At 67.8% G+C, this 57,671-nt stretch carries 47 protein-coding genes, 2 tRNA genes, 1 other RNA gene and 1 pseudogene (1 of these 51 running past the window's edge); 13 read left to right on the top strand and 38 right to left on the bottom strand.

The window, feature by feature from the left end; genetic code table 11:
• The 4 genes in view from Q4A20_RS00255 to clpS are tightly spaced (at most 31 nt apart) and all read right to left on the bottom strand, a layout consistent with a single transcriptional unit that may run on beyond the window.
• Positions 1-80: the 5' end (the start) of an MBL fold metallo-hydrolase gene (locus Q4A20_RS00255; RefSeq protein WP_303118773.1), read on the bottom strand. It extends 721 nt beyond the left edge of the window; the window shows 80 of its 801 coding nt (coding positions 1-80); its start codon is at positions 78-80; the stop codon falls past the left edge of the window.
• Positions 77-919 (bottom strand): glutamate racemase, encoded by an 843-nt coding sequence (gene murI / locus Q4A20_RS00250; protein ID WP_303119010.1) that lies wholly within the window; start codon positions 917-919, stop codon positions 77-79. The genes Q4A20_RS00255 and murI overlap by 4 nt, the downstream gene beginning before the upstream one ends.
• Positions 920-950: 31 nt before the next feature.
• Positions 951-1,634 carry a DUF2017 family protein gene (locus tag Q4A20_RS00245; RefSeq protein WP_303118770.1) on the bottom strand — a complete coding sequence of 228 codons (684 nt, stop codon included), beginning with the start codon at positions 1,632-1,634 and terminating at the stop codon, positions 951-953.
• Positions 1,634-2,035 carry an ATP-dependent Clp protease adapter ClpS gene (gene clpS / locus Q4A20_RS00240; protein WP_303118766.1) on the bottom strand — a complete coding sequence of 134 codons (402 nt, stop codon included), beginning with the start codon at positions 2,033-2,035 and terminating at the stop codon, positions 1,634-1,636. The genes Q4A20_RS00245 and clpS overlap by 1 nt, the downstream gene beginning before the upstream one ends.
• Before the next feature lie 85 nt (positions 2,036-2,120).
• Between clpS and Q4A20_RS00235 the strand changes: the two genes are divergently transcribed.
• Positions 2,121-3,515: a nicotinate phosphoribosyltransferase gene (locus tag Q4A20_RS00235; protein WP_303118764.1), complete on the top strand. Its 1,395-nt coding sequence runs from the start codon at positions 2,121-2,123 to the stop codon at positions 3,513-3,515.
• Positions 3,516-3,568: 53 nt separating this feature from the next.
• Here the strand turns inward: Q4A20_RS00235 and Q4A20_RS00230 are convergent, their stop codons facing one another.
• From Q4A20_RS00230 to Q4A20_RS00170, 13 genes are all read right to left on the bottom strand, one after another.
• Positions 3,569-5,386, bottom strand: a complete 1,818-nt coding sequence (locus Q4A20_RS00230) for a DEAD/DEAH box helicase (RefSeq protein WP_303118761.1) — start codon at positions 5,384-5,386, stop codon at positions 3,569-3,571.
• Positions 5,383-5,763 carry a DUF3039 domain-containing protein gene (locus Q4A20_RS00225; protein ID WP_303118758.1) on the bottom strand — a complete coding sequence of 127 codons (381 nt, stop codon included), beginning with the start codon at positions 5,761-5,763 and terminating at the stop codon, positions 5,383-5,385. The genes Q4A20_RS00230 and Q4A20_RS00225 overlap by 4 nt, the downstream gene beginning before the upstream one ends.
• A gap of 173 nt (positions 5,764-5,936) precedes the next feature.
• Positions 5,937-6,674 carry a glucosamine-6-phosphate deaminase gene (gene nagB / locus Q4A20_RS00220; RefSeq protein ID WP_303118756.1) on the bottom strand — a complete coding sequence of 246 codons (738 nt, stop codon included), beginning with the start codon at positions 6,672-6,674 and terminating at the stop codon, positions 5,937-5,939.
• A gap of 204 nt (positions 6,675-6,878) precedes the next feature.
• Positions 6,879-8,567: a transporter gene (locus tag Q4A20_RS00215; protein WP_303118754.1), complete on the bottom strand. Its 1,689-nt coding sequence runs from the start codon at positions 8,565-8,567 to the stop codon at positions 6,879-6,881.
• Complete coding sequence (locus Q4A20_RS00210; RefSeq protein WP_303118751.1) at positions 8,543-9,367, bottom strand: ABC transporter ATP-binding protein; 825 nt, start codon at positions 9,365-9,367, stop codon at positions 8,543-8,545. The genes Q4A20_RS00215 and Q4A20_RS00210 overlap by 25 nt, the downstream gene beginning before the upstream one ends.
• 219 nt (positions 9,368-9,586) lie before the next feature.
• The gene (locus Q4A20_RS00205; RefSeq protein WP_303118749.1) at positions 9,587-9,871 is read right to left on the bottom strand and encodes an HU family DNA-binding protein; all 285 of its coding nucleotides are present in this window, start codon (positions 9,869-9,871) and stop codon (positions 9,587-9,589) included.
• Positions 9,872-10,069: 198 nt separating this feature from the next.
• Positions 10,070-10,789, bottom strand: coding sequence for an N-acetylmannosamine-6-phosphate 2-epimerase (locus tag Q4A20_RS00200; protein ID WP_303118747.1), 720 nt, complete (start codon positions 10,787-10,789; stop codon positions 10,070-10,072).
• A 15-nt stretch (positions 10,790-10,804) separates the two neighbouring features.
• Positions 10,805-11,830 carry an ROK family protein gene (locus tag Q4A20_RS00195; RefSeq protein ID WP_303118744.1) on the bottom strand — a complete coding sequence of 342 codons (1,026 nt, stop codon included), beginning with the start codon at positions 11,828-11,830 and terminating at the stop codon, positions 10,805-10,807.
• Between the two features lies 1 nt (position 11,831).
• Positions 11,832-12,749: a dihydrodipicolinate synthase family protein gene (locus Q4A20_RS00190; protein ID WP_303118742.1), complete on the bottom strand. Its 918-nt coding sequence runs from the start codon at positions 12,747-12,749 to the stop codon at positions 11,832-11,834.
• Positions 12,750-12,795: 46 nt separating this feature from the next.
• On the bottom strand, positions 12,796-13,620 hold the full coding sequence (locus tag Q4A20_RS00185) for an ATP-binding cassette domain-containing protein (RefSeq protein WP_303118739.1): 825 nt from the start codon (positions 13,618-13,620) through the stop codon (positions 12,796-12,798).
• Positions 13,620-15,764: a dipeptide/oligopeptide/nickel ABC transporter permease/ATP-binding protein gene (locus Q4A20_RS00180; RefSeq protein WP_303118736.1), complete on the bottom strand. Its 2,145-nt coding sequence runs from the start codon at positions 15,762-15,764 to the stop codon at positions 13,620-13,622. The genes Q4A20_RS00185 and Q4A20_RS00180 overlap by 1 nt, the downstream gene beginning before the upstream one ends.
• Positions 15,764-16,729, bottom strand: coding sequence for an ABC transporter permease (locus Q4A20_RS00175; protein WP_303118734.1), 966 nt, complete (start codon positions 16,727-16,729; stop codon positions 15,764-15,766). The genes Q4A20_RS00180 and Q4A20_RS00175 overlap by 1 nt, the downstream gene beginning before the upstream one ends.
• Positions 16,730-16,965: 236 nt before the next feature.
• Positions 16,966-18,594, bottom strand: a complete 1,629-nt coding sequence (locus Q4A20_RS00170; protein WP_303118731.1) for an ABC transporter substrate-binding protein — start codon at positions 18,592-18,594, stop codon at positions 16,966-16,968.
• A 191-nt stretch (positions 18,595-18,785) separates the two neighbouring features.
• On the opposite strand from Q4A20_RS00170, the gene Q4A20_RS00165 reads away from it, so the two are divergent.
• Positions 18,786-19,517 carry a FadR/GntR family transcriptional regulator gene (locus Q4A20_RS00165; RefSeq protein WP_303118730.1) on the top strand — a complete coding sequence of 244 codons (732 nt, stop codon included), beginning with the start codon at positions 18,786-18,788 and terminating at the stop codon, positions 19,515-19,517.
• Here Q4A20_RS00165 and Q4A20_RS00160 read toward each other — a convergent pair.
• Positions 19,504-20,730 carry an alpha/beta hydrolase fold domain-containing protein gene (locus Q4A20_RS00160; RefSeq protein WP_303118727.1) on the bottom strand — a complete coding sequence of 409 codons (1,227 nt, stop codon included), beginning with the start codon at positions 20,728-20,730 and terminating at the stop codon, positions 19,504-19,506. The two genes, Q4A20_RS00165 and Q4A20_RS00160, sit on opposite strands and share 14 nt — an antisense overlap.
• Positions 20,731-20,860: 130 nt before the next feature.
• Here Q4A20_RS00160 and Q4A20_RS00155 point away from each other — a divergent pair, with 130 nt between their 5' ends.
• Positions 20,861-22,861 (top strand): solute carrier family 23 protein, encoded by a 2,001-nt coding sequence (locus tag Q4A20_RS00155; RefSeq protein WP_303118725.1) that lies wholly within the window; start codon positions 20,861-20,863, stop codon positions 22,859-22,861.
• A 334-nt stretch (positions 22,862-23,195) separates the two neighbouring features.
• Here Q4A20_RS00155 and Q4A20_RS00150 read toward each other — a convergent pair whose 3' ends face one another.
• On the bottom strand, positions 23,196-24,020 hold the full coding sequence (locus Q4A20_RS00150) for a MerR family transcriptional regulator (protein ID WP_303118723.1): 825 nt from the start codon (positions 24,018-24,020) through the stop codon (positions 23,196-23,198).
• A 378-nt stretch (positions 24,021-24,398) separates the two neighbouring features.
• On the opposite strand from Q4A20_RS00150, the gene Q4A20_RS00145 reads away from it, so the two are divergent.
• Entirely contained in the window at positions 24,399-25,049 is a 651-nt protein-coding gene (locus Q4A20_RS00145) for a hypothetical protein (protein WP_303118720.1), read from the top strand.
• Between the two features lie 311 nt (positions 25,050-25,360).
• Here Q4A20_RS00145 and ssrA read toward each other — a convergent pair.
• Positions 25,361-25,731: a transfer-messenger RNA gene (ssrA, locus tag Q4A20_RS00140) on the bottom strand.
• Positions 25,732-25,905: 174 nt separating this feature from the next.
• On the opposite strand from ssrA, the gene Q4A20_RS00135 reads away from it, so the two are divergent.
• On the top strand, positions 25,906-26,901 hold the full coding sequence (locus Q4A20_RS00135) for an aldo/keto reductase (RefSeq protein ID WP_303118717.1): 996 nt from the start codon (positions 25,906-25,908) through the stop codon (positions 26,899-26,901).
• 128 nt (positions 26,902-27,029) lie between these two features.
• Here the strand turns inward: Q4A20_RS00135 and smpB are convergent, their stop codons facing one another.
• From smpB to ftsE, 4 genes are all read right to left on the bottom strand, one after another.
• Positions 27,030-27,566: an SsrA-binding protein SmpB gene (smpB, locus tag Q4A20_RS00130; protein ID WP_303118714.1), complete on the bottom strand. Its 537-nt coding sequence runs from the start codon at positions 27,564-27,566 to the stop codon at positions 27,030-27,032.
• A gap of 85 nt (positions 27,567-27,651) precedes the next feature.
• Positions 27,652-28,986, bottom strand: a complete 1,335-nt coding sequence (locus tag Q4A20_RS00125) for a M23 family metallopeptidase (RefSeq protein ID WP_303118712.1) — start codon at positions 28,984-28,986, stop codon at positions 27,652-27,654.
• Between the two features lie 5 nt (positions 28,987-28,991).
• Positions 28,992-29,906, bottom strand: coding sequence for a permease-like cell division protein FtsX (gene ftsX / locus Q4A20_RS00120; protein WP_303118711.1), 915 nt, complete (start codon positions 29,904-29,906; stop codon positions 28,992-28,994).
• Positions 29,907-29,972: 66 nt separating this feature from the next.
• Complete coding sequence (gene ftsE, locus Q4A20_RS00115) at positions 29,973-30,662, bottom strand: cell division ATP-binding protein FtsE (RefSeq protein WP_303118709.1); 690 nt, start codon at positions 30,660-30,662, stop codon at positions 29,973-29,975.
• Positions 30,663-30,812: 150 nt separating this feature from the next.
• On the opposite strand from ftsE, the gene Q4A20_RS00110 reads away from it, so the two are divergent.
• A complete protein-coding gene (locus tag Q4A20_RS00110; RefSeq protein WP_303118707.1) occupies positions 30,813-31,406 on the top strand; it encodes a hypothetical protein in 594 nt (197 codons plus the stop codon).
• Between the two features lie 44 nt (positions 31,407-31,450).
• Here the strand turns inward: Q4A20_RS00110 and ssb are convergent, their stop codons facing one another.
• The 4 genes from ssb to Q4A20_RS00090 form a co-directional block, all read right to left on the bottom strand.
• Complete coding sequence (gene ssb / locus Q4A20_RS00105; protein WP_303118704.1) at positions 31,451-32,107, bottom strand: single-stranded DNA-binding protein; 657 nt, start codon at positions 32,105-32,107, stop codon at positions 31,451-31,453.
• A 145-nt stretch (positions 32,108-32,252) separates the two neighbouring features.
• Positions 32,253-33,740 (bottom strand): GTPase, encoded by a 1,488-nt coding sequence (locus Q4A20_RS00100; RefSeq protein WP_303118701.1) that lies wholly within the window; start codon positions 33,738-33,740, stop codon positions 32,253-32,255.
• Positions 33,737-35,332 carry a GTPase gene (locus Q4A20_RS00095; protein ID WP_303118698.1) on the bottom strand — a complete coding sequence of 532 codons (1,596 nt, stop codon included), beginning with the start codon at positions 35,330-35,332 and terminating at the stop codon, positions 33,737-33,739. Before Q4A20_RS00095 ends, Q4A20_RS00100 begins: the two co-directional genes overlap by 4 nt.
• Before the next feature lie 84 nt (positions 35,333-35,416).
• Complete coding sequence (locus Q4A20_RS00090; protein WP_303118696.1) at positions 35,417-38,083, bottom strand: ATP-binding cassette domain-containing protein; 2,667 nt, start codon at positions 38,081-38,083, stop codon at positions 35,417-35,419.
• A 138-nt stretch (positions 38,084-38,221) separates the two neighbouring features.
• On the opposite strand from Q4A20_RS00090, the gene Q4A20_RS00085 reads away from it, so the two are divergent.
• The 5 genes from Q4A20_RS00085 (at position 38,222) to Q4A20_RS00065 (ending at position 40,807) form a co-directional block, all read left to right on the top strand.
• Positions 38,222-38,297: transfer RNA gene (locus tag Q4A20_RS00085), tRNA-Arg, on the top strand.
• A gap of 209 nt (positions 38,298-38,506) precedes the next feature.
• The gene (orn, locus tag Q4A20_RS00080; protein WP_303119007.1) at positions 38,507-39,127 is read left to right on the top strand and encodes an oligoribonuclease; all 621 of its coding nucleotides are present in this window, start codon (positions 38,507-38,509) and stop codon (positions 39,125-39,127) included.
• A 202-nt stretch (positions 39,128-39,329) separates the two neighbouring features.
• Positions 39,330-39,405 (top strand) — tRNA-His (locus Q4A20_RS00075).
• Positions 39,363-39,878, top strand: coding sequence for a DUF488 domain-containing protein (locus Q4A20_RS00070; protein ID WP_303119004.1), 516 nt, complete (start codon positions 39,363-39,365; stop codon positions 39,876-39,878). Before Q4A20_RS00075 ends, Q4A20_RS00070 begins: the two co-directional genes overlap by 43 nt.
• A gap of 65 nt (positions 39,879-39,943) precedes the next feature.
• Positions 39,944-40,807 carry a polysaccharide deacetylase family protein gene (locus Q4A20_RS00065; RefSeq protein ID WP_303118693.1) on the top strand — a complete coding sequence of 288 codons (864 nt, stop codon included), beginning with the start codon at positions 39,944-39,946 and terminating at the stop codon, positions 40,805-40,807.
• A 46-nt stretch (positions 40,808-40,853) separates the two neighbouring features.
• Here the strand turns inward: Q4A20_RS00065 and cimA are convergent, their stop codons facing one another.
• Both cimA and Q4A20_RS00055 read right to left on the bottom strand, forming a co-directional pair.
• Positions 40,854-42,554 (bottom strand): citramalate synthase, encoded by a 1,701-nt coding sequence (gene cimA / locus Q4A20_RS00060; RefSeq protein ID WP_303118690.1) that lies wholly within the window; start codon positions 42,552-42,554, stop codon positions 40,854-40,856.
• Positions 42,555-42,696: 142 nt separating this feature from the next.
• Positions 42,697-43,060, bottom strand: a pseudogene (locus Q4A20_RS00055) (IS1634 family transposase); the annotation flags it as partial.
• Between the two features lie 672 nt (positions 43,061-43,732).
• On the opposite strand from Q4A20_RS00055, the gene ltrA reads away from it, so the two are divergent.
• The gene (gene ltrA, locus Q4A20_RS00050) at positions 43,733-45,295 is read left to right on the top strand and encodes a group II intron reverse transcriptase/maturase (RefSeq protein ID WP_303118687.1); all 1,563 of its coding nucleotides are present in this window, start codon (positions 43,733-43,735) and stop codon (positions 45,293-45,295) included.
• 303 nt (positions 45,296-45,598) lie between these two features.
• On the opposite strand, the gene Q4A20_RS00045 is transcribed toward ltrA, so the two are convergent.
• From Q4A20_RS00045 to Q4A20_RS00010, 8 genes are all read right to left on the bottom strand, one after another.
• A complete protein-coding gene (locus Q4A20_RS00045; RefSeq protein WP_303118684.1) occupies positions 45,599-45,820 on the bottom strand; it encodes a hypothetical protein in 222 nt (73 codons plus the stop codon).
• Between the two features lie 734 nt (positions 45,821-46,554).
• Entirely contained in the window at positions 46,555-47,682 is a 1,128-nt protein-coding gene (locus Q4A20_RS00040) for an LCP family protein (RefSeq protein WP_303118681.1), read from the bottom strand.
• A 75-nt stretch (positions 47,683-47,757) separates the two neighbouring features.
• Positions 47,758-48,927: a branched-chain amino acid aminotransferase gene (locus tag Q4A20_RS00035; RefSeq protein WP_303118678.1), complete on the bottom strand. Its 1,170-nt coding sequence runs from the start codon at positions 48,925-48,927 to the stop codon at positions 47,758-47,760.
• Positions 48,928-49,081: 154 nt separating this feature from the next.
• A complete protein-coding gene (locus tag Q4A20_RS00030; RefSeq protein WP_303118676.1) occupies positions 49,082-50,146 on the bottom strand; it encodes a 3-isopropylmalate dehydrogenase in 1,065 nt (354 codons plus the stop codon).
• 118 nt (positions 50,147-50,264) lie between these two features.
• The gene (locus Q4A20_RS00025; protein ID WP_303118673.1) at positions 50,265-51,623 is read right to left on the bottom strand and encodes an AAA family ATPase; all 1,359 of its coding nucleotides are present in this window, start codon (positions 51,621-51,623) and stop codon (positions 50,265-50,267) included.
• Positions 51,624-51,828: 205 nt separating this feature from the next.
• Positions 51,829-52,860: a ketol-acid reductoisomerase gene (gene ilvC, locus Q4A20_RS00020; protein ID WP_303118670.1), complete on the bottom strand. Its 1,032-nt coding sequence runs from the start codon at positions 52,858-52,860 to the stop codon at positions 51,829-51,831.
• A gap of 9 nt (positions 52,861-52,869) precedes the next feature.
• Complete coding sequence (gene ilvN / locus Q4A20_RS00015; RefSeq protein WP_303118667.1) at positions 52,870-53,382, bottom strand: acetolactate synthase small subunit; 513 nt, start codon at positions 53,380-53,382, stop codon at positions 52,870-52,872.
• A 4-nt stretch (positions 53,383-53,386) separates the two neighbouring features.
• On the bottom strand, positions 53,387-55,171 hold the full coding sequence (locus Q4A20_RS00010) for an acetolactate synthase large subunit (protein WP_303119002.1): 1,785 nt from the start codon (positions 55,169-55,171) through the stop codon (positions 53,387-53,389).
• Between the two features lie 316 nt (positions 55,172-55,487).
• Between Q4A20_RS00010 and Q4A20_RS00005 the strand changes: the two genes are divergently transcribed.
• Entirely contained in the window at positions 55,488-57,101 is a 1,614-nt protein-coding gene (locus Q4A20_RS00005; RefSeq protein ID WP_303118664.1) for an aspartate:alanine exchanger family transporter, read from the top strand.
• The last annotated feature ends 570 nt before the right edge of the window (positions 57,102-57,671 follow it).

Here is a 57,671-nt window from a genome sequence, read left to right as displayed (position 1 = left end):
TCGGCCTGCACCAGGTAGGAGGAGGCGACGGCGTCGGGGCCGGACATGGAACCGGTACAGCCGATGATGGTGAGCTTCATAAGGGATCCTCGCTCGTATCGGGGATGGGGGCGGGGGCTGACGACGGGGCGGCGGGCTCGGCCCGGCGGACATGGCCGACCTCGGGTCCCAGAAAGCGGCGGGCGAGCACGGAGAAGGAATCCGGGTCGCCGGTGGAGCGGAACTCATGCCCCGGCGCCGGGGCGCCGGGGGCGCGCAGCAGGTTGCGGCGGGCAAGCTCTCGGTACACGTCCTTAGCGGTCTCCTGGGAAGAGGTCACCAGAGTTACCTCCTCCCCCATCACGTATGAGATGGGTCCGGCCAGCAGCGGGTAGTGGGTGCAGCCAAGGATCAGGGTGTCGACGCCGGCCGCCTTAACAGGGGCCAGGCTCTCCTCGGCGGTGGCCATGACCTCCGGACCGGTGGTGGTGCCGGACTCGGCCAGTTCGACGAACCGTGGACAGGGCTGGGAGAACAGGCTGATGCCGGGGACGGCGGACAGGGCGTCGGCGTAGGCGTGGGAGTCGACCGTGCCCTGGGTGGCGATCAGGCCGATCCTCCCGTTGCGGGTGACCCGGGCGGCGGCGCGGGCCGCCGGGTGGATGACCTCCACCACGGGCACGCCCTTGCCGCGGGTGTAGCGACTGCGAGCGTCGTGCAGTACGGCAGCGGAGGCCGTGTTGCAGGCGATCACCAGCATCTTCACACCGGAGTCGACCAGTTCGTCCATGACATTCAGGGCCAGGCGACGCACTTCCTGCACCGGACGGGGACCGTAGGGGGTATTGGACGTGTCACCGATGTAAAGCAGCCGCTCCCCCGGCAGCTGGTCCAGGACCGCACGGGCCACGGTCAAACCACCGACGCCGGAGTCGAACATCCCGATGGCCGCATCATTCACAGCGCCGAGACTATGCGGAGCCCTCCGCATTCAATAGCGCGGCTACCAGTGATTCCTGCCACCAGGACAGCATGTCGTAGGACAGGGCCATGGTCCGACTCCAGCGAGCGGTCTCTCCCTCATCGGGCGGCGCCTCATCCCAGGCGACGGCATGAACCCTTTCGGCGGCCTCGGGAGAGTCGATCTGCAAACGCTCGGCAAGCACGAGGCGCGCATCGTTGAGAGCCCCCAGCCAACGATCCTCCCTGCCGACGGGCACGAGGACGGCACCGCCGGCCCCGGTCGGCTCGAGCAGTTCGTAGACCACATCCTCCAGGCGGGAGCGCTTGTCCACGCGCAGACGTTCGCGTGTGAGTGCGGCGATCTCGACGGCGACGTCAGGGTCCTCGGAGGCGTCGGGAAGGAGCACGTCCAACAGTGGGGCCAGCGCGACGGGGACCGGGAGTGACGGCGGCGCGGCCCGGGCCGCCTCGGAATCGAAGTCGAGGGCGGCCAGCACTTCGCCGTCCCGGAGGCTCTCACCCGATCGGGCCGTGGTGCCGCCAGTCGTTCCGGTGGACTCGGAATCAACATCGGCTGGACCCGCGGCACCGAGCAGATCAGCGATCTGCTTGAACAGGCCGGCCAGGTACTCCCGCTCCCAGGGTTCCAGGCTGGAGGACCAGCCCTCGGCGTCGGGCCGGAATCCGCGCATCAGACACCCCCCGGGCCACTGACCCCGGGACCGTGCGGGCCGCCGGCGGGCGACGCCCCACCGTCCGCACCCCCTCCGGGGGCGCCATCGTCATCGGCAAGCGGTTCGATGGTGGCGTGCAGACCGTAGGTATGCATGGCGGTGACGTCCACCTCCATACGTTCGCGGGCACCACGCGAGACCACGGCCCGGCCGGTGGTGTGCACCTGCAGCATGCGGTGGCGAGCGAGGGGAATGGGGAAACCGAAGTAGGTGTGGAAGACCCAGGTGACGTAGTCCATTGTGTTGACGGGGTCGTCATGGACCACCGTGCACCACAGCCGCAGGGATGCGGCATGGGTGTCCGTCAGTGTCTCCGCCCCGGGGAGGGCGGCGGTGTCGACCTGTGCTGCGGAGGGCATGCATCCAGCGTAAATGATCGGTTCCCGCGGTGAGTGCGGAGCGGGCCGGTTTCGTCACGGGTCCACCTGCGGTACGTTGGCTGTCATGACAGCCAACCTTCGGCGGGTCCCGGCATCGGCCGCCTCCAGCACAGCACTGCTCACGGACATGTACGAGTTGACCATGCTGCAGGCCGCGCTGCACGCGGGCGTCGCCGAGCGCAACAGCGTTTTCGAACTATTCGGCCGGACTCTGCCCGCCTCTCGGCGCTTCGGTGTGGTCGCCGGGGTCGGACGGCTGCTGGATGCCATTGAGGCCTTCACCTTTACTGACGCCCAGATCGACTATCTTCACTGCGCCGGCATCGTCGACGACGACACCATCGACTTCCTGCGCTCCTACCGGTTCTCCGGGACGATCCGCGGCTACGCCGAGGGCGAGTGCTATTTCTCCGGTTCTCCGCTGCTGACTGTGGAGGGAACCTTCGCCGAGGCCTGCATCCTGGAGACGCTGGCCCTGTCGATCTACAACTACGACTGTGCGGTGGCGGCGGCGGCCTCCCGCATGACGATCGCCGCCCACGGGCGCCCGTGCGTGGAGTTCGGGGCCAGGCGGGCGCATGAGTGCGCAGCGGTGGCCGCGGCCCGGGCGGCCATGGTCGGCGGATTCATGGGCACTAGCGACCTGGAGGCCGGCATGCGCTATGGAATACCCACCTTCGGCACCTCCGCCCATTCCTTCACCCTGCTGCACGACTCCGAGGAGGAGGCCTTCGCCTCCCAGGTGGCCAGCCTCGGCCCGGGCACCACCGTGCTGGTGGACACCTATGACATTGAGCGCGGCGTGGCACGGGCGGTGGCGGCGGCCCGCGCCGGCGGCGGAGAGCTCGGGGCCGTGCGCCTGGACTCGGGCGACCTGGTCGCCGAGGCCTTCAAGGTGCGCGCCCAGCTCGACGCCCTGGGGGCGACGACGACGAAGATCACCGTCACCAACGACCTGGACGAGTATGCGATCGCCGCCCTGGGCGCGGCCCCGGTGGACTCCTACGGTGTGGGCACCAAGCTGGTCACCGGTTCGGGCCGGCCGACGGCGGCACTGGTGTACAAGCTCGTCGAGCGTGCCGATGCCGCTGGGGAGATGCAGGAGGTCGCCAAGTTCTCCACCGGGGGCAAGTCGACCGTCGGCGGACGCAAGTGGGCCGGCCGCGTGCTGGACGCCGCCGGCACGGCCACCGAGGAACTGGTTGTCTCGGCACGCTCCGAGGCCGATGCCCTGGCGGCCCTGGAGCAGGCCGAAGCCCGGCCGCTGCAGGTGGACCTGGTGCGCGCCGGCGTCATCGTGGAAGAGCACCGCGGCCCGGACGCGTTGGCGGCGGCCGCCGCACGCCACCAGGTGGCGCGCGCCGAGCTGCCCTACGACGGCTGGCGCCTGAGCGAGGGCGACCCGGCCATCCCCACCCGCCACGTGGACATCGACGAACGGCAGGTTCTGCGCGGCTGAGCCGGTAATGATCGCCGGCCAGGCCGGCTTCGCCCCGTGGCGAACGCAGGCGTTCAGCGCCGCCCGACGAACCAGCGGCGCAGCGTCTGAATGCGCCCCTCAATCTGCTCGGTGCTGGCCTGGGCCACTTCCGGTCCGCCGCATACGCGCCGCAGCTCGGTGTGAATCACCCCGTGGGGCTGCCCGGAGCGGCGCGCCCAGGCGCCCACCAGTTTGGACAGCTCCTTCCGGGCAGCAGCTCGCCTACGGGCGTCATCAACCCCGGAGTTGGCGCGGCGCTGCTGCTCAGCCGCCTGCTGCCGCTTCTGCTGCTTGATCTGCTGGTTCTGCCGTTGCCGCAGCAGGGCAGTGACCTGCTCGGGCTCCAGCAGCCCGGGCAGGCCCAGGTACTCCTGCTCCTCGGGGCTGCCCACCATGGCACCGGTACCGAACTCACCGCCGTCGAACAGCACCCGGTCGAACTCGGCGGTGGACTCCATGGCCTCGAAGCCGCCCAGCAGGTCGTCGGAGGCATTCTCGGTCTTGTTCGCCTCGGCGAGCAGCCGATCCTCCGGAGAGCCGAAGCGGGAGTCCTCCTCCACGCCCCGCTTGCCGAGCACGTGATCGCGGGCGGCCTCCATCTCCCCTGCCAGGGCCAGCAGTGGGGTCACCGAGGGCAGGAACACGCTGGCCGTCTCCCCCTTAGCGCGGGACCGCACAAAGCGGCCGATCGCCTGGGCGAAGAACAGTGGGGTGGAGGCGGAGGTGGCGTACACGCCCACGGCCAGACGCGGCACATCCACGCCTTCGGAGACCATGCGCACCGCCACCAGCCAGCGGTCCTTAGAGGCGGCGAAGGCCTCAATGCGGCTGGAGGCGCCGGAGTCGTCCGACAGGGCGACCGTGGGCGCCTGACCGGTAATGGCGTGCAGCTGCGCGGCGTAGGCGCGGGCGGAGTTCTGGTCGGAGGCGATCACCAGGCCACCGGCGTCGGGGACCTGACGGCGTACCTCCGTCAGCCGCTGATCGGCGGCCGCCAGTACCGCCGGGATCCACTCCCCACCCGGGTCCAGGGCGGTGCGCCAGGCCTGGGACTCCATGTCCTTGGTCAATGGCTCACCCAGCCGGGCGGCTACCTCATCGCCGGCTTTGGTGCGCCAATGCATCTGCCCCGAGTAGCTCATGAACATCACCGGCCGCACCACGCCGTCGGCCAGCGCCTCGGCGTAACCGTAGGCGTAGTCGGCCCGGGAGCGCTTGCTGCCGCCCGCCTCCTCCGTATAGGTGACGAAGGGGATCGGGGACTCGTCGGAGCGGAAGGGTGTGCCGGTCAGAGACAGGCGGCGGCGGGCGGGGGTGAAGGCCTCCCGGATGGCGTCCCCCCAGGAGCGGGCGTCGCCGCCGTGGTGGATCTCGTCGAGGATCACCAGGGTGCGGGTGCGGTCGGTGCGGGCGCGGTGCAGATTGGGGTTGGCGGCCACCTGCGCGTAGGTGACGGCGACGCCGTCGAACTGGGAGCCGAGTGCCCCCTGGGAGTTGGCGTAGGAGGGGTCGATGCGAATTCCCACCCGCGCGGCGGCCTCGGCCCACTGGTACTTCAAGTGTTCGGTGGGGCAGACGACGGTGACCTTGTGGACGTCACCGGCGGTGAGCAGTTCGGTGGCGATGCGCAGCGCGAAGGTGGTCTTGCCGGCTCCGGGGGTGGCGACGGCCAGAAAGTCACGTGGCATGCCCTCCAGGTACTGCTTGAGGGCGGCCGCCTGCCAGGCTCGCAGCGGACGCGTGGTTCCCCAGGCCGCGCGCTGCGGATACGCCGGGGAGAGGTTCTCCGCGGCGAAGATGGAGGGTTGGGTCGGATTGTACTGCGACTGAGAGCGGCGTGCGGAAGTCACCGACCGCCTCGTCCGAACGGGAAACGCGGGCGCTTGGGCCCGGAGCCGCCCTGGCCGCCTTTACCGCCGGGGCGCATCTGCTCATAGATCTGCTTGCAGGTGGGGCACACGGGGTATTTCGACGGGTCGCGTCCTGGCGTCCAGACCTTGCCGCACAGGGCGACGACGGGGCGCCCGGTTGCCGCCGCCGAGGCGATCTTGTCCTTGCGCACGTAGTGGGCGAAGCGGTCCGCGTCGCCGTCGTCGGTGGACTTCAACTCCTCGCGCTCGAGGACGGCTGTGCCGACGGACTGCGCGGGCTCACCCGCGGACTCGCCGGGGGAACCCGGTCCGGCGGGATCTGTGCTGGCCTGAGGCCTGACGGTGAGCTGACGCATGTGTCCCAGTGTATGCCGCTGTCAGATCGCCGCCGGGGTCCGATCCTGTGGTGGCTCTCTCCTTCCGGACCGGTGCGGACCGCAGCGCGCCCGCACCGGCCGGGGTCGTAACAAGCACGATCCGGACCGCGGCCCACCGGGATTACACCTTCCGGCGCGCCCGGCCCGTGGTGTCAGTGCTGCTTGAGCAGACCGGCGGCGGCCCTGTCGACGAGCACGAGGGCGTCGGGGTGGTTCTGCATGACGCTGGCGGGCCAGTCGGGGGTCATCTCGCCCTCCGCCATGTGAGCGACGGCCTCCGCCTTGTTGACACCGGTCGCGATCAGGACCAGTTTGCGGGCCTTCATGATGGTGCCGAGCCCCTGGGTGAGGCAGTGGGTGGGGACGGCGTCGATGTCGCCGTCGAAGAAGCGGGCGTTGTCCGAGCGGGTCTGCTCGGTGAGCACGTCGACGTGGGTGGCCGAGTCCAGCGGGCCGCCGGGCTCGTTGAAACCGATGTGCCCATCGGCGCCGATGCCGAGGATCTGCAGGTCGCAGTAGCCGGCGGCGGCCATCTGCGCCTCGTAGTCGGCGCAGGCCTGCTCCAGGTCGTCCGCGAGCGCGTCGGGACCGTGCAGGGCTCCGGGGGCCATATCCACCCGGGAGCGCAGGTTGCGCTCCATGAAGGTGGCGTAACGCTCCGGATGTCCCTCGGGCAGGCCGACGTACTCGTCGAGCATGAAGCCGGTGACGTTCTTGAAGGAGATGCGTCCTTCGGAGCAGCGGCGGGTGAGTTCGTCGTACAGGGGCAGGGGGCTGGAGCCGGTGGCGGTGCCGAGCACGGCGTTCGGCTTGTCTTTGAGCAGGGATTCGATGACATCGGCGGCGCGTGAGGCGATCTCTTCGGCCGTGTCCAGGATGACGAGCTCCATAACTGGTTCCTTATGTTGCTTGGGTGAAGCGGACCTGACGGCCCCATCCAGGAGACCGACGGGCGGTGCGCCTACGGCGCACGTCAATGCTACGACCTTAGGGAACGACTCATCGCAAGAGCTCGCCCTTAAGACCTCTCCCACAGGGGCCACCGGTGTTAGTGCCGGTCTCGGCGCGAGGCATCGCTCCCGGGGTGAGGTGCGTCAGTCGTCGTGTCCGGGCCAGGAGCGGATCGTGGCTAGTACATGCACGTAGCGCTGGTCCAGCAGTCGCCCGCCCACTATCGTTCCGCCCCAGGCGGCTCCCCCACCCCACAATAGGCCGCCGACCAAAAGCAGCCAGCCCCAGTGCCAGCCCTCCCACACCACTACAGCGATCAGCGGCACCAGGACCGGCAAACAGGCGACCACTATCACGAAGACTCCCAGAAGCTGCATGATCGCGGCGATGAAGGCGGTGCCCGAGGTGCGCGCCTTCATCGGGCTCTCCCCCGGCGGGTTCGTTTCGTAGGGCAGCAGCACGCTGGTCAGACTCGACCAGGCCAGGGCGACGCCGTACACGCCCAGGCTCGCCCCCAGGTAGGCGGGCACCTGCACCCAGTTCCCGGTTAACCAGCCGCCGACCAGGAGAAGGATGATCAGTAGCGGCAGCTGCCAGACGGCCACCGCGAGCGCACGCCCGAGGCGGTCATTACGCCCGGGCAGCCCCGCGGAAACGTGGGTCCACAGCGCCGTGGAGTCGAAGGCGAGGTCGTCGTGAATCATCCAGCCGCACATCAGGGCAACGATCAGCCCGATGATGAACAGCACGCCCGGCGCCTGCCCCGGGGTGAAGTCGACGTTCGTTCCCACCGCGTCGTAGTTGGTGGATATCGCCAAGGCGAACAGCACCCCGAATATGACAACCGTCGCCATCTGCACCAGATAGCGGGGGTCGGAGCGCCAGTAGCGCAGGCAGCGCGCGGCAACCGCCGCCGTCGGGCCCGAACTGACATGCGCCAGGCGGCGCTGCCACGGCAGCACGTCAACCGCGGCAGCCTCCGCGCCCCCGGGGTGGCGGGAGACGGTGTAGGCACGCGAACGTCCTCGCGTGCGAGCGGGCCCGGTCATGACACGGGCCACAACCCGGTGCCAAACGGGCGCCAATACCAGGGGCAGCGTCAGGGCGCCGACAGCCAGCGCTACCGCCGCCGTCGCCTGCCCCTGGGCGAGGTACCCGGGGGCCACCAGCGCCCAGCCGAAGGGAGTCAGGCCCAGGACCCTGGCGATTCCCGCAATACCGCCGAGGTCCAGCCGTTCTGAGTCCAAGACGTTATTGACCAGGGAGGGCAGCAGGGCAAACCCCATCACTATGAAGAAGCCGACAACGGCTAGCAGGTCGCGGCCGCGCCGGGAGGAGGCGGCCCCGATACCGACGACGACGCTGCGCCCCAGCAGCACGCAGGTCGCCAGCGCGGCGGGGGCAAGCACAACCGCAAGGACCGCGGCGCCCGCGTTCCCGTTCGCCACCCAGGTGAGGGCGGGCACAAGCAGTGCCAGGCCCGTAAGGATGCCGGGAACTCCACAGGCGCCGGCAACGGCCAGCCCCACCGTCAGCCGCCATGAGGGTGCGGCCCAGGCGGCCATGGCGCGCGGGTCCAGGGTGGAGTCCATGCCGGAGTAAATCAGAGGCACCACGGTCCAGCCGATCACAACCGCGGCACCAACGGCTCCGAGCACAACAGTAGCGGTACTGGCGGCGGCCTGCCCCAGGGCGATGGCGCGGCCGAGCAGCGGCCAGAGCATCCCCACGGAGCAGATGGTGCCAAGGAACAGTCCAATCGCCGCCCAGAGATTAGTGCGCAGCAGGTTCAGGGTAATGCGCCATCTCAGCTGGACGAGGGTCGCAACCACGACAGCTCCTCCCCCGACGCCTGCGCTCCCACGAGTTGGGCGAAGCGGTCCTCCAGGTCGCCTCCCGCTGCCACTTCGGCGGTGGTGCCCGCGGCCACCACACGCCCCTGGTCGATGATGGCCACGTGCGTACACAGGCGCTGCACGGTGGCCATGACGTGACTGGAGATGACCACGGTTCCACCAGAAGCGGCGAAGTCGGTGAGGATCTTCCGTATCGTTTTGGCGGAGATGGGATCGACGGCCTCGAAGGGCTCGTCCAGCACCAGCACGCTGGGCGAGTGGACCAGAGCGCAGGCCAGATGCACTTTTTTGCGCATGCCGGCGGAGTAGTCGGCCACCAGTGTGGTGCCCGCATCCCATAGGTCCAGGACATGCAGGAGCTGGGTGGCACGAGGGACGACGACGTCACGGTCCAGGCCGCGCAGCAGACCGGAATAGGTGACCAGTTCGAGTCCGCTCAGGCGATCGAAGGTGCGCAATCCGTCGGGCAGGACGCCGAGCAGCACCTTCGCGCGGCGCGGATCTGCCCACACGTCCACCCCGTGCACCAGCGCGCGCCCGGCGTCGGGCACCAGCAGCCCGGTGGCCATGGACAGGGTGGTGGTCTTACCGGCGCCGTTCGGGCCGACCATGCCGTAGACGCTACCCACGGGGACGGACAGGGACAACAGGTTGACGGCTGTCTTCCGGCCGAAGGCCTTAGCCAGGGAATCGAGGACCAGGGCGGGACGGGGACCAGGGATGGCCGGCGCTTCCGGCTGCACTGGCGGTGATGGGGACGGTGACGGGACGGTCATGATGCGAGCATATTGGACTCGCGCCTGTTCCGGGTCATCCGCCAGGAGGAATCCGGCACCGGAGCGCATCAACCGCCGGTCTTGGTGCATCACAAGTGCCGCTCGCGGCGGGCGGCGGGAGCTACGAAGGCGCGCCGCCCGGTGGGGCGACGCGCCTTACGAACTAGGATCCGCGGGCCGCCGTCGGCGAGCCCATGTGCTCCAGGCGTGCCTAGGAGGTCACTTGCCGGAGGCGGCCTTCTTCAGGGCGGACCCGGCGGTCAGCTTCACGCCATAGCCGGCGGGAATCTCGATCTCCTCACCGGTGCGGGGGTTGCGGCCGGTACGAGCGGCGCGCTCGACGCGCTCGACACCCATCAGCCCCGTGATCTTAACGGCCTCACCATTGGCGACGTTCTCGACGAGAACGTCCTGGAAGGCGCCGAGGAAGGCGTCGGCGTCGGTCTTGGTCAGACCGGCCTTCTCGGCAATGGCGGCGATGAGCTCGGTGCGGTTGATTGACATGTAACTGCCTCTCGGTAGGTGATTGTCGTACGTCTTGAAGACGGCTGGGCACCCCAGAGCGGTGCCGCTGGCCGTAACGCTATGCATAAATGGGGCGATTTGTCAGATACGACGGCGTTTTCCTCGGCGTGGCGTACCATTTTGTGGCTCACATCAAACACATCGAGCACATTCGCAACATTGACCCCACCATTCCCGTCACTTCTCGGCGACGGCGTCGACGAACCACGAGGTGATGGTCGCCGGATGAGTAATGGCGGTGCCGACCACGACGGCGAAGGCTCCGTGGTCCATGGCCAGCGCGGCCTGGCCGGGGGTGTGTACCCGGCCCTCCACGATGAGCGGCACCCGGGCGATCGGCGCAATCTGGTCGATCAGCTCGACGTCGGGCCCCGCGGTCCTGGGCCGCTCACCGGTGTAACCGGCCAGGGTGGTCCCCAGAATGTCTGCGCCGGCGTCCTGGGCGGCGCGCGCATCGTCCAGGCTGCCGCAGTCCGCCATGACCAGTACACCCGGGCGGGCCGCCTTCAACTCGGTGATCGTCTGCGCCAGGCTGAGCCCGTCCGGCCGGGGCCTGCGGGTGCCGTCCAGGGCGACGATCCCGGCGCCGGTGGCGGCCACCGCGATCGCATGGGTGAGGGTGGGGGTGATGAACACGCCCTCATGGCCGTCCTTCCACAGGCCGATGACCGGCACGTCCACGTGCTGGGTGATCAGGTTCAGGTCTGCCAGGCCCTGGGCGCGTATACCGTCGGCGCCGCCGGCCACGCAGGCCTGGGCGATCTGGTCCATGGTGCGCGGGTCGCGCATGGGCTCACCGGGGTATGCCTGCGCCGAGACGATCAGACCTCCGCGCAGGCGTTCGAGTAGCGGATCTAGGGTGGACACGGATGCCTCCTTAGTGGGGATGCGGTTCATGGCGGCGGCAATCTCTCAACCGTCTGCGTGGCGCAGGGCGGCCTCGTGGGCGGCGCCGACGATTGGCGCGGTCGTGCCCAGGACGGCGGGTCGCAACTCGAGCGCATCCGCCACCGGGGCGACCAGTTCCTGGCGCACGGTCTCGCGCAGCGGCTCCCACCACAGCCGACCGGCGCGGGACAGGCCACCGGAGATGATCACCCGCTCGGGGTCGAGCACGGTGACGACGCCGGCGATCGCCTGCCCGAGGGCGATGGCGGCCTCACGGTACAGCCGACGGGCCGCGGGGTCTCCGGCGACTGCCAGGTGTTCCACCGTCAGGGCGTCGGTGACGTCCTGAGCACCGGTGGCCTCCCGGTAGCGGCGGGCGATCTGCGGACCGGCGGCCACCGCCTCGAGGTGCCCGGGCCGCCCGCAGGTGCACCGCTCCCCCGCAGCCAGGGCGGCGGGCATATGTCCCATCTCACCGGCCAGGAAGTGCGCGCCGTGGTGCACGCGTCCATCCAGAATCACCGCCCCGCCCACCCCGGTGCCAACAGCCACTACCAGCGCGCCGCTCGCGCCCGCTCCGGCCCCGATCCAGGCCTCGCCGGCGGCGTAGGCGTTGACGTCGTTGTCGACGTAGACCGGCGGCGTCCCGCCGTCCGGCCCGTGCAGGCCAGCGGCCTCCAGGCGCCGGGCCACGCCTTTGGCGATGTCGGTGCCGCTCCATGCGGAGATGGCGTCGGTGGCGGACAGCACCGTGCCGCGTTGGGAGTCGATCACACCCGCCGAGCCGATGCCCACCACGAGCGCGCCGTCCCGCGCGCTCGCCGCGGGGCAATCGCCGCCCGCTCCGACGACGCCGCCGATCAATTCGGCGATGGCATCAAGCATGACATCCGGGCCGCAATGAGCGGGCGTGGGCATCTGGCGAACCGGCCCCAGCAGTCTCCCGTCTGCGGCCACCGGCGCGGCGGCGATCTTGGTCCCGCCCACATCCACACCCACCAGCTGCGTGGCCGTGTGCGGGGACCCCGCATTGCGGGGCGCGGTGGTCATCTCAGATCAGCCCCTGCGTGCGGGCAATGGCCAGAACGTCGTCGCGGGCCGCCCCCTCCAGGGCGCGAACCGGGAAGGCCATCTCATTGGTATCGATGGTTCCCTGGGCCGCCATGACCGTCTTGAAGGCGCCGATACCGGTGGCGTCCGCCGAGCGCCCGCGGGGGGCGAAGACGATCTCGAAGCCGGCGCACAGGCCGTCCTGGATACGACGGACCTCCTCCCAGCGCCCGGCGCGCGCGGCTCCCCACATCTCCACATAGGGGCGCGGCTCCACATTGCCATAACCGGGAACGCAGCCGTCGCCTCCCAACAGCAGCATGCCGTCTACGACACACTCATGACCGGTCAGCAGGGCCAGCGGGTGACCGGCGGCCGCGTTGGCGACCACCAGGCGGCGGAAGGCGACGTCGTCGCCGGAGGAGTCCTTCACTCCGGCCAGCACCCCCTCCGCACCCAGGCTCACGAGCATATCCCGATCCAGCTTCTTGCCGTTCAGGCGTACGGGAACGTCGTAGGCCAGCAGGGGCACACCGATGGCGCCCGCAATGGCGCGGAAGTGCTCGGCGGTTTCGGAGGTGTCGTTGATGGCGTAGAAGGGGCAGGTGGCCACGATGGCGTCCACGCCGAGGCCCTCGGCCCGCCTGGCCTGCTCGATGACCCGGCGGGAGGTGGTGTCGATGGCGCCGGCCAGTACGGGCACGCGCCCGTCGGCACTCTCGACGACCGCCGCGGTGACGGTGTCGCGCTGGGAATCGGTCAGATAAGCGACCTCCCCAGAGGAGCCGCCGACGAACAGACCGTGCACGCCGGAGAAGATCAGGTGCTCGACGACGCGACCCAGGGACTCCAGGTCGATCTCGCCGTGCTTGAACGGGGTGACAACCGGCGGAATGACGCCGGTGAAGCGGGTGTCCATGTAATGACGTTCCTTATAGGTGGGTGGCGGTCGGGCGGTGGGGCGGTCAGGTGTCGAGCAGAGAGGGCACGGCGGCCAGCAGGGTGCGGGTGTACTCCTGCTCGGGGTGGGCGAAGATCTCCGCGGTGGTGTTCAGCTCCAGGATCTTCCCGAAGTACATGACGGCGATGCAGTCGGATACGTAGCGGACCGTGTTGATGTCGTGGCTGATAAACACCAGCCCCAGGCCGAGGGCGGCCTTGAGGTCCTGCAGCAGGTTGAGGACCTGGGCGCGCACGGACACGTCCAGGGCACTGGTGGGTTCGTCGGCGACGATGATGTCCGGGTCCAGGGCCAGCGCCCGGGCGATGGCGACCCGCTGACGCTGGCCGCCGGAGATCTGGCGGGGCAGCACCTCCAGGGCGCTGGGCGGCAAACCCACCAGGTGCAGCAGGTCGCGGACCTTGGCCTCCCGCTCACGGGGCGAGCCGATGCCGTGGACGTTGAGCGGATCGATGAGCGTGTCGTGCACGATCATGCGCGGGTTCAGGGCGGTGGCCGGGTCCTGGAAGACCACGGACACCGAGCGGCCCAGCGCCCGCCGATCGGCCGCACCATGCCCGAGGCGGCGGCCCTTGAAGTAGACCTCGCCCCGGGTCAGCGGCTGCAGGCCGGTCATGACGCGGGCAGTGGTGGACTTCCCGCAGCCGGACTCCCCCACCAGCCCCAGCGTCTGACCACGGCGGACCGTAAGGGACACGTCGTTGACGGCGTGGACCGTGTCGGGCCGGAAGAGCTTGCCGGTGCGGGACTTGTGGATGACGTGGGCGTGGCGCAACTCGATTACCGGGTCGGTCTCGGGATTCCAGCCGGAGTACTTGTCGGTGGACATCAGTGGGCCTCCTGGGCGAGGATCGCCTCGAGTTCGGGCGTGATGGCGTAGTAGTGGTCGGCGGCGCCGGCTACCGGCTTAAGCGCCGGCCGGGTGTTCAGGCCGACGTCCGGACGGGACGAACGCGGGGCGAAGCGGTCACCGACCACGAACTCCTGCGGGCTGGGCACGGTTCCGCGCACCTGGTGCAGACGCTTGGAGCCGGCCTCGATGGACAGCACCGCCCCGAGCAGGCCGCGGGTGTACTCGTGCACTGGGTTGCTCAGCAGTTCGGAGGTTGTGGCCTGCTCGACGACCTGCCCGGCATACATGACGGTGATGCGGTGTGCGACCTTGGCCACCAGGGCCAGGTCGTGGCTGACGAAGACCATGGCGAAGCCGAGCTTCTCGCGCAGCTGGTTGAGCAGGTCGATGACCTGCTTCTGGACTGTTACATCCAGGGCGGTGGTGGGCTCGTCGGCGATGACCAGGCTGGGGTCCCGGGTGAGCGCCATGGCGATAAGTACGCGTTGGCGCTGACCGCCTGACAGCTCGTGCGGGTAGCTCTTAAGCGTGCGCACCGGGTCCAGACCCACCAGCTCGAGCAGCTCCTCGGCACTGCGGGTACCGCCCCGCGAGGTCAGCTGCTTCATCTGGGAGCGGATGAGCATGGAGGGGTTCAAGGAGGACAGGGCGTCCTGGTAGATCATGCTCATCTCGTGGCCGCGCAGGGCGTTGTGCTCCTTGGGGCTCAGTTCCAGCAGGTTGCGGCCCTGGAAGCGGATCTGCCCGGTGATGCGTGCACTGGGGGGCAGCAGTCCCATGACCGCCATGGAGGTGATGGACTTCCCGCAGCCGGACTCCCCCACCAGACCCATGGTCTCGCCGGGGCGCACGGAGAAGGACACGCCGTCGACGATGTTGACCTCTCCGTGCTGAGCGGGGAAGGCGATCGAGAGGTCCTCCACCTCCAGCACGGGCGCGGCCTCGGGCGTGGGGTAGGCGAGCCGGTCGTGGCGGGCCAGTTCGGCGGTGCGCAGTGCCTGCAGACGCTCGGCCAGCGGCACTTCCTCGGCGGCGGGCTCCACAACCCCGGTCAGGGCACTCTTCTGCCCGCCAGGAGTGGCGTCCGCAGCGTCGTCGGCGTTCTTCCGCACGGCGTGGCCGGCCTCGTCCCAGGCCTGCTGGGTCTGCATGGCCTCCTCGTCGGCCTCGACGTCCACCTGGGACCGGATGCGTGGGGCGGCCATGGCGTCCGTCAGCCCCTCGGACAGGATGTTCAGGCAAAGGGTGGTTATCAGGATCATCAACCCCGGGAAGAAGGTCGGCCACCAGTGCCCGCTCAGCAGCAGGGCCTTGCCCTCGGAGAGCATATTGCCCCAGGTGGGAGTGTTGACCGCCTTGATGCCGGCGCCGATGAAGGACAACGAGGCCTCGAAGACGATGGCATCGGCCACCAGCACGGTGGCGTAGACCATGATCGGTGCGACGCAGTTGCGCACCACGTGCTTGGCCAGGATCCAGGGCACCCGGGCCCCCATGACCTTGGAGGCCGCCACGTAGTCCTCTCCGAACTGGGCCAGGATGTTCGCGCGCACCACCCGGGTCAGTTGGGGGGTGTAGACGACCGCCGTGGCGACGATGATCACCGTCACCATCGGCATTCCGGAGGCGGCCATGGCCAGAACCAGCACGGCCGCGAGCGCGATACCGGGGAAGGACATGACCACGTCCAGCACGCGCATGACCACCTCGCCGATCCACTTGCGGCTGGTGGCGGCCACAGCACCGAGTACGGCGGCCAGCGCCAGCGCGATGCCGGTGGCGCTCAGGCCCACCACCAGGGAGACTCGGGCCCCGTAGACGGCGCGGGAGAAGATGTCGCGGCCGGTGGCATCGGTGCCGAACAGGTGCGCGGCGGAGGGCGCGACGGCGGGGTCGGAGGAGACGACGTCGCCCACGCCCTCCACATGGGTGACGGTCTGTGTCGATGCCAGACCGGTGGCGCCGGGGTTGTAGGGGGCCACGAGCGGGGCGAAGATCGCCATCAGGGCGATGACGGCCAGGACTAGGACGGCGATCTTGGAGCCGAGCGGCAGGCGCCGCCAGCCCTGGAAGCGCAGACCTGGGGCGGAGACCTTGTCCAGTGTGCGACGGTGTGGCATCAGACGCTCCTGATCCTCGGGTTGACCAGCACGTAGAGCATGTCAACGACGATGTTGATGATGATGAAGGCCAGCGCCACCGTGATGGACACGCCCTGGACGATGTTGACGTCATTGCGGGTGATGCCCTGGAAGATGAGCTGCCCCATCCCCTGAATGTTGAAGATCATCTCGATTACGACGGCGCCGCCCATGGCGTATCCGAGCCGCAGGCCGAGCACCGTGAGCGGGGTGATCAGGGCGTTGCGCAGCACGTTGCGAGCGACGACGACGTGCTTGGGGATGCCTGCGCCGATGGCGGTGCGCACGTAGTCGCGGTCGAGCTCCTCGACCATGGCGGTGCGCACCACGCGGGTGAGAGTACCGGTGTTGGGTACGGCCACGGCCAGGGCGGGCAGGAAGATCTGCCTCACGTAGGCGCCGGGATCCTCACCGAAGGAGACCCATCGGGTGACCACCGATGGGAAGGTGCCGGTGGCGCCGGGGATGTCGCCGAACCATTGGATCAGCAGCAGGGCGAGCCAGAACGAGGGGGTGGCCAGGCACAGGATGGAGATCACCCGGATTAGCTGGTCCGGCCAGGCGTCGCGGTACAGGGCCGCGATCACCCCGAGGATGGTGGCCGCGATGACGGCCAGGAGGATGCCGATGAAGGTCAGCTGCAGGGTGATCGGGAAGGCGTTGGCGACCATGTCGGTGATCTTCACGCCGGTGAAGGTGGTGCCGAGGTCGCCGTGTGCCAGACCCACCAGGTAGTCCCAGAAGCGTTGCAGCAGCGGGTCGTTGAGGTGGTGGGCTTCACGGTACTGCTCGAGCGCCTCCGCCGAGGCGGCCTCCCCCAGCGCCAGGCGCGCAGGATCGGCCGAGGAGAACGACATGACGACGAATACGAGCAGTGTCACGCCCAGCACCATGATCGGCAGCGCCACCAGGCGTCTGCCGATCAGGCGGAGGAGGTTGGACACGGGTGTGCTCCTTTGCTGTGGTCTCGCGTCCGGCCGCACCCCGGTGGGGGGTCGGACGGGCGCCCTCGGGCCGGCTGCCGTGTCGACCCAAGACAATCATCGGTTGTCTGACGTCTGATGTCAAGCGTGCCGGAAGACGTTCCGAACGACGGTGCGCGGCGCCGCAGCCGTGGCCACGACGCCGCGCACCGGGCCGGCGACAGCCGAAGCCGCCGCATTCAGAACATGCTCGACTCTCACTCCGCCTTCGTGCCGACATCGACGAAGGACAGTCCGGTCAGCGCGATCGGCTGGAACCCGACCAGCGCCTCCGAGTCGTAGGCGGTCGGCGACTTGCGGTGGAAGATGGGATACAGCGGGACGTCGGCGGCGATCATGTCGAAGATCTCCTGCCACTTGGCCACCTGTGCATCGCCGTCCAACTGCACCGCCTCATCGAGCGCCGCCTGGATGGCGTTGTAGGAATCCGTTCCCTTCCAGTGCATGCGGCCGTCGGTCCAGGTGTCGCCCGAGTACCACCAGCGCATGAGCAGGTCCGCGTCAGCACCGAAGACCGAGGGATCGCCGGGAGCGATCACCACGTCCCAATCACCCTGCGCGGAGTCGATGAAGGTATAGACGTCGGCGGACTTCTTCTCGTCATAGTTGACGGTGATTCCCAGAGCCTCCAGGTTCTCCCGAATGATGGGACGCACGGAGGCGAACCAGCCATGGTCGGAGCACAGCAGGTTAATGGAGGTGACACCCGCCTCGGCCAGCAGAGACTTCGCCTTGTCGGCGTCATAGGCGTATACGGTGCTCGCCTGCTTGTAGGCGGGGTGTTCCTTGTGCACAAAGGAGGTCGCCGGGGTGGCCAACGTCCCCATACCGGTCTCACAGATCTTCTCGTAGTCAAGGGCGTACATAATCGCCTGCCGCGCCTTCACATCTGACAACCGGGAGTTGTTGAACATGGCGAACAGCAGGGAGAAGCCCTGCTCCGCGGAGACCGCGATCGGAGCCTGCATGGTGGCCAGGTTGGCCACGGGCACGGCGTCGATCGCCTGCACCGTTCCGGAGGTGATCGCATTGGTCCGCGTGGTGTCATCGGGAAGGATCTGCCAGGTCATGGACTTGGCCAGCGCCGGATGCGGGCCGTTGTAGTTGTCGTTGCGCTCGAACACGATGGTCTGGGAGGCGGCGCCGTTGTCGGTCATGGTGTAGGGGCCCGAGCCGACGGGGTTCATGTCGAAGGCGGCGGCGTCGGCCTCGACGGCGGCCTTGGGCACGATCTTGACCACGCTGATGCGCTCGGCGACGAGCGAATAGGGATGCTTGGTGGTGATCGTAACGGTGGTGTCGTCCTTCTTCTTCACCGAGTCGATGAAGCTGATGAACTGGGCATACAAGGAGTTGTTGGCCGGGTCCAGGACCCGCTCGAAGGAGAAGACGACGTCATCGACGGTCACGGCCGTGCCGTCGGAGAACTTGGCACCGTCACGCAATGTCACTTCGTAGGTGGTGTCATTCACCTTTGTGGGCAGATCGGCACCGAGGGCCGCATAGCACTCGCGGGTGGCCGGGTGCAGCTCAGTCAATCCTTCCATCGTGTGCCAGTTGGCCGCGACGGTGAGCGCCGCGGTAGTGGTCACCGGGTCATAGCCGTTGGTACCCAACTCGTAGGAGATGCCGGCAGTGATCACGCCGTCGGAGTCGGAGGCGGCCGCGTTGGCGGCGGGATCATTGGCCGACGTCGCGGCCGAAGAACTGTTCGAGCTGGAACCGCCGCATGCCGCGAGCGCTGCGGTCAGACCTGCGGCCAGCCCCATGGCGGAAGTTAGGCGGATGAAGCCACGACGCGATGCGTGGGGGGATGAGAGCGACATGAATGTCTCCTGAAGTCGGACGTCTGTTGTCTGACGTTGGTATTATGACTGTAGCATCTCATAGGACATCTGATCAATCCCCGGATTGATTGTGGATTATGTGTAACGATGGCCTGGGAAACGGCCCGATCCTCCCTGACCGGGCCGCCGCGCACAAGCAGAACACCGGAACCGGAGCTGGGTGAGGAACGATGACCGTGGCGGAAATGAAGCGGGGCGCCTACGCCTCCACGAGCGAAGCGACGACGCAGACCGCAAGTGCCATGAACTCCATCAAGGACTACATCCTGCAGTCCCATCTGCAGCCTGGAGACCCGCTGCCGACCGAGTCGCAGCTGTGCGAGACCCTGGGAGTCTCCCGCTCCTCCGTGCGGGAGGCCGTGCGCACGCTGGCCGCCTTGGACATCGTGGAGGTGCGTCATGGCCACGGCATGTTCGTGGGGCAGGTATCCATGCGCCCCATGGTCGAGTCCCTCGTATTCCGTGGCCTGCTCAAGCCGGGGGACGATTACCGCAGCCTGCGCGAGGTCGTGGAGGTGCGCCGTACCCTCGACTCCGCCCTCGCGGCAGAGGTAGTGGAGGCGTGGCGGAGCCGCGAGGACACCGAGATCGACGCGGTGGTGGATGAGATGGAGGCGCTGGCGGAACGCGGGGAGACCTTCACCGACCAGGACCGCGGCTTTCACCAGAAGCTGCTGGCCCCCGTTCCGAATCAGCTCTTCGCGCACCTGATGGAGGCCTTCTGGGCGATCCATACGCTGACGGTCCCGATGCTCGACGCCCCGCGCCCGGAGGACATCGTTAAGACCGCCAATGCCCATCGGGCCATGCTGCAGGCGGCCCGCGCCGGAGATACGGAGGCCTACCGCGAGGCGGTGGTGGCCCACTACGAGCCCCTGGTCAACGCCCTCACCCGCTCCTGACCCCCGCCGCCTCTCCCCGCGCCCCCTCGCCGAGATCGGTAGAAGTTACGTACCGAGATCGGTAGAAGTTACGGCTGCGCCGCCCGAGTTCATCATCGAGTTCGCCGTTGAGTTCGCTGCCGGCCCCGCTGTCCGGGGCAGCCGCCGTAATGATCGGGAAGGTCCCCTCCCCCAGCACCCGCGCCAGGTTGACGCTCGGGTCCTCCGGCGCCAGTAGCCGGGTGAACCACGAGAGCCGCGCCGCCTCCAGGCCGTCACGCAGCCAGGTGACATTCACATACTCCATGGCGTGGGTGGCTCCCGGCCACACATGCAGCTCGCAGTCCCCGCCGTCGCGCCACAGGGCGGAGGCGAATGCGACCACCTCGTCCCGGAAGGTCTCTGCGGCAGCCACGGACAGGAACACCGGTGGTAGCCCGGCCAGGGCGCTCGGCCGGTCGACGGCACGGCCGGCCGCCTCATACGCGCTTACCGCCGCTCCGCCACGCCGACCGGGGAGGATCTGCTCCCAGGCCCAGTTGTTCCAGTGCGCCGGCCACAGCCCGTCGTCGGGGTACTGGCGGGCCGACGGCGGCTCCACCGCGCCGTCGGGGCCGGCAAGTCCAGTGCGGTCATCCAGCATCGGGTAGTCGAGCAGGTAGCCCAGCGCCCGGGGCCCGCCGTGGTCCCGGGCGGCCAGCGCCAGGCAGGCGGCCAGTCCCCCGCCGCCGCTGGGCCCGACGACGACGATGCGCCCCGGGTCCGCCCCGTAGTCCGCGGCGTGCTCGGCGGCCCAGGTCAGCGCGGCCAGGCAGTCCTCCCCCGCGGCCGGTGCGGGGTACTCCGGCGCCAGGCGGTACTCCGGGGCGAGGACGACGCCGCCGAAGCGCCGCGCCCAGGCGGTCGGGGCGGCCAGGTCGTCGAAGCGGCAGCCGATCACCCGCCCGCCGCCGTGGATGGACAGCAGTAGCGGGGCGCCGGGCTGCACCACGCCGTCGGGCGGGAGTACCACCGTCAAGGCCATGGTGGTCCCGTCGTCGCGAGTGAGAGCCTCCTCGTGCAGGCGCACGTCCGGGCAGGCGGCCAGGTAGGCGGCGCGGCGCTGAGCGACCGGGATGCGACGGGAGGCGAGCGTGGCATCGTTCAGCGGCGGAAGTCCGCCGGCGGCCTTGATGCGCTCTAGCACTAGCGCAGTGGCGGGCTCGTAGGGCGGGCGGCACGGCGACGACGTCATGGGCGGAGAGTACGCATGCCGAGGCGACTTGAATCCCCCCGGATGCCCACACGGCGGTCACGATTTCCGCTCGTGTGGCCGGTGCCGGAACAATGGGGGCGACCCACTCCCGAGCGCATTGGAGATCCGTATGGCCCTGGGCTCCCACCCCGCCGCGCAACCGTCCCGTTCCACGGCCGCTGAAGCATCCGCAGCCCCCGCCGCCAAACACCCCGTGGACCAGGTGCCGCCGGCCGGGCGCCTGGCGGTCCTGGGCGTCCAGCATGTGCTGGCCTTCTACGCCGGCGCCGTCATCGTGCCGCTGGTGATCTCGCAGGGCCTGGGGCTCGATACGGAGACCACCGTTCACCTGATCAACGCCGATCTGCTGACCTGCGGCATCGCCACGATCATCCAGTCGGCGGGCCTGGGCCCAAAGATCGGCGTGCGGTTGCCGCTGATCCAGGGCGTGACATTCACCGCCGTCTCTCCGTTGATTGCCATCGGCATGGCCGCCTCGGGCGGGGCCGGCGGCACGGCGGGGCTGCCCACCATGTACGGCTCAATCATCGCCGCCGGCGTCCTGACCTTCATCGCCGCACCCTGGTTCGCGCGCCTGCTGCGCTTCTTCCCACCGGTGGTGACCGGCACGCTACTGACCGTCATGGGAACCACCCTGATGAGCGTGTCCGCCGGCGACATCGTCTCCCTGGGCGCCAACGCCCCCGACGGCGTCTCCGCGGCCGCCGTCAACGCGCTCACCTTGCGCGGGTTGGGCTACGCCGTGCTGACGATTGCGCTGATCGTGGCGGTGCAGCGCATCTTCAAGGGGTTCATGGCGACTATCTCGGTGCTGATCGGCCTGGTGGCGGCCACCGCGGTTGCCGTGGCGCTAGGCGATGCGGACTTCTCCGAGGTCGCTCAAGCCGCACCACTGGGCGTGACCACACCCTTCTACTTCGGCATCCCGCAGTTCTCCGCCGCCGGGATCCTGTCGATGCTGATCGTCATGGCGGTCACCGCCGTGGAGACCACCGGCGATGTCTTCGCCACCGGTGAGGTGGTAGGAAAGCGCATCACTCCGGCGCATATCGCCGCCGCCTTGCGCGCTGATGGGCTATCGACCCTGCTGGGCGGGGTGCTGAACTCCTTCCCCTACACCTGCTTCGCCCAGAACGTGGGCCTGGTACGGCTGACCCGGGTCAAGTCCCGCTGGGTGGTGACGGTGGCCGGGGTGATCATGATCGCGTTGGGGCTGCTTCCCAAGGCGGGCGCCGTCGTCGCCGCGATCCCGACGCCGGTTATCGGCGGGGCCAGCCTGGCCATGTTCGCGTCGGTGGCGGTGGTTGGCATCCAGACATTGGGGAAGGTGGACCTGCGCGACAACCGCAACGCGGTGATCGCCTCCACGTCGATCGGACTGGCCCTGCTGGTCACCTTCAAGCCGGACATCTCCGCGAGCATGCCCGCCTGGCTGCAGATCATCTTCGGTTCGGGCGTGACCATCGGGGCGCTTTCGGCCGTGGCGCTGAATCTGCTGTTCTTCCATGTGGGTCGCCGAAGCAGCGAGGATGTCGCCGTCGTCGCAGGGCGGACGGTGAGTCTGGAGGAGGTCAACGCCATGGACCGGGAGGAGTTCGTGGCCACGCTGGGCGGGCTGTACGACGGCGCCGCCTGGCCGGCGGAGCGCGCCTGGGAGCAGCGGCCCTTCGGCTCGACGTCGCGGCTGCGGCAGGCGCTGGAGGATGCGGTTCTGGCAGCGTCGCCCGCCGAGCAGGAGGCGCTGGTGGCCGGGTACACGGATGTGGTGGACCTGCTGCTCTCGCGCGAGGACGGGGGGCAGGCGCATCTGGACACGGCCTCCCTGGCCCTGGAGGAGTTCGACGACGCCGAGGCCGCCGAGCTGCGCGGCCTGGCTGCCGCCTACCGGGAGCGTTTCGGGCGTCCACTGGTGATGTGCGTGGCGCGGGTGGCCAACCGCGCCCAGCTGGTGGCGCGCGGCTGGCAGCGGGTGGAGTCCTCCCCCGCCCGGGAGGCGCGGGTGGCGCTGGGCGAGGTGATCGACATCGCCGACGAGCGCTTCGACGTGATGATCGCCGACGCCAACCCGATCCGCTCGGCCTGGGCCCGCAAATTCGAGCAATTGGGCTGAGCGGCATCCACGAGGTACGTCGTACAGAGAGTCGAATCTGCCCTGCGGGACGGCCGGCGCCTTATACGCGGGGAATTGTCGGCTCTACCGGTCTGAGGGTGTGGAGGTTGGGCGGTGTTTGGGCTGTGTAGCTGTTTTCGGTTCGGTCGTCCGACCCGCGCCAGGGCCTACTTGGGCCGTCCTAGACATACTCTCAGGCGGTCCGACCGGCCCAGGGCGTGGGGCTCTGCACCAAGATGATCCACCTCGCCGCTGAAGTACACGTCTGGTGTCTCACCGGCGAGGCGGATTGCCGCAATCCCTCCAGGGGCTTCGCTGTCGTTCGACTGCACGCTCAGCCGAGCGGGAGGCACACCTCGGTCACGAGCTGGTCGGCAGGAACCGCGTCCGGCGTCGTGAGGTAGATGTTGAACGACTTGCCCGCCAGGGAGTCGTCGGCCGGCGGCGTCAGTCCCTCGGCGGCGATTCGGGTTGCCAGCCGGTCATGGGCCCCGGTGATCTGGTCGTACGGCCCGACGACGTGGGCCACGAGGCAGTCCCGAGCCGGAAGGTCGTGGACCTGTAAAGGCGCCCCGGCCGTGGTCCCGGACGCGACCGGTAGGAAGATCTCCTCGTCGACGTCGTGCTCGGTGTACTCGGCGTCGTGCTCGATCACTCCACACGGACCAATGGGCGTGATGCCCTGCCGGGTGATCTCGGGCATCATGCGGGCCCAGAGGAGATGCTCGTCGGCGTAGGTCGGGATGACGTCGCGCAGGGATACGATGGTCATGGCCGCGATGGTGCGGCGCTCGACGGTAATGGACATGCTGGTTTCTCCTTCGATGAGGTGAGAGATGAGAGCCAGCCGAGCCTGGGCGGCGCGCGTCTCCTCGATGACGGTCTCGCGCTGGAGCTCCAGCGCAGCCGACCATGCCGGGGTGCCGCGGGCGGCGAGCAGGGCGGAGATGGCGGAGACGCCGAACCCGACATCGCGCAGGTTCCGGATGTCCACGGCGTCGCGCAGCTGATGCGGCGCATAGCGGCGGTATCCCGTCCACGGGTCGACGTCGGCGGGCACGAGCACGCCGTGAGCGTCGTAGTGGCGCAGCATGCGTACCGACAGGCGAGTCAATGAGCTGAACTCGCCGATCGTCATGAGGCTCGTGGTCTCGGCCATGGCTCCACCATGGGCCCTCACACCGTGTCAGGGTCAACCCGAAGGGTCGTCGGTGTGAGCGCGGTGCTTGTAACTCGAGTCGTGGTTAGCGCCGCGCGACAGAGTCCGGGCGGAGGCCGTAGGGGCGTGGACCACCCGACGCCGCCGCCCCTATATTCCCCCGGCGTCTACAACACCATGACCCACAACAGCTAGTCAGCAACTACCGGAACCAGATACAGCACCCTTCACAAAACCCAGAGTTCGACAGGGGACGCGACCGTCGTGTTCAAAGCCGGTAGCCGGATCGACATCAAGGGATGACACCACCAGGCCAAGATCCCTTGTCGCCGCGACGGCCTCCCCATAATCCACGGCCACGCATGTCAAAATCTAGCCATGCAGAACTTTACCAAGGTGGACCCACGTGCCCTAATCTCCGCAGGATTCAACAAAGCCCTCATCCTCCAGCAGCCACGCGCTCAGGCCAACATCGCCCGGCTACGCCGTGTCCACCCAGACAAGACTCCCCAAGAACTCATCTCATACATCAACAAGTGGTACCTCGGGACAGTGACGGCCTCCGGTACCGGGGCAGGAACGGCTGCCGTCGTTCCCAACGGAGTAGCCCAGGCCTCGGCCGCAGGCCTAGATCTCGTGACCTACCTTGAAGCGTCAGTCTTTTACATCCTCTGCTTGGCCGAGATCCACGACCTCGATCTAGAAGATCTGGAGCGTCGCAAGATGCTCGTCACCGCAGTCCTATTCGGCAACTCCGCATCCTCCAAGCTTCTCGACAAGGTCATCGGACGAACCGCGCCATACTGGGGCAAGAAGCTCGTCGAAGCGCTCCCTATGGAAGCCGTGAAGCAAGCCAACAAGATCCTGGGGCCACGCTTTGTCACCAAGTGGGGCGCCAAGACCGGCATCCTAGTCCTCGGCAAGCAAGTCCCCCTCATGATCGGGGCAGCCATCGGCGGCGGAGGAAACCTTCTGTTCGGATCCTTCGTCATCAAAGCAGGCTATACAATCCTCGGCCCTGCACCGTAGACATGGGCCGAACCACCACACGACGATGCCAGTCAGAGCAGTACACCAGCCGACATCATCATCGAACCCGAGTTCAGCGAGACCCAGGGCAACGACCTACTGACATAGGAACCCAGGTCCTAGCGTCCGCCGGGGCCTGTCCCACCATTCGAAAAGCCACCCGCCAACGAAACAGCCCAACTCTCGCGCGCCTCAAAACACTCTGACTAGGGGTTTTGGCTCAGAAAACGAACTCTCACACGCAGGATCGAAGCCGGCCACGAGCGCAAAAAACCTGCTGGCGCGTGACCGCGTCTGCGCCAGCAGGTTCTTGGTGGAGATGCGGGGAATCGAACCCCGGTCCGACGGTGGTGCAACAGGACTTCTCCGGGTGCAGTTCGCTGCTATTTTTCTCGGCCCCGGCGTCTCACGCGAACAAGGACGCCGACGGGCTCAGCCACCTTGAAGTCCCGAGACCCCCGGTGGCGTAGGGCCTCAGCAGTGGCTTCCTAGATGACGCCAGGAACCGGGGCGGAAGCTCCCCCGGGCTGACGGACTTCGAGGCTCGCCTCAGGCGGCGAGGGCGAAGTCGGTGCGAGTGTTATCGGCACCTATTGGTTCGCACAGAGCGTTGACGAGATGACTGTGCATCCTCGACCCGCTTCTCCTGAATCCACGACCGTCGTCGAAACCGATCATCCCCTGTTGAATTATCCCCGCCCGGCACGCCGCGCGGGAACCCACTGAAACTTCAGCACCTCAAGGATACCAGCGCCGGCTGCAGCGACTGCGAGACCTTCGCCACTAGATTTGTTTTGCCGGACCACTAGATGCCGCTAGGCTGACGGCATCGGCTCGAACTCGTAGGAGGCACATCATGGAGACCCGCCCGCTCCCCGCCCTGGATCGCAATATCTCCGCCGTCGGCATCGGCACCTGGCAGCTCGGCTCCGACTGGGGCGAAGTCACCGCCGATGATGCCACCGCCACCCTGCAGGCGGCGCTCGACGCAGGCGTCACCTTCATTGACACCGCCGACGTCTACGGCGACGGCCGCTCCGAGCAGTTCGTCGGCGCCTTCGCCGCCGCCCACCCCGACGCCGGACTCACCATCGCCACCAAGATGGGCCGACGCGTGGAACAGCTCCCCGGCAATTACACGCGCGAAGCCTTCCTGACCTGGAACGACCGTTCCCGGAAGAACCTGGGCGTGGACACCATCGACCTGGTGCAGCTGCACTGCCCGCCCAGTGAGGTCATCTCCGCCGAGCACACCTGGGACTGGCTGGAGGAGATGGTGGCGGGCGGCCGCATCCGCGCCTACGGCGTCAGCGTGGAGACCTGCGCCCAGGCCCTGGAGGCCATGCGACGCCCCGGCTGCGCCAGCGTGCAGATAATCATCAACGTCCTGCGCCGCAAGCCGCTGGAACAAGTGCTGCCGACGGCGCAGGCCACGAGCACCGCGATCATCGCCCGCGTGCCGCTGGCCTCCGGACTTCTGTCCGGCCGCTACACCACGGACACCACCTTCCCCGCCTCCGACCACCGCAACTACAACCGCGACGGCTCCGCCTTCGACATCGGCGAGACTTTCTCCGGAGTGCCCTTCAACGTCGGCGTCAAGGCCGCCCAGGAGTTCAGCGCCCTGTGCCGCGAGCTCGGCCCGGCGGGCGCCACCCCCACCCAGGTGGCACTGCGCTGGATCCTGGACCAGCCGGGCGTCGCCACCGTGATCCCCGGCGCGCGCAACGCCGAACAGGCCCGCGCCAACGCCTCCGCCGCCGCCCTGGAACCGCTCAGCGAGCAGCTGCATGCCGCCCTGGCGGACCTGTACGACCGGCGCATCCGCGCCCACGTGCACGACCGCTGGTAAGGCGAGCCGCCCCGCGCGCCACCGTCCCACTCTTCGGGCTACCGGCCGGCAGCCCGACGGCGGCACTGGCACCCCTCTGACCGGCAGGCAATGTCGCTCCCGCCGCGGGGGTTCCCGGAATGCCCACGTCAGCCCCGGCGCCGGTTGGCGGCGGCCATGGCGCGCGCCGCGTCCCGCTTGTCCTGCGCCTCTCGCAGGGCCTGGCGCTTGTCCCAGTCCTGCTTACCGCGGGCCAGGGCGATCTCGAGTTTTACGCGCCCGGCGGTGAAGTACAGCTCCAGGGGCACGATCGTGTACCCCTTGGCCTGCACCCGCTGCGCGAGCCTGTCCAGCTCGGCCCGGTGCAGCAGCAGCTTGCGCTTGCGGCGCGGGGAATGGTTGTTCCAGGTGCCTTGCAGGTATTCGGGAATGTGGGCGCCCTGCAGCCAGGCCTCACCGTTGCGGTCGATCTCGATCCACGCCTCGGTCAGGGAGGCACGCCCCATGCGCAGTGCCTTGACCTCGGTGCCGGTCAGGGCGAGCCCCGCCTCGTAGCGGTCCTCAATGAAGTAGTCGTGCGTCGCCTTGCGGTTGCGGGCGATGGTCTTGTGCGCGTCGGCAGCCGCCTTAGCGCGCTCCGCCGGAGTGAGTTTCCTCGCCCCCTCGGTCTTCTTGGCCACCGGCATCTCCTTCCCTCGTCCCGGGCCGTCAAGCCACGGCGCCGCATATTACTGCCGACGGCGGCGGCCGCCAAGACAGCCCGACCTGCGTTCAGAACCCGGGCAGGCTCATGGGGTCCACCTCAACGCCGTTGATGATCACCTCGAAGTGGACGTGCGGGCCGGTGGCTCCCCCGGTCATGCCCGTTAGGCCGATGGTCTGCCCCCGGGTGACGGTGGCGCCATTGGGCACTGAGATCGCAGACAGGTGGCAGTAGGCGAGCACGACGGACTGGCCGTTGATGACACCTCCGTTGATGAACACGCCATTACCGCATGAACTATTGATGTTGTGGGTGACAGTACCGGCCACTCCCGCGTACTGGGGCGTGCCGGAGGAGGCAACGAGGTCGACCCCGGCATGTAGCCGGCTCTCCCCGGTGATGGGGTGGATCCGGTAGCCGAAGGGAGAGGCGACGATGAGCGGACCTGCGATCGGGTGTCCGATCGTCCCGCTTCCCAGTGAGGATGACGCCCCCGCGTCCGAGGCTGAACCGGTGTATCCGGCGGAGGCCCGATTCGCGGCGTCGAGTTCGGCGATCTTGGCGGCGGCGGCCTCCTCGTCGGCGGCCGCCTGCGCCTGCTGCTGCTCCAGGCCGGCCTTCTGCGTCTCCAGGTTCGAGGCGGCGGTCGCCTTCTCGGCCTTCAGGGAGGCCACCTGGTCACGTTTGGTCTTGGCGGTGTCCTTTGCGGCCTGGGCCGCCGATTTGGCGGCATCTGCCTCTGCCTTGAGCGTGGACACGCGTTCGGTGGTGGCGTCCTGCCGCGCCTCCCGGTTGGCCGCCAGAGCGCGGTCCTCTTCCGCGGCAGCCAGGACGGAGTCCTGCACACCGGCGGCGATCTCCATGGTGGAGGTCCGGTCGGCGAGATCATCGACCGAATCGGAGGAGAACACGTAGGTCCAGGAGGTGATGGCACTGTCACCCTGGTAGGTGGCCACAACCAGGTCCGCCACCGAGGTGACGTTCTCATCCACGGTGTTCTGTGTCTGTTCCGACTCCTCCTTCAGGGCGGACAGCTCGGATTCGGCCACAGCCAGACGGTCGGCGGCAGTCTGCTGCTCCCGCTCCTTCTCGGCCAGCACCGTCTGGGCGTCGTCAAGCTCGGTCTGCGCGGTGGCCAGGGAGGCCTCGGCATTCTGCAGTTCAATATAGGCCTGACCGAGTTCAGCGGACACGCCCTCCAGGGATGCGGCCAACTCTGCCTGTTTGCGCTGAGCGGCGGCCTGATCATCGACCGCGTCCTGACGCTCATCGGCCAGCGCGGCGACGGACAGCGGGGCGGCCACTAGCACCAGCGTGAAGGCCCCGACAGCCCCGCGACCGGTCCGTCGCTTGACGCGGTGGCGGATGGGGTACGGCAGAAATGCGGAGAGCAGTGGGAGCATGAGAATCAGACCCTCGTGTACTTGGACAGTGAGAAGGCGGAGGAGACCAGCGCCAGGACGACGGCGGCCAGTAGCAGCCAGGGGGCCAGCCGCAGAACATCGCCGGTGCCGATGAAGGCGACGAAGGTGATCGATTCGGCCAGCCAGTCCACGATGATGTAGCGCACGCCCGCCCACAACGCGGCCACGGCGCCGATCGCCCCGATCAGCGCGGCGATGGCACCCTCAAGCATGAAGGGCAGCTGTATGAACAGGTTCGAGGCGCCGACCAATCGCATGATGCCGGTCTCCTTGGATCGACTCATGGCCGACAACCGAATGGTCGTCGCTATCAGCAGCACCGCCGTCAGTGCCAGGATGGCGGCCAGCCCTCCGGTGATCCACGACGTCCGGTTCATCACCACGAACAGCGGTTCGAGGGTGTCGGACTGGTCAACTACGCGTTCAACGCCGGGACGGCCGGTGAACTGTTCGGCGACCACCTGGTACTTCTCCGGGTCCACCAGCTTGATGCGGAAGGAGACCGGCATCATGTCCTCGGTGGCGTTGCGGCCCAGGCGCTTGTCCCCATAAGCGTCCATGAATCGTTTGTAAGCCTCGGCCTTGGACTCGATGCTGTAGCTGTCGATGTAGGGGGCGAGCGTGTCGGAGTTGACCAGATCCTCGACGGCGTCGATCTGCTCCTGGGTGGCCTCACCCTCCGCGCAGGCGGCCACGCTGGACGGCGTCGGGCACATGTAGACGCTGACCTCGACCTTGTCGTACCAGTAGCCCTTCATTACGGAGATCTGGTTCTGCAACAGCACCGAGGCGCCGACGAACAGCAGTGACACGAAGGACACCAGGATCACCGAGACGGTCATGACCAGGTTGCGGCTGAGCCCCTTGAAGATCTCGGAGACGATGAAACGGAATCGCATGCGGTTACCTCAATACCTCATTCACTGCATTCACGGCATTCACGAATGTTCAATGCTCCACCGGCCTCAGCGGTCCGAGCCGTACACGCCGCGAGCCTGGTCACGTACAACCTCTCCGGCCTTTAGCTCGATGACGCGTTTACGCATCTGGTCGACGATCTCGTCGTCGTGGGTGGCCATGACCACGGTGGTGCCCTGCCGGTTGATGCGGTCCAGCAGGCGCATGATGCCCACGGAGGTCGACGGGTCGAGGTTGCCGGTGGGTTCGTCGGCCATCAGCAGCTTGGGACGGTTGACCATGGCGCGGGCAATGGCCACGCGCTGCTGCTCGCCGCCGGACAACTCATGGGGCAGTCGCTTCTCCTTGCCCGACAGCCCCACCAATTCCAGCGCCTCGGGAACGGCGGAAAGGATGTAGTGGCGGGGCTTGCCGATCACCTGGGAGGCGATGGCCACGTTCTCGAATACGCTCTTGTTCTCCAGCAGCCGGAAGTCCTGGAAGACGAAGCCCATTTCCTGACGCAGCTTGGGAACCTTCCAACTGGAGATCTGCGACAGGTCGCGCCCGAGCACGTGGATGGACCCGGAGGTGGGTCGCTCCTCGCGCAGGGTCAGGCGCAGGAAGGTGGATTTTCCGGAACCGGAGGCTCCCACCAGGAACACGAACTCCTCGCGCTCGATCTCAATGGAGACGTCGTCGAGCGCAGGCCGTGCTCCGCGCTTGTACACCTTGGAGACGTTGTCGAATCGGATCATTGGGAGGCTGCTTCCTGCTCGTGGCCGACGCAGACACGCCGGGACTGTGAACACGGTAATCAGTGACGCCTGATTTCCCGGGCGTGACACGCCCGGACGCGCCTAATCCGGAGGTGGTCGAGCCCACGCCGAGGTTCTACCGTTTCAGTCATGTCGGCAATGCACCCGGACCGCGAAGATTCCCCCAGCGCCACCTCCCACAGTCGACCCGTGCTCGACGTCGGCTCTTGGAGCCGCTTCGCCCCCTCGTTGACACACCTGCTCGATACGGCCGAACGGACCACCGGGATCGGCACCAGGGCCCCTGCCCCGGTGGCCCCTACCGTCCAGGAGTCTCAAAGCCCCACGACGGTACGGCTGCGGGCCGCGGCACCGATCGTCTACGCCGACACGGCCGCCCATAGGAGGCCGGTACGCGGCCCCCTGCGCCTACTGCGCCGCCGTCGTCCGTCCCCCTCCCCGCTGGCGCCGCTCCTGGTGGTCAGCTCCGGCGATGCGGGAGTATGGCTGACAGCGCCGCGGCTGGACGACGACGGCCGTGCCCTGCTGGGTGACGACGCCCTGAATGCCCTGACCGCACTGGGCTGGCGGCGACGCGGCCGGGAATTGGTGCGGCACATGGCGGATATGGGGGCGGCGGCCGACATGACGGTGCGGGTGCTGATCGAGGTGTTCGACGTCGCTCACCCGGCAGACCTGTCCGTGGACATTGATTCGACCGGGGCAGCGCCTCCAGCGACCTGACCGGCAACGGCACGGCCGGCGGCAGCTCGGCCGGCCGAGGGAAGTCACTCGTCCTCGTCGGCGAGCACGTAATCGGCCAGTTCGCCCCCTGTGGCGGGTACGGCGCCGTGCTCCTGAGCACCGCCGGTGCCAGTCTCCTCCACGCGGTGGGGCGGCGTCTGGTATGCGCCCGCAGGGTGATCTGCCGGCAGCCGGTCCTGCCCCTCGGGCGGGGTCTGCCCGACCGCCTGGGAGACCTCGTCCGGGGTAAGCGCGGAGTCGGCGGTCGGCGCAGAGCCGGATGAGGAGGTGGTGACCGACGGCTCCTGTGTTCCCGCCTGGTCGGCCTCAGGGGCGGCGGAGGCGTGGACGATGCGCATGAAACGGGACTCCCCGCGCGTGAGATCGTGTCCCCCGCAGGAGACAGTCAGTACGTTGGTCAGGAACTCATCCGTCCCCTTGGACCAACTCTCCTGGGAGAAGCGTCCGACCAGTACCACGGGGTCGCCCTTGTGCAGGGAGCGCCCCAGGTTCTCAGCCAGCGGTCCCCAAGACTTGGCGGTGAACCAGATGGTCTGCCCGTCCCGCCAGCCCTGCGCGGTGCGGAAGGACGGGGACGTGGCCACGCGGAAATAGCAGTAGGGGCGCCCGCCGGCGGTACGGGTCACGGCGGGGTTCGTGCCGAGGACGCCTTGGACGACCAGATCGAGTTGACGGCTCATGGGGTGCTCCTTCGTTGGGGTGCCGGCACCGTGCCGGCTGCCTCAACGGTCCCGCAGTGACACCCCCAGCCGCCACCGGCCTGTGTATGCGAGGAGCGCGCCCCCTGCACGAACACCACCTGTGGACGCCGGTGACCGCCACCCGCTACCGGTCCGCCACCTCCAGGGCCTGGCGGAGCATACGGTGGCGCACCAACACGCCGTCGGCGGGACGGGTGAGGTCACGGGCAACCACCGACACCAACCGGGCGCGCACGGCCCGCGCATACTCCTCAGCCTCTCGATGGGCGCGCGAGCGGCGAGCAAGCAGCGCCACCGAACTCACCACCAGGCCGACGAGCAGGACGACCGATGGGGCAATCAGCCCAAGACCGAACGCACGCCCCAGCACCAAGTCGACGGCCATCCAGACCACACCGACGAGGGCGGTCAGCATGCCACCCCACCAGGCCAGTTCGATCAGCGGGGCGCGGTGCCGGGGCAGTTGCACGCTACCGACCGCCTCGGCGGTGCGGGCGGCAAGCGCCTCGGGGGCGGCGACGGCGTTCTCCACACTGCGCAACCAGGCACCGGGCAGCCCCTCGGTGGTGCGACGCAGCCAGGTGGTCTGAATGGAGGCGACGGCATCACGTGCGGGCGGACCCGGACGGGCCATGGCACGCGGGAAGGTGCGCGCCATGCCGGTGCGCACGGAGTCCTCCACCGCCTGGACGCCGCAGGCATGCATGAGTGCCGCAACGGCGGCGTCGGCGAGTTCAGTACGAGTGGCCACGGGCTGCGCGGCGGCTGCCGGGCGCAGTCCCAGCGAGATGGCGTCGAGCTCGGCCGAGGCGGTGCGGGCGGCATTGGACTCGCGACGGACCCGCTCCAGGAACAGCTCGCGCACAGCCCCGAGGTTGTCCCCGCGCACCGCGGAGACCGGCAGCACCTGCACATCCTGCAGGCCATCGGCGGCAAGCAGGGAGCGCACATCCGCCAACAACGTGTCGATTCCACCGGCGGGCAGCGTATCCACTTGGTTGACCAGCACCAGCATGTCCTCCTGGCGGGCGCCGAGTTTCCGCAGATAGCCCTCGTGCAGAACCGCATCGGCGTACTTCTGCGGGTCCACCACCCACACCAGGATGTCGGCCAGCGGCACCAGTCGGTTCACCTGAAGGGCATGCTCGGTGCTGACCGAGTCGTAGTCGGGCACGTCCAACAGCACCAGTCCGGCGAAGGCATCCTGGTCGGTGGCGTCCAGTAGGGACTCGCGACGAATGCGCCGATCGTCGACGACTTCGAGGAAGTCGAGCAGGGCCGCCGCATCATCACCCCAGGAGCAGGCGGATGCCAGGGCGGTGGTGGGGCGGCGGGCACCCACGTCGGCGAACTGCAGGCTGGTCAGGGCGTTGAACAGGGAGGACTTGCCCGAGCCGGTACCACCGAATAGGGCGACCACTGTGTGGTCCACGCCCAGGGCGAGTCGCTCGGCGACCTCGTCCAAGCGGTCCCGGGCGGGTAGGGACAGGGAGGCGGGGACCTCCGTGGGGCAGTCGTCCAGCGCGGCGCGCAAACGATCCAGGCGCGCCTGGAGGTGGGCGGCGTCGAGCACATAGTCCCCTGAGGAGGTGGCGGTCGGGTTCGAAGTCATGCGGAGGCTCCCGGGCGGGTGAATGGTGCGAGTTCGCCGGCGCGCAGACGCAGCGCAGCGGCCAGTGCGGGGTCGGGGGCAAGGGCGCGGGCGGCTCCCGCAGGGACGGTGGCGGCAAGAACGTCGATCAGTGCCTGGGTCAACGCGGCCTTGGCGTCCGCGACCACCGGCCCCAGTCCCAGCCGGTCGGCGGCGGCACGGGCCCCCTCAATGCCGGCCGCCGCAGCTATCACCAGGTCGCCGGCTCCCGGTTGGGTGAGCCCCTTGGGCGGGGCGGTCACGCGGGCGTGCTGCTCGGACGCCCAGGCGTCTACCACTCCGGTCGCGTCGGCGCCGGTCGGCAGGAGCTCACCGGCACGAGCGGCGGCGCCGGCGACCTCCCAGGTGCGAACGGCGTCGTCACTCACCGAGACGAGCGCGGCCTCCAGGCGGGAGACGATGGATTCACGGGTGTCACCGGCAAGCGTTGCCAATGCCTCGGCGCGCGCCTTGCGGGTGCGGCCGAACCAGCCGGAGCGGAGTCTGCCACCCTGAGCGAGGGAGGCCAGCGGCCCCCCGGAGGAGGCAAGGGTGACCCAGCGGGTGGTGGGGGCGCCCTGCCCACAGGTTCCCTGTTCGACGTCGGCGCGCAGGTCCGCCCCGGGGGCCTTCAGGAGCCGCTGGGAGGCCTCCTCCAACTGGGTGGCGGCATCGTCCTGAGCGTCAACTCCATCGGCGAGAGTGATCAGATCCGCGCGCAGACCGCTCCACAGTCCACGTCCGGTGCGCCGCACCAGTCCGGCGGCCCGGTGCCGGCCGGCCAGCAGGCGCAGCCAGTCCCGCAACTCGCCGACTGATGACTCGGGCAGCAGGCCCTCGTGCGGGCCGGCGTCGGGGACCACGAAGAAGGGCGACTCGGCCAGGCCCAGCGCGTCCAGGCGCTCAATCAGGTCGCGGCGCACCTCCGGCAGAACGGTAGCGGGCACCCGGTTCAGGACCACACCGATGGGTGTCCCGCGCCCGGCCGCCTCCTCCAAGGAAACCCAGGGGGTGTGGTCTCCGTAGCGGGCGGCGGTGGTTATGAACAGCCACAGGTCGGCGGCCTCCAACAGTCGAACCGCCAGAGCCCGGTTGGTCTCCTGCACGGAATCCAGGTCGGAGGCGTCCACGAGCGCCAGTCCCGCGGGGATGGCGGCAGAGGCTACGGTCAGGCAGACCTGGGCGATCGGGTGATCGGCGAGAACCGTCTCGTCCTCGGGGTTGACCACGAGCACCGGGGTGCGGGTGGTGGGGCGCAGGACGCCCGCGTCCGATACCTCCTGACCGAGCACGGAGTTGACCAGGGTTGACTTTCCAGCGCCGGTGGAGCCGCCTACTACGACGATCGCCGGGATGTCGGCGTCGGCCAGTCGGGGCAGCACATGGTCGCGGATCTGGGCGATAAGGCCGGCGCGCAGGCGACGCGCATCCTCGACTCCATCGGTGTTGAGACTCAGATCGAGCTTGGACAGGTCTCCCACGGTGTCGGTGAGGACATCAATGAGCTGCGCGCGGCTGAGCGCAGAGACGGGAACGTCTTCTCCGGCGGGCAGCGGGGAAGCAGATGAGACCATGGCACAACTTTAGGCGGAAGCGGGGGCACAGCCGGAACCGACCCGCCATTACAGTATCGGGCCTACCCACCGGTGGCGTCCGGCTCAGCGGCGACCTCGGCGGGCCAGGCCGATGTAGCAGACCAGGAAGCAGACCAGGCCGATCACGGACAGTACAGCCAGGTTGAAGCCCCACTGGGAGACAGTGTGCTCCCACAGGTCCTCGGCACGGGTGGGCAGGATGTCATTCATCTGGACCGTGGAGGCGGCCATGGCGTAGCCCCAGCGGGCGGGGACGAACCAGGCGAGCTGCTCGAACACCGCCCGGCCGGCGACGGGGATGACCCCTCCGGCCAGCACCAGTTGCGCCATGATCGTGACCACCAGCACCGGCATGACTTGCTCGGAGGAGGAGACGAAGGCCGAAACGGCCAGTCCCAGCAGACCGGAGACGAAGGCAACCACCCAGCAGCACACAGCCAGTTCCACGCCCGGCGAGCCCAACAGGACCGCATCGGTGGGGGCCTTGTTCAACGCCAGGGCGATCCCTACCATGACGGCGGTCTGCACGGTGACGATGAGGGCCAGCACAACTGTCTTGGCCACCAGGTAGGAGCCGGCCCGCAGGCCCACCGCCTTCTCCCGCAGATAGACGTCGCGCTCACCCACCAGTTCGCGGATGGTTGCGGCCATCCCGGAGAATGCGGCACCGGTGATCAGAATGACCAGCAGCTCGAGGGCCTGCATGGAGTAGCGCACGCATGGCTGTTCGGGCGTCGGCTCGGGCAGGTCGGGGACGGCGAAGCCGTTGGACCCGGCGATGGCCTCGGTGAGCAGGCCGATGATCACGGGCAGCGCCAGCATGAACACCAGGTATGAGGGGTCGGCGGCGATGATGCGCAGGTGACGGCGCACCAGGGTGGAGACCTGCCGCAGGGCGGACTGCTGCGGAGACTGGCGCTCATCGGCACTGGTCGACGTGGTGATCCTGCGGCCGTCACCGCGGCGGGTGGAGGGCACGGTCGCCTCCAGGTAGGCGCGCAACTCGGCCGCATGGTTGCGGATCAGTGCATAGACGTCGGCGAAGCCGTCAATCGACACCGGATCGGGGAAGCCACCCCGCGGCGCATTGACCACCAGCCGCCCGGCCCGCCCGAACTCAGCCAGGCGCTGACTGAAGTACGCGATCACCTCCCGGGGCGCCCCGAAGTACACGGGGGTGCCGCCGGCGGCCAGGATGAGGACCTTGTCGGCACGATCGATGTGATTCTCATTGTGAGTAACCACCACCACGGTCCGTCCGGTGTCTCCGGGGCGTGTGCCGTGCGCCAAGGAGGCCAACAGCTCCATCACATCCCGGTCCAATTGCGGGTCCAGACCGGAGGTGGGCTCGTCCAGGAACAGCAGGGAGGGCCGGGTGAGCAGCTCAATGGCGGTGGACACGCGCTTGCGCTGGCCGCCGGACAGCTGCTTGACCTTCTTGTCCACATGCTCGGACAGGTCCAGGTCCTCCAGGACCTCATCAATACGGGTCCGCCGCTCGGCCTTGGAAACATCCTTGGCGAAACGCAGCTCGGCGGCGTACTCCAGTGTCTGGCGCACGCTCAGAGCGGAGTGGACCACATCGGACTGGGGGACCACGCCGATCTTGTTGCGCATCACCGGGTAGTGCTCATACACGTCCAGCCCGTCGAACAGGACCTGCCCCTGTTGGGCCTTCTGCTCCCCGGTCAGCGCCTTGAGCAGGGTGGATTTGCCCGCGCCGGACGGTCCCACCACGGCCAGCAACTCATTGCCGGGCAGGGAGAATGAGATGCCGTCCAGCAGTTTAAGCCTGCCGTCGTTTACGAAGAAGGTCAGGTCGCGTCCCACCAACTCCCCGGAGGCTGTGGCCACCTGCACCTCGCAAGTGCCGTCCGGGCTGATCACCACGAAGGTGGAACCCATGCCGAAGGTGGTCGGCTCGGTAACCCGGTAGCTCTGGATGCGCTGCTGCCCCACGAACACGCCATTGGTGGAACGCAGGTCCGTGACCACAATCCCCTGGGGCGTCAGATCCACACGCGCGTGGTGGCCGGACACGCGCGGGTCGTCCAGGCGCAGATTGGCGTCGGGGGCCCGCCCGATGGTGCCGGAAGAGGTGATGGTCACCTTGGCGATGGTTCGACGCCGGGCGGTGGGGTAACCGCCGGTGCCACCGGAGGCCGCCGAGCGGGGCGAGCCGGGAGGACTGGCGATGGTGGCGGCCGAAGCGGCCGAAGATGTCAGTCCGGTCGGCGAACCAGGTGAGCCGACGACGGTCTGAGCGGACTGCGCGGACTGCGCTTGCGCGAACGGTGCCGGAGTGCCCGCCGACACGCCGTAACCATTCGGGGCCGGCGCCGGGGGCGGGGAGTCCTGGGCGGCGGACTGTGGATACTGCGCCGTCGCCGTCGCCGGGCCGACGGCCGATGAGCCGGGGGCCGCCGTCGGCACGAAGTCGATTCCGGGGCCCGAGCTGTTGGCGAGGTAGATGCGGGTGGGGCCGGTGAGCAGAGCCCGTCGGGTGTCCTGACCGGCCACCAGCATCCCGTTTGTACGCGAGACGCACTCCACCACCCAACCCTCCGGCGTCGGCGTCACGCGCAGATGCTCGCCGGAGACCACGTTGGATGTGTCCACCACGACGTCACAGGTGGGCCTTCTGCCAACGGTAAAAGCCGCGGAGAACATGCGCGGCTGTTCATAGGCGGGAGCGTTGGTCAGACGTACTGCGAGCACTGTTGGGGGCACGGTGATCCTTCCGAGATCGTGGGGCGAGAGCACACCGACTGATTCGAAACCATACCGTCACCGGTCACCGCCCAGCAGGAAGTTCCAGCCCCGCGGAGTGGGAACTTCTATCCAGTGTGACGTACCCTGGGGCGAGCAGCCTCCGTAGCTCAATGGATAGAGCATCGGCCTTCTAATCCGCAGGTTCCCGGTTCGAGTCCGGGCGGGGGCACCAACGAAAACTCCATATGTGACGAGGCGGGCGGGCCTGTTCCGTCCTCAGTCCGGGTCTGCGCGTCCGAGTCTGCGCGGCAGTTGGCGTGCAGGGACGGGGCATATGCGTTGCGGTAGGCGCGGGCCGCCTCGCACTGGGTGGGCAAGTACCGCCAATGACCCGCTGCCCCGACCTACCCGGGTCTACACTCGGCCACCGTGAGCCGACAGATGACTACCGCCGACCCCCTGGTGTGGATCGACTGCGAGATGACGGGCCTGAACCTGGAGACGGACGCATTGATCGAAGTGGCGGTAATCGTCACCGACTACGAGCTCAAGCCGCTGGGAAAGGGCATCGACGTCCTCATCAAGCCTCCGGCGGCCGCCCTGGAGCAGATGGGCGACTACGTGCGCGAAATGCACACCAGCTCCGGCCTGCTGGAGGAGCTGGAGGAGGGGCTGACGCTTCAGGAGGCCGGACGCACGGTCCTGGACTACGTGAAGTCCCTGGTGCCGGAGGCCCGCACCGCGCAGCTGGCGGGCAACTCGGTAGCCACCGATAAGTCCTTCCTGGCTCGCGACATGCCCGAACTCATCGATTTCCTGCACTACCGGATCGTAGACGTCTCCTCCATCAAGGAGGTAGCCAAGCGCTGGTTCCCGCGCACCTTCTTCCACGCCCCGGACAAGCACGGCGGGCACCGTGCGCTGGCCGACATCCTGGAGTCGATCGACGAGCTGCGCTACTACCGGGCGGTGCTGTTCCCCGAGGGCGAGGGCCCCACGAGTGAGCAGTGCCAGGCGGCCGCGGCCGAAATTGTCGCGCACCCTACGGCACAGCTGCTCTGACGGCGTCCAGTCCCCGGCTTCTCCGCCCCGGCGGGTCGCGGCGCCCCGCACCATCTGGACCAGCACCCCGACGACGGTGCCCGTCCCCGACGCCTGCACTCACCGCCCTGCCGCGAGGGTGACGCAGTACACGGCACGCGGATTGGTGTAGCAGCAGGTGAGCCGATAAAGTACCGATTCGGTGCGACGCCGTCGCCCGATGGTGGCTGTAGCTCAGTCGGTAGAGCGCCTGGTTGTGGTCCAGGAGGTCGCGGGTTCAAGCCCCGTCAGCCACCCCACCAATCTCCCCCAGCATTCCAATGGATGCCGGGGCCGGCGCCTCACTCCTGTCTACCGTGTTAAGGGCTTCTCCAAATCGCGGTTGCGCGATCGGCTCGAGGTCGAGGGCTTCGTCTATGAGCACCGGCCGGAGCTTGGTAACCCGAAGGACAACCGACCCGGCTACGCCTTCCCCGGCTCGGCGGATGCCAACCGCGCTCACCTACGCTACTTCGAGCAAGTCCTCGACTCGGCCAAGGGGACGGCGGCGATTGACTACTTGGCGACGCTCGTCGATGCGGGGGAGGTCGTCTTCATCTTGTGCTTCGAGCACGACCAGCGCTGCTGCCACCGGGCTCAGGTCATTGACGCCGCACACCAGACATGTACGCCAACCACCAGCACACCGCACCCCCAGACGCGAAGAACTACTGAAGACCACCGAACTGCAGCCGGCAGGACGGCCGCCGCCGCATCTCCATCCCACGGATGAGGACAGGCCGTCCGGCGCCATGCAACATTGGCTCAGCACGCGCCGTCGCCTGGAAAGGACCATCCGTGCACCGTCGAGAGTTCATGCTCATGCTCGCTGCTGGCACCGCCGGGGCGCTGGCCTCCTGCTCCGCTGGCTCGGGTACCGCGAGCGCGCCGACTGGCACCTCCGGCGCCCCGGCCGAAGCAGCACCGACCAACTCGCCTGACACAACACCTTCGGCCTCCCCCACCCCGTCACGCAACCCCCTGTGGCTCCAGGACGGTCCCCCGGCTCTGCCCGAGCCTCAAGATCCCGGCCCGCTCATCACCGCCCTGCCCGACGGCGTCGGCGACGTCGTAGCGATCACCATCGACGACGGCGCGGACACCTCGGTCATCGACGCCTACCTCGACTTCGCCGTCGACTCCGGGGTACGCATCACCTTCTTCGTCACCGGCTCCTATCCGGGCTGGTCCGACTGCCGGGACAAGATGCTGCCGCTGGTGGAGTCCGGCCAGGTGCAGCTGGGAAACCACACGTGGACGCACCCGGGCCTGACCGGGCTCACGGAGTCGGGCATCATCTCCGAGCTGTCACAATGCGAGTCCCTACTCAACACCAGCTTCGGCGTCACCGGCACCCCGTTTATCCGCCCCCCGTTCGGCTATCGTGACGAACGGACGGATTCGGCATGCGCACAGCTGGGTTACACCACGCAGACCATGTGGTACGGATCCTTCGGCGACTCGGGTCTGCTGACCCAGGAGGTGCTGTTGGGCGAGGCACACAAATGGCTGCTGGCCGAGCACATCGTGCTGGGCCACGCCAACGCCCCCACCGTCACCCAGCTGTACGGCGAGATCATCGAGATCCTGCGCGAGCGGTCATTGCAGACCGTCACCCTTGATGACATCTACTTCGGCCCGGGTCACGACCGCCACGTGTGACCCGGCACCCGGAGCCGTCCCAACCGGTGCCAGCACCCGCCAACCGCTACCGCGGCTCGACACCCCGGCGCAGCAGGCCGACGATGTGCCCGTCGATCAGAGCCTCCCAGGAGGCCTCCACCACGTCCGTGCCCACCCCGACCGTCGACCAGGTCTGCTCCCCGTCGGTGATGTCGATTAGTACCCGCACCACCGAACGGGTGCCGCGTTCGGCGTCCAGGATGCGCACCTTGTAGTCGGTCAGCTCGAAAACGGCGCTTTCGGGGTAGACCTGCTCCAACGCCGCGCACAGCGCATGGTCCAGGGCGTTGACGGGACCGTTGCCCTCCCCCAGCACCGCGTAGCGCCGCCCTCCGGCCCACAGCCGCACGGTCGCCTCCGTCTCCGTGACGGTGTCACCCTCGGTGGACAGCAGCCGCTGCCCGGGCAGGGGGCGGGCCTGGATGGAGGCGCGCCAGGACTCGATGCGGAAGTACTCGGGCAGGTCACCGCGGGCGCTGCGCAGCAGCAACTCGAAGGAGCCGTCGGCGGCGTCGTAGGTGTAGCCGGCGGCCTCACGGGCCTTGACGGTCTCGGTGACCCGGGTGAGCAGCTCCCGGTCACCGGAGGCGTCAATGCCGAACTCGCGGGCCTTGAGTTCAATGGAGGCGCGCCCGGCCATCTCCGAGACCAACATGGTCATCGTGTTGCCGACGCGCTCGGGATCGATGTGCTGATACAGGTTCGGGTCCACCCGGATCGCGGAGGCGTGCAACCCGGCCTTGTGCGCGAAGGCCTTCGCACCCACATAGGGCAGACGCCCCGACGGCGGCCGGTTGACGATCTCGCCGACGTGCCGGGCAACGGCGGACAGCTCGGCCAGGTGGCGGGCGCGCTCGGCGGCGTCGCCGGGAAGCACCGTGAAGTCCGTCTTCAGTTCGAGGTCGGCGATGAGGGTGAGCAGGTTGGCGTTGCCGGTGCGCTCGCCCAGCCCGTTGACGCAGCCCTGCACCTGGCGGGCGCCGGCCTCGACAGCGGCCAGGGCTCCGGCGACAGCGACGCCGGCGTCGTCGTGAGTGTGGATGCCGATGGTGCAGTCCCGGTGCCCGGCCCGGTCCAGGACCTCGCGCAGCCGGGCGACTCGCCGGCCGATCACGCTGGGCAGGCTGCCGCCGTTGGTGTCGCAGGCTATGACGGCACTGGCGCCGGCCTGCGCCGCGGACAGGGCGACGGCGAGCGGGTAGGCCCGTGCCGGGTCGCCGTCGTCCGTGTCACCGCCGGCGGCCTCGGCATGGTCGACGCCGTCGAAGTAGTGCTCCAGGTCCACCATCACTTCACGGCCGGCGCCGACCAGCACCGCCACCGTGTCCCGCACCATGCGCAGGTTCTCCTCCGGGCTGGTGCGCAGGGCGCGCTCCACATGCACCGGATCGGACTTGGCGACGATGGTCACCACGGGCGCGCCCGCCTCCAGCAGTGCGCGCACCTGCGGGTCCTCCTCGGCGGCCACACCGGCCTTGCAGGTGGAGCCGAAGGCCACCAGCCGGGCCGTGCGCAGCTCCAACTCCGAGCGGGCGCGGGCGAAGAACTCGGTGTCCTTGGGGATGGCACCGGGCCAGCCGGCCTCAATGTAGGCGACGCCGAGCTCGTCCAGCAGCCGGGCTACGGCGAGCTTGTCGGCGACGGTGAAGGCGATGGACTGTTGCTGGGCGCCGTCGCGCAGGGTGGTGTCGTAGGCGGCGACGGCATCGGGCGTGCCTGCGGGCATGTTTGACCCCCTTCGGTGGGTGTTCACCGGAGAGTCTGTCATATTCCGACACGCCGTCTGTTCCCTGTCGTCGAAGTCGCTGGCCGTCAGGGGCACGAGTGGCAGAACCGACCGGACGCTCACCGGCCTGAGTCGTCTCACTTCAGTGCCCTGCGGTGTTCAGGTTGTTGAGGATTTGCTGTGCGGTCTGGGTGGTGTGGGGTTGTGCGGTTATTTGGTGCCCGTTGATGGTGATGGTGATTTCCTGAAGTGGCTTCAGTTCGCGGACGAGCCGTTTGATGCTGATGCCGGTGGCGGCTTGTAGGTGGCGGGCGACGGCCAGGGATGCCATGACGACGGTTAGGTGGGCCTGGATGGCGTGGTGGGTGTGGTGGAAGACGGGGCGGGCCTTCAGGTCGCGGGTGCTCATGCGCAAGGGGCTGCTCCACGTGCCACAACTCGTGATACGAGGCGATCACCTCACTGGCGGGCATCACGGTGGCGGGGATGTTAGTCACGTAGCCCTTGGTGCGACGTGAGGTCGCATGCTTTCAGTTGCTGCATGGTTTGGAGGTGGCATCGGTTGTGAGGTGCTGCATGTAGTGCGGGTCGGTGTCCATGGACCTGTCCCCACCGTGGCGTGCGTCGTTGGTGACGACGGGGTGCGAAGCCCACGGGTGTAAGCCGAAGCGTGCTGTCAGTCTGCCGGTGGTGCGTAGGCGAGGGGAAGACCTGGATGGGTGAACGTGAGGGAACCGTCGTTGACCCCTCGTTAAAGTTGAGCCCCCTTATTTGCTGGCAGATGTCGGGGGGTGGTAGGAGCATGCCGGGGAAGGTCCGGCGGGTGGCACCGAACGGGCAAGGGGTTCGAGTGCTTGGACACCACTGCTCTCGGGGGATAGGCGGCGCCCTGCCAGGTCGTGTCTGAGGTATGCGGAACACGGGAACCCCGTCACGCGCCGGGCTCTGGGGCCTGGTGGGCGTGCTCGTAAGGGTGGTGCCGAAGTGCGTGGCGGGAACAGGATGGCTCAAGAAGCTAATGCCAAGATGTCGAAAGGCGATGGGAAACGCGCGGTGCTGTAGGGCCGGTTCTCCAGACGGCCGCCGTTGCGATAACCACTTGGATACCGGGCGGATGCCCGGGCGGGAAACCGAGCTGACGTGAGCCAGGTGAGTTGTGAAGAGTCTAGGAGGTGTGGATGCGCAGGGAGCTGAGGGGGATGTTGGACGCCGAGGCGAACAGACCCGAGGACGAGCGCTTGGATTGGTGGCCGGGAGTCTGCTGGGACCAGGTCGAGGCGAGCGTACGTGCGCTGAGGCAACGGATCTTCACGGCGGCCAGGGAGCAGGACCCCAAACGGGTCCGTAGTCTGCAACGCCTGATGCTGCGGTCATGGGCCAATGTGCTTGTGAGCGTGCGTCGGGGCACGCAGGACAATGCGGGGCGCCGCAGTGCCGGGGTGGATGGGCTCATCGTGAGCGATGACTCCTCGCGGGCCGCGATGGCCGTGTGGCTGTCACGCAACGCGATGACCACGACGCCCTTGCCGGTGCGGCGCGTGTACATTCCCAAGGCGAATGGCAAGTTCCGCCCGCTGGGCATCCCGACGCTGGTCGACCGCGCCATCCAGGCGATGGTCGCTAACGCGTTGGAACCGGAGTGGGAGGCGCGTTTCGAGCCGGATGTGTACGGCTTCCGGCCCGGGCGCGGTTGTCATGACGCCATTGAGGCGATCTTCGGTCTGTGTGGGAAGCGCAAGTCGCTTCGCATGTGGGTGTTGGACGCCGACCTGAAGTCGGCGTTCGACAACATCAGCCACGACCACCTACTGGCCATGCTCAATGGGTTCCCGGCCAGGGAGCACATCAGGGCATGGCTCAAGGCCGGGGTCATGGAGCAGGGCCAATGGGCGCCTACCGAAGCGGGGACACCGCAAGGAGGCATCATCTCACCGCTGCTGCTGAATATCGCCCTGCATGGGATGGAGGAAGCCGCCGGACAGCGCCGGTACCCCCGAACCAGGAGGTCCCAGCCCGACGGTATCGTGCCTGGCACACCAGCCGTGGTCCGCTATGCGGACGACTTCGTGGTCATGTGCCACACGCGTGAGGAAGCTCTGGCGGTCAAGGAACGCCTGACACCGTGGCTCGCTACCCGAGGACTGTCGATCAACCAGGACAAGACACGCATCGTGCACCTGTCCGAGGGGTTCGACTTCCTCGGGTTCACGATCAGGCGCTACCCCAGGAGTGGAAAGGTCCTGACACGGCCATCCAAGACGGCCGTGCAACGGATCCGCGACAGGCTCAGAACCGAGGTCATTCGACGCAACGGGGCCAACGCCCCGGCGATCATCGCCGCCCTCAACCCGATAATCCGCGGGTGGGCCGCGCACTACCGCATCAGTGCGTCGAAGAAGATCTACAGCCAGTTGGACTACTGGATGTGGATCCGACTATGGCGCTGGGCCCTGCGCGCACACCCCAACAAGGGAAAACGATGGATACAGGCCCGCTACTGGGGAAAAAGCCACCCCAGACGCGACGACAGATGGGTGTTCACAGACCACGACAGTGGCATCTACCTGCGAAAGTTCGCATGGACCCCCATCGTCCGCCACGTCAAAGTCAAGGGACGGGCATCCCCAGATGACCCGAACCTGACCGACTACTGGCAACAACGCCGCAAACGCAGGCCTGACCCAACGCAGACCCAGCCAGCATTCCTCCCCCCACCCGCAACCGCCCGCGAACTCGCCTGAGCCGGATGCCTCGAAACGGAGCACGTCCGGTTCTTAGGGGACCCCGGCCCGGCAACGGGCCGGGGCTACCCGACAGCCCCGCCAAGCGGCGTGCTCTGGCCAGAGCCTCCTCATCCAGCACCTGATCCCCTTTACAGACGGTGACGAACCGGGTTCCCTTGGGGCGCCGCTCCCCGGCAACCACCGCCCTAGCCCTGTTCTCCTGCACGGTCAGCGTCTTGCTGGTGCCGAACGAACCGGCGCGCGCTATAGGCCCAGATCGCCCGCCACGAGGCGGGATGCTGCTGGGGATCCCAGACGGGCTCATCGCGCGTCTTGTCGTCCCTCTCGGTCCAGCGCGTGCACCGACGTGGGGTGATCGTATCGATCACCTGCCCGGCCGGCCAAGGCGTCCCCGTGCCAGCGGTAGTGGGCGGCCAGGTCCGCCGGCGCCTTGGCCGTCCGGGACCCGACGATGAACCCCAAGCCGGCCTGATCGAGCGCTTCGAGGTTGGTTGCGGAGAGCATGCCGGCATCGGCCACCACGACCAGGTACTAAATCCCCGACGCCTTCCGGAACTCCTGCACCATCGGCACGATCGTGCTGGTCTACGCGGGGTACCTGCTCCTTACTGCTGGGCTCCACGAGTCGGGCCAGCACCATCTGCCTGAAGGCCTCGTCCCCACCCACCGCTTCATCCAGCCCCAGGGCCTCATACGCGCCACACAGCACGTCCCACAGCAGAGCCGAGCGCTGCCCGACGACTACCGCCGACGCGGCCTGGCGGGCAGCCCGAGGGGCCAGGCCGGCCAAGTCCAGCACGCCCTGGCCTCCCCGAATCTTCTCCCGCCCCGCCTGAATCAGGGCCGCCAGCTCCGCCTCACCCGTGTGCCGAGCCCAGGTGCTCCACAATCCGGCGCACCCCGTGCTCCTTAGCCACGATCTGCACCGCCGTAGGACCAGAAGCGGTACGCACCTTCCGAATGTACGGGCTCACACGCCATCACTCTACAGGCCACCGGATTAGTGCCCCACAACCACCAAGCTAACCACACCACACCAACGAAAAACCCCAATCATGACGCACAGTCACCAAAAATAAGACGAGTCAGGTACAACCACGCAGATCGAGGTCATACACGACTCATGCGCTCCAGCTGGCCTGAATCTTCTTCCGCGAGCCGTCAGCGTACGACCCCGGGGAATTCCATACGACTCCGGCGTGTCTTGGACCGGAGGCCAAGGGCCGGCAGCACCTGATTCCGGCGCTGACGCCCCTTCAGTTCACCGTAGCTGGAAGCAGATCGACAGCATCGGGGTTGACCTCCAGGTACTGCGCCACGGCGTCATTCCGGAAGGCCTCGAACAGGGGCGCATCGGCATCAGGGTCAAGCAGGACGATTGACTGGCCGTCGGCATTGGTACCGGTGCCGACCGTCGGCACGGTCATGAAGTTGATGTCCGTGGAGCGCAGACCGCGTAGATCCACCGCCAGGGACTGCAGCTCGGTGATCGTGAACCCCTCGTCCACCGCCAGGGTCTGACTGACCGTCACAAGGAAGGAGTAGAGCTTAGTCGGACTGGAAAGGATGCCGTTGTTGCGCACGGCCCCGACCATGGCCCGCATCCACGCCTGCTGGCGGTTGAGGCGGTCGAAGTCTCCGCCCGGCAGGCTGCTGCGCTCGCGTGCATAGGCGAGCGCCTGCTCACCGTTGAGTACCTGCGCACCCTCGCCGAACTCCATTCCGGCGAGCGTCTGTGGGCTCTTGAGCCTGATGGTTACGCCGCCGACGGCGTCCGTGATCGCACTGAAGGACTCGAAATCGGCCACTAGTAAATGGTCTATGCGCACGCCCGTGAGCTGCTCGACGGTCTGAATGGTCAGGCTCGGCCCGCCGTAGGAGAAGGCGGCGTTGATCTTGTTCTCCCCGTAGCCGGGGATGTCCACCCAGGAGTCGCGCGGAATGGACATGACCGACACGTTCCTGCGATCGCCGCTGATCTGCATAAGCATCATCGCGTCGGTGCGTTGGGCGCCGACCTCCCACTGACTGGGGTCACCGGCACTGATGCGTGAGTCCGAGCCGAGCACGAGAATATTCGTGGCCGGGTTCTCGGCGTTCTGCGCGGGAGCGCGGTCGTGGTCGGCAATCGAGGCGAAGGGATCACCGATAGTCTCTATGTTTGCCGACAGGCGGTTGCGCAGCCACACCGCCCCCACCGCGGTGCCGGCTGCGAGCACGAGCACTACCGCGAGCACCGACACCAGGGCGATACGCAAGTGTCGTCCACCCCGGCTCCTCTTGGCGCTGTCGCTCGCGGATTCGATCCGCCCGACTCCGCCGAGTACGTCGTCGTTCAGATCCCTGGAAACACCATCACCCGCGCGCTGCTCGTCATCGGTCATGGGTCAATCTGACCACACCGGGCAGTGCGAGGAGTCGCACCGACGTGGGGATCGGATCACAAGCCGGTAGTGACGTCAGGCGAGCCGGTACATCCAGTTGTACGGGTCCTCCAGGCGTCCGTACTGGATGCCGGTGAGCCGCTCGTAGATCTCGTGGGTGACCTCACTGCCCTCGATGGCCACGTCGAAGTCCTCACCCTTGAGCCGTCCCAGGGGGACGACGACGGCGGCGGTACCGCAGGCGAACACCTCGCGCACCCTACCGGTGGAGATGTCCTCCAGCAGGCTCGTAAGCGGAATGGTCTCCTCCACCACCCTCCGGCCGGAGTCCAGCAGCAGGCGGATGATGGCGCTGCGCGTGTTTCCCTCCAGGATGGTGCCCGTCAGGCTTGGGGTGCGCACGGTGCCGTCGGCGTCCACCACCATCACGTTCATGCCGCCGAGTTCCTCCAGATTCTGCTCGGTGACGTCGTCGAGGAAGCACACCTGGTCACAGCCCTGGGCATCCGCCTCCTGCTGCGGTAACAGTGAGGATGCATAGTTGCCGCCGGTCTTGGCGAAGCCGGTGCCGCCACGACCGGCCCGGTGGTAGTCCTGAGCCACCCAGATGGAGATGGGCTGCAGCCCATTGGTGAAGTAGGCACCCGATGGGGAGGCAATGACGTAGTAGTCGATGGTGCTCGCGGCGTGCACGCCGAGAAAGGCCTCGGAGGCGAAGGCGTAGGGACGCAGGTACAGGGACTCCCCCTCACCGGAGGGGACCCACTCGGCGTCGGCGCGCACCAGGTCCACCAGGGAGGCGATGAAATCCTCCTCGGGCAGTTCCGGAACGGCCATGCGCCGGGCGGACAGGTTCATCCGGGCGGCGTTGTAGCGGGGTCTAAAGGTCCAGATCGAGCCGTCGGCATGCCGGTAGGCCTTGATGCCCTCGAAGATCTCTTGCGCATAGTGCAAAACGGCGGCAGCGGGAGACAGGGTCAGGTCCCCGAAGGGGATGATGGCGTGGTCCGCCCAGCCGCGCTCGCGGGTCCAGCGGGCGTGGGCCATGTGGTCTGTGAACACGCGACCGAAGTGCAGGTCGGTCAGTGCCTGGGCGCGCTCGACATCGGAGGCGGGATGGGGGTGCGTCTGCTTGGGAAACCGGCCGGCGAGGGAGTCGGCGGAGGGGACCGGGACAGCGGCGGCGCGAGCCAGCGGCGTGGCGAGGGAATCGGGCGTGGATGCGGCGGCTGGGGTCACAGACATACCGGCACTGTACCGCCGCTCCACGGGCCGGACGGGCGTCTCTCACATGCTGGTTCCGCAAGGTCTCCCGCCGGGCGCATCATTGGTGCGTGCCCGGAGTCGCCGTACGACGACGTCGGTGCCCGCCCGGGCACGCACTCGCACCCGGCCTGCGTCAGTCGCGCAGGGCGACAGCGATGGCGTCCCCGATCTCACTGGTGGTGCGCAGCAGCGGGGCGCCCGCGGCCTCGGCCGCGGCCCGGGCCGCCATGTCGGCGTCGACGGCGGCGCCAACGCGGGCGGCGGCGGTGTCCAGCCCCAGATGGCTGAGCATCATGGCGACGGCGGAGATGGTGGCTACCGGGTCTGCCTTGCCCTGTCCGGCGATATCCGGGGCAGAGCCGTGCACCGGCTCGAACATGGAGGGGAACTCGCCGGAGGGGTTGAGATTGCCCGAGGCCGACAATCCGATGCCGCCGGTGATCGCGCCGGCCTCGTCGGTGAGGATGTCGCCGAAGAGGTTGTCGGTGACGATCACGTCGAAGCGGCCCGGATCGGTGACCAGGTAGATGGTGGCGGCGTCCACGTGGGAGTAGTCCACCTTCACCTCGGAGTACTCGGCGCCGACGGCTTCAACGGTGCGGCGCCACAGGTGCCCGGCGTTGACGAGCACATTGTGCTTGTGCACCAGAGTCAGGTGGTGGGCGGGGCGGGCCTGAGCGGTCGCGAAGGCGTAGCGCACCACGCGCTCGACCCCGTAGGCGGTGTTGACGCTCACCTCGGTGGCGATCTCGTGGGGGGTGCCCACGCGTACGGCGCCGCCATTGCCGCAGTACAGGCCCTCGGTGCCCTCGCGCACCACCACGAAGTCGATGTCGCCTGGATCGGCCAGGGGTGTGGCCACACCCGGGTAGTACTTGGAGGGGCGCAGGTTGACGTAGTGGTCCAGGGCGAAGCGCAGGCGCAGCAGCAGACCGCGCTCCAGCACGCCGGAGGGGACCGACGGGTCCCCGACGGCACCCAGCAGGATGGCGTCGTGGGCCTTGATGTCCTCCAGCTCGGCGTCCGTGATGGTTTCACCGGTGCGATGCCAGCGCTCGGCACCCAGGTCGAAGTCGGTGGTTTCCAGGGTTACACCGCTGCCTTCCAGGGCGGCCTCAAGTACCTTCAGGCCCTCGGGCACCACCTCCTTGCCGATGCCATCGCCGGGGATCACTGCAAGTTTGATGGTCTGCGTCATGGCGCGACCCTAAGCGGATCGCTCGGCGCCCGGGACGATCATCTCAGATACCGGCGGCCGGTTGGCGGCACTCCTCGGTCCGAGCCTCAATGTCCCCAGGCGCTCTAATTCTCTCGTCTCATGCCACCGCCTCGCTCGGGCTGCGCAAGTAGACCAGCACTGCATCACGGGGTACGGCCCGCACACCGTCACCGTGCCGTCCCTGGGCGCGCCAAGTACCGGGCAACGGACGGAATTCCACGGTCCGGAACCGGGCGCTGCCGTTACCGCACGCCGTGTGCTCGACTGCGCACAGCACATCGGCGTCGTCGGCGCACTGGAACAAGTAGGGCGAGTGGGTGTTGACGATGACCTGCCGCAAGTGGTGCGAGGTGGGCCTGGACAGGCCGCGCAACAGTTCACACAGGTCGGCGATCTTGGTCGGATGGATCCCGCTTTCCGGTTCCTCCAGGCACAGCATGCCGGAGTAGTCCTCCGCAGCACCTATGGCGGCGAGAGTGAGCAGTCGCAGTGTCCCATCCGACAGGGCCCGCGCCGACACCTCAGGCGAGTCACCCACCCGGGCCCGCAGTTCCAAGGCCTGCCGCACCGGGTCCTCCATGATCGCCAGGCTACGGACGTCGATAAGTGGGGCGACGGCGTCACACACTCGGCGCAGCACCGCCCCGTCACGCCCCGCGACCAGATCCTGCCGATAGAGCACGGCGGGCACGTGCGCGCCGGAGGCGGAGATGGGACGCCGCTCCATCAGGTCATCGGGTGCCCGCATGGCGCTGGGTTCAAGAGCCAGGAATCGCCACGAGGCCATTTCCGTGCGTGCCACCAGAACGGTCGGATACTCTGCGCTGGCGACGGCGGAAAGTACTGTGCGCTGGGCTCCGTCGGCAAGCACCTGACGGGTCCTGCCGTTGGTCTCCCGGTGTACAACGACGACACTCTTACCCTGGGATTCCTGGTAGTCCAGGTAGCGGCTGCCCGAATTGGAGTGTCGGCGAGTGACGAACCGACGGCTGTCCGCCGCCTCCGGGAAGTACAGATTGCCGTCGGCGTCGTCCAGGGCGAACAGCCGCTCCCCCGCCAGCCGTAGCCGCAGGCGCCCGGGAACGGTTTCGTCATACTGCGCGGCTATCTCCACCTCGTAACGCACATGACCGCATGACGGCACTACTGCCTGACCGAACTCGTCCTCCGCCCGGGGCGGCAGGATCATCTCCGCGGCCAGACACAAGTTGGCGGTTCCGGCCAGTACGTTGGCACTGAGCAGCGAGGCGACATCGACCTGTTGCTGCGCCGTGGGCCGCACCTGAACGCAGGCATCGTGGAAGGAGTTGCAACTGAGCAGGGCCAGGAACTCTATGGCGTTGAGTAGATTGGATTTGCCCACCGCATTAGGGCCGGTGATACAGGTGAATCGTCCGAAGTCCACCTTCACATCGACAAGGTTCTTGAACCCCGTCACCTCGAAATGGGTGAGCACGCCGCCCCCTTCGTTGTCAACTACCGATGATTCTGTCAGTTTATCCTCGGCGTAAATTCACCATGCCGCTACGCGACGACGTAGCCAAAACGCGACGTTAGCGGCGTTTCATAACGATCATGTCCCTAAAACGAAGGGTGGGGCGGCGGATCGATTCCGCCGCCCCACCTGGGGCGCATCGTTTAGAGCAGTTGCCTCGGACGGCTCAACGCGCAGCCGAGCCCTCGGTGTAGTCCTTGTCGAGGTCGGCCCGCCAGGCGAACATGGAGCGCACCTCGCGACCAGTCGTCTCAATGGGGTGGGACTCGCCCTCGGCACGCAGGCGCTTGAACTCTGGGGCGCCGGCGGCCTGGTCGTCCATGAAACGCTTGGCGAAGGAGCCGTCCTGGATGTCGTCCAGGACCTCCTTCATGTGCACCTTGACATCGGGGGTGATCACGCGCGGGCCGGAGATGTAGTCGCCGTACTCGGCGGTGTCGGAGCAGGACCAGCGCTGCTTGGAGATGCCGCCCTCGTTGATCAGATCGACGATGAGCTTGAGTTCGTGGCAGACCTCGAAGTAGGCCATCTCGGGCTGGTAGCCGGCCTCGACCAGCGTCTCGAATCCGTACTGGATCAGCTTGGACACGCCACCGCACAGGACGGTCTGCTCACCGAACAGGTCCGTCTCGGTTTCCTCGCGGAAGGTCGTCTTAATGGCTCCGGCACGGGTGCCGCCGACGGCCTTGGCGTAGGCCAGTACCAGCGGCCAGGCTTGACCGGAGGCGTCCTGCTCCACGCACACCAGCACGGGCACGCCCCGACCGGCCTCGAACTCGCGACGCACGGTGTGACCGGGCCCCTTGGGAGCGACCATGACCACGTCGATGTCCGCGGCAGGCGTGATGTAGCCGAAGTGGATGTTGAATCCGTGCGAGAACAGCAGGGCGGAGCCGGACTTGAGGTTGGGCTCGATCTCCTGCTTGTACAGCTCGGCCTGAACCTGGTCGGGGGCCAGCACTACAGTGACGTCGGCCTCGGCCACCGCCTCGGCAATGGGTTTGACGGTCAGGCCCGCCTCCTGCGCCTTGGTGACGGATCCGGAGCCGTCGCGCAGACCGACTACGACCTCCACGCCGGAGTCGCGCAGGTTCAGGGCGTGCGCGTGGCCCTGCGAACCGTAGCCGATGACGGCCACCTTCTTGGACTGGATGACCGACAGGTCGGCGTCGTCGTCGTAGAACTTCTCAGCTGCCATAGTGGGATCTCACTTCTCCTTGAGTTGATCGGTGATGGAACGGGGACCGCGCGAGATCGCGACCGCACCGGATTGGACGATCTCCTTGACCCCGTGCGGGGCGAGGGCGTCCAGTAGGGCCTTGACCTTGGACTCCGAGCCTACGGACTCGATGACGACCGAGGTTGGGGACACGTCCACGACGTGCGCCCGGAACAGGTCGACGATCTGGAGTACGGCGGTCCGGTTGGAGTCGTCGGCGCGGACCTTTATGAGGTAGAGCTCCCGGCCGACCGAGGTCTGCGGATCGAGTTCAACGATCTTGATTACGTTCACGAGCTTGTTGAGCTGCTTGGTCACCTGCTCCATGGCGGGCCCCTCGGCGTCGGCGATCACCGTGATGCGAGAGACGGACTCATGCTCGGTGGGGCCGACGGCCAGGGAGTGGATGTTGAAGCCGCGGCGCGTGAACAGCGCCGACACGCGCGTAAGCACGCCGGGCTTGTTCTCCACCAGGACGGACAGCGTGTGCTTCTCGCTCATGATCTCAGTCCTCCTCCCACGCCGGGCTCATGCCCCGCGCGTGCTGGATCTCGTCGTTGGACACGCCCGCGGCGACCATGGGCCATACCTGGGCGTCGGCGGACACGATGAAGTCGATGACCACGGGCCGATCGTTGATGGCGTTGGCCTGGACGATGACGTCGTCGACGTCCTCGAGCCGTTCGCAGCGCAGACCGACAGCCCCGTAGGCCTCGGCCAGTTTGGCGAAGTCGGGGATGCGCTCGGTGCCGGCACCGGTGTGCAGGTCGGTGTTGGAGTAGCGCTCGCCGTAGAACAGGGTCTGCCATTGGCGCACCATGCCCAGGGACGAGTTGTTGATGATGGCCACCTTGATGGGGATGTTGTTCAGCGTGCAGGTGGCCAGCTCCTGGTTGGTCATCTGGAAGCAGCCGTCTCCGTCGATCAGCCAGACGGGCCGGTCCGGGCAGGCTTTCTTGGCCCCCATGGCCGCCGGCACCCCGTAGCCCATGGTGCCGGCGCCGGCGGAGGTGAGCCACGAGTGCGGCCGGTTGAAGTGGAGGTAGTGTGCGGCCCACATCTGGTGCTGGCCGACGCCGGTCACCCAGATAGTGTCCTCGGAGGCCGCCTTGTCCAGGTGGGTGATGACCTCCTGGGGCTGAAGCAGACCGTCGTCGGTGTCGGTCCAGTCGGTGGGGTAGGTGGCGCGGATGTGTGCCACCTCGGTGAGCCACTGGTCGATCTCGGCGCGCGGCTCCACGGCGAACTGCTCGCGGCAGGCGGCCGTCAGCGCGGGCACAACATCCTTCAGGTCACCCACGATCGGGATGTCGGCGGTGCGGATCTTGGAGATCTCGGCGGGGTCGATGTCTACGTGGACGACGGCGGCGTGCCGGGCAAAGGTGTCCGGCTTACCGGTGACGCGGTCATCGAAGCGGGCCCCGAGCGTGACGATCAGGTCGGCGCGCTGCAGGGCGCCGACTGCGGCAACGGTTCCATGCATGCCGGGCATGCCCAGGTTGAGCTGGTGGTTGGTGGGAAGCACGTCCAGGGCGGTCAGCGTCGTCGTGAATGGGGCGCCGACGAGTTCGACCAGTTCCTTGAGTTGCTCAACCGGGACGCCGGCACGGTTGAGGCCACCGCCCAGGTAGAAGACCGGCCGTTCGGCCGAGGCGATCGCCTCGGCGGCCTGGGCGATGCGCCGTTGGTTGGGTCGGCCGGGCAGGCTGTAGCCGGGAAGGTCCATGCGCGGAGGCCAGCGGAACTCGGCCTCGCTGACCTGGGCGTCCTTGGTGAAGTCGAGTAGTACCGGGCCCGGACGACCGGTGGCGGCCAGATGGAAGGCTTCGGCCACGCGGCTGGGAATCTCCTCGGGCGAGGTGACCAGGAAGGAGTGCTTGACGAACGGCATGGTCGAACCGACGATGTCCGCCTCTTGGAAGGCGTCAGTGCCGATCGCCGCGGAGCCGACCTGTCCGGTGATGGCGACCATGGGCACGGAGTCCATATGGGCGTCACCGATGGCGGTGACCAGGTTGGTGGCGCCGGGGCCGGAGGTGGCCACACAGACGCCGACTCTTCCGGTGGCCATGGCGTAGCCCTCGGCGGCGTGCCCGGCACCCTGCTCGTGGCGCACAAGTACGTGGTGAATTTTCTCGCTGGCCAGCAGCGGATCGTAGAAGGGAAGGATGGCTCCCCCCGGCATGCCGAAGATGTCGGTGACTCCCATCTCCTCCAGGGAACGCACGAGCGCCTGGGCACCCGTCATCACTTGTTGGTTCTGGCCCGGGGAACTGTTGTCACGAACCATCATCCACCCTCCTATCCGTGAGATCCGAGTGTTTGCGCGTTTGTCTACCGGCGCACCGGCCGGTTGGGTGGAACCGTATGCCGTCCCACGACCGGCAGTCGATTTCAACATACGTCATCTCACATATTGGAATCACGGGCGGAAATGTGTGGCCAGGGGCGGCTGCGGGCGGTGTCGGGTGAGTCTCATGCGCACGCGGTCTTAGGTCCGTCCGACGTCACGGCGGCGGATGCGACAATACTCCGGTACCTCGACCGCACCGCCGTGGCGTGAACCTCGCCGTGGGCTCTTAAGAATTGGAAGGCGGCACCTGCCCTTGGTCATCGCACTGCTCAATGCCCTGGCCGATAACCCGGTTCTCGTTCTGTTCCTACTGATCGGCATCGGTATGCTCGTCGGCCGGTTCAAGGCCGGCGGCGTCAGCCTGGGGGCCGCGGCCGTTCTCTTCGCCGGGATCGTCCTGGCCGCCTTGGGCGCCGCGGAGGGCATCACCATTGAGATCCCACCCCAGATGGGCACGCTCGGGCTGGCGGTATTCACCTTCGCCATCGGCATCCAGTCCGGGCCGAACTTCTTCCATGTGCTGCGCACCGCCGCCGGTCCACTGGCCATCATGCTGGCGGTGTTGGTACTGGGCGCGGCGGCCGGCCTGGGCGTGGGCCGTGCGCTGGGCATGGATCCGGCAATGATCGCCGGCGCCTTCGCCGGAGCACTGACCAACACCCCGGCCCTGGCGGCCGCCGGCGGTGCGGCTACGGCGGCCGGTAACCCTGACGGCATGGCGATCGCCACAGTCGGCTACGCCGTCGCCTATTTGTACGGTGTCATCGGCATGCTGTTCTTCTGCCTGTTGGCCCTGCGCTACCGCCGCTCGGACAAGGATGCGCCCTCTCCGTTGATCAACCGCACGGTGCGCGTGGAGCGCGAGGATGGACCCCAGCTGGGCGACATCGCCGAGCGGGTGAGCGGAGAGATGAAGTTCTCCCGCCTGCGCCGCGGCGAGACCGGACCGATCACCCGTCCCGCCCTTACCGACAAGATCTATAAGGACGACCTGATTACCGTCGTTGGCACCCAGGACGCCGTCAACCAGGTCATCCGCGAGATCGGCCACCCCTCATCCCATTCTCTGATTGAGGATCGCCGCTACCTGGATTTCCGTCGCATCACCGTCTCCGACCCGAAGTTGGCCGGGCATACCGTGGCCGAACTCGATGTCGACCACAGGTTTGGCGCCACTATCTCCCGGGTGCGCCGCGGCGATGTGGATATGGTGGGCACCCCCGACACGGTGCTTCAGCTGGGTGACCGGGTGCGCGTGGTCGCCCCGACCGGGCGTATGGCCGAGTTGTCCAAGTTCTTCGGCGACTCCGCTCATGGCCTGTCATCCATCAACCCCGTGGCCATGGGCTTGGGCATGGCAGTGGGAATCATGATCGGCGAGTGGGCGATCCCGCTGCCCGGCGGTTCGACCTTCTCTATCGGCTCGGCCGCGGGCACGCTCATCATTGGCCTGATCTTCGGGCGCATTGGTCGTATCAAGGGCTTTGTGACGGCGATGCCGTTCACGGCCACGGCCGTGCTGTCCGAGTTGGGCCTGTTGATCTTCCTGGCGCAGGCCGGTACCCGCGCCGGCGGTCAGATCGCCAACGCGTTCACGGGCGGCGATTGGTGGAAGATTTTGATCACCGGCTTTGTGATCACCACGTTCGTGGGCTTCGGAATGTACGCGTCCATGCGCTGGATCGTGAAGATGGGCGGCACGCGCCTATCGGGTCTGCTAGGTGGTTTGCAGACTCAGCCGGCTGTGCTGGCCTTCGCCAATGAGCGCACCGGCTCCGACCCGCGCGTGGCGCTCGGCTATGCGATGGTCTACCCGGTGGCCATGATCGTGAAGATTTTCATCGCCCAGTTCTTGGGCGGGATGTAACCCGCTCAGGAACGAACCGGGACGAGCGCGACGAAGACGCGGAGGGCCCGAGCCGCGATCAGGCGGTTCGGGCCCTCCGCGTTCGCCGACTTTGCTGGCTCTTCCGGTTTGAGGGTGTGGTGGTTGTGGTGGGCTGAGGTAGAGCGGTCGCCGATGTCCTGAGTCCTAACAGGGGCCGGGGTGTCTGCTTGGCCGCTTGGGCGTTAACGACGCACTTAACGTTCTGCTGTATACCTGCGGGGCCTTCAGCAGACGGTTAACAGACGTTGTTAACCCCGAAGCGGCGTAGCAGACCGCGAAGCGGCGTTGCAAACGGCCCCCACTCCCAGGCGCCGGGGATGCTGGCAGGCAAGTCCGGCACGGTGAACCGGCACAGCTCACCGCGTCCTTCGCCCCGCGACAGGCCGGCCACCACACTCACCAACACCAAGAGCCGGTCTGGGCGGGTCGGTGGGGTTGTTGGGTGGGTCTCGTAGTGTGGTGGCAATTCCCGCGGTGGTTTCCTCTGGTAGGGAGCATCGTGGGAGCCCGTTGTTCATCCGTCCAAAGATTCACGAAGGAGACCCACGA

It is taken from the genome of Actinomyces sp., assembly GCF_030530635.1.
Classification (GTDB): Bacteria; Actinomycetota; Actinomycetes; order Actinomycetales; family Actinomycetaceae; genus Actinomyces.
The sequence above is the reverse complement of the archived record's forward strand: the minus strand, read 5'-3'. Positions and strand labels throughout refer to the sequence as shown.

Bases quoted from the DNA above. Each gene is read 5' to 3' on its own strand.
- murI (WP_303119010.1), bottom strand. From the start codon at position 919: ATGTTCGACTCCGGCGTCGGTGGTTTGACCGTGGCCCGTGCGGTCCTG.
- Q4A20_RS00245 (WP_303118770.1), bottom strand. From the start codon at position 1,634: ATGCGCGGATTCCGGCCCGACGCCGAGGGCTGGTCCTCCAGCCTGGAA.
- clpS (WP_303118766.1), bottom strand. From the start codon at position 2,035: ATGCCCTCCGCAGCACAGGTCGACACCGCCGCCCTCCCCGGGGCGGAG.
- Q4A20_RS00235 (WP_303118764.1), top strand. From the start codon at position 2,121: ATGACAGCCAACCTTCGGCGGGTCCCGGCATCGGCCGCCTCCAGCACA.
- Q4A20_RS00225 (WP_303118758.1), bottom strand. From the start codon at position 5,763: ATGCGTCAGCTCACCGTCAGGCCTCAGGCCAGCACAGATCCCGCCGGA.
- nagB (WP_303118756.1), bottom strand. From the start codon at position 6,674: ATGGAGCTCGTCATCCTGGACACGGCCGAAGAGATCGCCTCACGCGCC.
- Q4A20_RS00210 (WP_303118751.1), bottom strand. From the start codon at position 9,367: ATGACCGTCCCGTCACCGTCCCCATCACCGCCAGTGCAGCCGGAAGCG.
- Q4A20_RS00205 (WP_303118749.1), bottom strand. From the start codon at position 9,871: ATGTCAATCAACCGCACCGAGCTCATCGCCGCCATTGCCGAGAAGGCC.
- Q4A20_RS00200 (WP_303118747.1), bottom strand. From the start codon at position 10,789: ATGAACCGCATCCCCACTAAGGAGGCATCCGTGTCCACCCTAGATCCG.
- Q4A20_RS00195 (WP_303118744.1), bottom strand. From the start codon at position 11,830: ATGACCACCGCGCCCCGCAATGCGGGGTCCCCGCACACGGCCACGCAG.
- Q4A20_RS00190 (WP_303118742.1), bottom strand. From the start codon at position 12,749: ATGGACACCCGCTTCACCGGCGTCATTCCGCCGGTTGTCACCCCGTTC.
- Q4A20_RS00185 (WP_303118739.1), bottom strand. From the start codon at position 13,620: ATGTCCACCGACAAGTACTCCGGCTGGAATCCCGAGACCGACCCGGTA.
- Q4A20_RS00180 (WP_303118736.1), bottom strand. From the start codon at position 15,764: ATGCCACACCGTCGCACACTGGACAAGGTCTCCGCCCCAGGTCTGCGC.
- Q4A20_RS00170 (WP_303118731.1), bottom strand. From the start codon at position 18,594: ATGTCGCTCTCATCCCCCCACGCATCGCGTCGTGGCTTCATCCGCCTA.
- Q4A20_RS00165 (WP_303118730.1), top strand. From the start codon at position 18,786: ATGACCGTGGCGGAAATGAAGCGGGGCGCCTACGCCTCCACGAGCGAA.
- Q4A20_RS00160 (WP_303118727.1), bottom strand. From the start codon at position 20,730: ATGACGTCGTCGCCGTGCCGCCCGCCCTACGAGCCCGCCACTGCGCTA.
- Q4A20_RS00155 (WP_303118725.1), top strand. From the start codon at position 20,861: ATGGCCCTGGGCTCCCACCCCGCCGCGCAACCGTCCCGTTCCACGGCC.
- Q4A20_RS00150 (WP_303118723.1), bottom strand. From the start codon at position 24,020: ATGGCCGAGACCACGAGCCTCATGACGATCGGCGAGTTCAGCTCATTG.
- Q4A20_RS00145 (WP_303118720.1), top strand. From the start codon at position 24,399: ATGCAGAACTTTACCAAGGTGGACCCACGTGCCCTAATCTCCGCAGGA.
- Q4A20_RS00135 (WP_303118717.1), top strand. From the start codon at position 25,906: ATGGAGACCCGCCCGCTCCCCGCCCTGGATCGCAATATCTCCGCCGTC.
- smpB (WP_303118714.1), bottom strand. From the start codon at position 27,566: ATGCCGGTGGCCAAGAAGACCGAGGGGGCGAGGAAACTCACTCCGGCG.
- Q4A20_RS00125 (WP_303118712.1), bottom strand. From the start codon at position 28,986: ATGCTCCCACTGCTCTCCGCATTTCTGCCGTACCCCATCCGCCACCGC.
- ftsX (WP_303118711.1), bottom strand. From the start codon at position 29,906: ATGCGATTCCGTTTCATCGTCTCCGAGATCTTCAAGGGGCTCAGCCGC.
- ftsE (WP_303118709.1), bottom strand. From the start codon at position 30,662: ATGATCCGATTCGACAACGTCTCCAAGGTGTACAAGCGCGGAGCACGG.
- Q4A20_RS00110 (WP_303118707.1), top strand. From the start codon at position 30,813: ATGTCGGCAATGCACCCGGACCGCGAAGATTCCCCCAGCGCCACCTCC.
- ssb (WP_303118704.1), bottom strand. From the start codon at position 32,107: ATGAGCCGTCAACTCGATCTGGTCGTCCAAGGCGTCCTCGGCACGAAC.
- Q4A20_RS00100 (WP_303118701.1), bottom strand. From the start codon at position 33,740: ATGACTTCGAACCCGACCGCCACCTCCTCAGGGGACTATGTGCTCGAC.
- Q4A20_RS00095 (WP_303118698.1), bottom strand. From the start codon at position 35,332: ATGGTCTCATCTGCTTCCCCGCTGCCCGCCGGAGAAGACGTTCCCGTC.
- orn (WP_303119007.1), top strand. From the start codon at position 38,507: ATGACTACCGCCGACCCCCTGGTGTGGATCGACTGCGAGATGACGGGC.
- cimA (WP_303118690.1), bottom strand. From the start codon at position 42,554: ATGCCCGCAGGCACGCCCGATGCCGTCGCCGCCTACGACACCACCCTG.
- ltrA (WP_303118687.1), top strand. From the start codon at position 43,733: ATGCGCAGGGAGCTGAGGGGGATGTTGGACGCCGAGGCGAACAGACCC.
- Q4A20_RS00040 (WP_303118681.1), bottom strand. From the start codon at position 47,682: ATGACCGATGACGAGCAGCGCGCGGGTGATGGTGTTTCCAGGGATCTG.
- Q4A20_RS00035 (WP_303118678.1), bottom strand. From the start codon at position 48,927: ATGTCTGTGACCCCAGCCGCCGCATCCACGCCCGATTCCCTCGCCACG.
- Q4A20_RS00030 (WP_303118676.1), bottom strand. From the start codon at position 50,146: ATGACGCAGACCATCAAACTTGCAGTGATCCCCGGCGATGGCATCGGC.
- ilvC (WP_303118670.1), bottom strand. From the start codon at position 52,860: ATGGCAGCTGAGAAGTTCTACGACGACGACGCCGACCTGTCGGTCATC.
- ilvN (WP_303118667.1), bottom strand. From the start codon at position 53,382: ATGAGCGAGAAGCACACGCTGTCCGTCCTGGTGGAGAACAAGCCCGGC.
- Q4A20_RS00010 (WP_303119002.1), bottom strand. From the start codon at position 55,171: ATGGTTCGTGACAACAGTTCCCCGGGCCAGAACCAACAAGTGATGACG.